At 63.4% G+C, this 57,671-nt stretch carries 49 protein-coding genes (2 of these 49 cut by a window edge); 31 read left to right on the forward strand and 18 right to left on the reverse strand.

The window, feature by feature from the left end:
* The 3 genes from M2427_RS27370 to M2427_RS27380 form a co-directional block, all read left to right on the forward strand.
* On the forward strand, window positions 1-222 hold the end of the coding sequence (locus M2427_RS27370; protein WP_280709985.1) for a TRAP transporter substrate-binding protein. It extends 750 nt beyond the left edge of the window; the window shows 222 of its 972 coding nt (coding positions 751-972); its start codon lies beyond the left edge, outside the window; it ends in the stop codon at window positions 220-222.
* A gap of 65 nt (window positions 223-287) precedes the next feature.
* Window positions 288-833, forward strand: a complete 546-nt coding sequence (locus M2427_RS27375; RefSeq protein ID WP_280709986.1) for a TRAP transporter small permease — start codon at window positions 288-290, stop codon at window positions 831-833.
* Window positions 824-2,116, forward strand: a complete 1,293-nt coding sequence (locus tag M2427_RS27380; protein WP_280709987.1) for a TRAP transporter large permease — start codon at window positions 824-826, stop codon at window positions 2,114-2,116. Before M2427_RS27375 ends, M2427_RS27380 begins: the two co-directional genes overlap by 10 nt.
* A 95-nt stretch (window positions 2,117-2,211) precedes the next feature.
* Here M2427_RS27380 and M2427_RS27385 read toward each other — a convergent pair whose 3' ends face one another.
* From M2427_RS27385 to M2427_RS27400, 4 genes are read right to left on the reverse strand one after another with little or no spacing between them, the layout of a single operon-like run.
* Window positions 2,212-2,910 carry a substrate-binding domain-containing protein gene (locus M2427_RS27385; protein WP_280709988.1) on the reverse strand — a complete coding sequence of 233 codons (699 nt, stop codon included), beginning with the start codon at window positions 2,908-2,910 and terminating at the stop codon, window positions 2,212-2,214.
* On the reverse strand, window positions 2,907-5,036 hold the full coding sequence (locus tag M2427_RS27390) for a molybdopterin cofactor-binding domain-containing protein (RefSeq protein WP_280709989.1): 2,130 nt from the start codon (window positions 5,034-5,036) through the stop codon (window positions 2,907-2,909). Before M2427_RS27390 ends, M2427_RS27385 begins: the two co-directional genes overlap by 4 nt.
* The gene (locus tag M2427_RS27395; protein WP_280709990.1) at window positions 5,033-5,503 is read right to left on the reverse strand and encodes a 2Fe-2S iron-sulfur cluster-binding protein; all 471 of its coding nucleotides are present in this window, start codon (window positions 5,501-5,503) and stop codon (window positions 5,033-5,035) included. The genes M2427_RS27390 and M2427_RS27395 overlap by 4 nt, the downstream gene beginning before the upstream one ends.
* 12 nt (window positions 5,504-5,515) lie before the next feature.
* Window positions 5,516-6,487, reverse strand: coding sequence for a tripartite tricarboxylate transporter substrate binding protein (locus tag M2427_RS27400; RefSeq protein ID WP_280709991.1), 972 nt, complete (start codon window positions 6,485-6,487; stop codon window positions 5,516-5,518).
* 216 nt (window positions 6,488-6,703) lie between these two features.
* On the opposite strand from M2427_RS27400, the gene M2427_RS27405 reads away from it, so the two are divergent.
* The gene (locus M2427_RS27405) at window positions 6,704-8,794 is read left to right on the forward strand and encodes a molybdopterin oxidoreductase family protein (protein ID WP_280709992.1); all 2,091 of its coding nucleotides are present in this window, start codon (window positions 6,704-6,706) and stop codon (window positions 8,792-8,794) included.
* A 132-nt stretch (window positions 8,795-8,926) separates the two neighbouring features.
* Entirely contained in the window at window positions 8,927-9,709 is a 783-nt protein-coding gene (locus M2427_RS27410) for an enoyl-CoA hydratase/isomerase family protein (protein ID WP_280709993.1), read from the forward strand.
* A gap of 180 nt (window positions 9,710-9,889) precedes the next feature.
* Here the strand turns inward: M2427_RS27410 and M2427_RS27415 are convergent, their stop codons facing one another.
* The 3 genes from M2427_RS27415 to M2427_RS27425 form a co-directional block, all read right to left on the reverse strand.
* A complete protein-coding gene (locus M2427_RS27415; RefSeq protein ID WP_027531975.1) occupies window positions 9,890-10,318 on the reverse strand; it encodes a heme-binding protein in 429 nt (142 codons plus the stop codon).
* Window positions 10,311-13,286, reverse strand: a complete 2,976-nt coding sequence (locus tag M2427_RS27420; RefSeq protein WP_280709994.1) for an FAD-binding and (Fe-S)-binding domain-containing protein — start codon at window positions 13,284-13,286, stop codon at window positions 10,311-10,313. Before M2427_RS27420 ends, M2427_RS27415 begins: the two co-directional genes overlap by 8 nt.
* Before the next feature lie 106 nt (window positions 13,287-13,392).
* Window positions 13,393-14,154 (reverse strand): GntR family transcriptional regulator, encoded by a 762-nt coding sequence (locus tag M2427_RS27425; protein ID WP_280709995.1) that lies wholly within the window; start codon window positions 14,152-14,154, stop codon window positions 13,393-13,395.
* 82 nt (window positions 14,155-14,236) lie between these two features.
* Between M2427_RS27425 and M2427_RS27430 the strand changes: the two genes are divergently transcribed.
* The 8 genes from M2427_RS27430 to M2427_RS27465 all read left to right on the forward strand — a co-directional run bounded on the left by M2427_RS27430 (window position 14,237) and on the right by M2427_RS27465 (window position 23,164).
* Complete coding sequence (locus M2427_RS27430) at window positions 14,237-15,490, forward strand: alanine--glyoxylate aminotransferase family protein (protein ID WP_280709996.1); 1,254 nt, start codon at window positions 14,237-14,239, stop codon at window positions 15,488-15,490.
* Window positions 15,491-15,542: 52 nt separating this feature from the next.
* Entirely contained in the window at window positions 15,543-16,826 is a 1,284-nt protein-coding gene (locus tag M2427_RS27435; protein ID WP_280709997.1) for an MFS transporter, read from the forward strand.
* Window positions 16,827-16,941: 115 nt separating this feature from the next.
* The gene (locus tag M2427_RS27440; protein WP_280709998.1) at window positions 16,942-18,135 is read left to right on the forward strand and encodes an aminotransferase class V-fold PLP-dependent enzyme; all 1,194 of its coding nucleotides are present in this window, start codon (window positions 16,942-16,944) and stop codon (window positions 18,133-18,135) included.
* Window positions 18,136-18,159: 24 nt separating this feature from the next.
* Complete coding sequence (locus tag M2427_RS27445) at window positions 18,160-18,957, forward strand: enoyl-CoA hydratase/isomerase family protein (RefSeq protein WP_280709999.1); 798 nt, start codon at window positions 18,160-18,162, stop codon at window positions 18,955-18,957.
* 132 nt (window positions 18,958-19,089) lie between these two features.
* Window positions 19,090-20,076 (forward strand): tripartite tricarboxylate transporter substrate-binding protein, encoded by a 987-nt coding sequence (locus M2427_RS27450; protein WP_280710000.1) that lies wholly within the window; start codon window positions 19,090-19,092, stop codon window positions 20,074-20,076.
* A 30-nt stretch (window positions 20,077-20,106) separates the two neighbouring features.
* On the forward strand, window positions 20,107-20,649 hold the full coding sequence (locus tag M2427_RS27455) for a tripartite tricarboxylate transporter TctB family protein (RefSeq protein WP_280710001.1): 543 nt from the start codon (window positions 20,107-20,109) through the stop codon (window positions 20,647-20,649).
* 10 nt (window positions 20,650-20,659) lie between these two features.
* Window positions 20,660-22,189: a tripartite tricarboxylate transporter permease gene (locus M2427_RS27460; protein ID WP_280710002.1), complete on the forward strand. Its 1,530-nt coding sequence runs from the start codon at window positions 20,660-20,662 to the stop codon at window positions 22,187-22,189.
* 150 nt (window positions 22,190-22,339) lie between these two features.
* Window positions 22,340-23,164 (forward strand): porin family protein, encoded by an 825-nt coding sequence (locus M2427_RS27465; RefSeq protein ID WP_280710003.1) that lies wholly within the window; start codon window positions 22,340-22,342, stop codon window positions 23,162-23,164.
* A gap of 78 nt (window positions 23,165-23,242) precedes the next feature.
* On the opposite strand, the gene M2427_RS27470 is transcribed toward M2427_RS27465, so the two are convergent.
* Both M2427_RS27470 and M2427_RS27475 read right to left on the reverse strand, forming a co-directional pair.
* Window positions 23,243-24,436 (reverse strand): CoA transferase, encoded by a 1,194-nt coding sequence (locus tag M2427_RS27470; RefSeq protein ID WP_280710004.1) that lies wholly within the window; start codon window positions 24,434-24,436, stop codon window positions 23,243-23,245.
* A gap of 94 nt (window positions 24,437-24,530) precedes the next feature.
* Window positions 24,531-28,127 carry an autotransporter domain-containing protein gene (locus tag M2427_RS27475; RefSeq protein ID WP_280710005.1) on the reverse strand — a complete coding sequence of 1,199 codons (3,597 nt, stop codon included), beginning with the start codon at window positions 28,125-28,127 and terminating at the stop codon, window positions 24,531-24,533.
* 300 nt (window positions 28,128-28,427) lie between these two features.
* On the opposite strand from M2427_RS27475, the gene M2427_RS27480 reads away from it, so the two are divergent.
* The 3 genes from M2427_RS27480 (at window position 28,428) to M2427_RS27490 (ending at window position 33,491) form a co-directional block, all read left to right on the forward strand.
* Window positions 28,428-29,039 (forward strand): hypothetical protein, encoded by a 612-nt coding sequence (locus tag M2427_RS27480; RefSeq protein ID WP_280710006.1) that lies wholly within the window; start codon window positions 28,428-28,430, stop codon window positions 29,037-29,039.
* 332 nt (window positions 29,040-29,371) lie between these two features.
* Window positions 29,372-31,840 carry an NF038122 family metalloprotease gene (locus tag M2427_RS27485; protein WP_280710007.1) on the forward strand — a complete coding sequence of 823 codons (2,469 nt, stop codon included), beginning with the start codon at window positions 29,372-29,374 and terminating at the stop codon, window positions 31,838-31,840.
* 127 nt (window positions 31,841-31,967) lie between these two features.
* Complete coding sequence (locus tag M2427_RS27490) at window positions 31,968-33,491, forward strand: hypothetical protein (protein WP_280710008.1); 1,524 nt, start codon at window positions 31,968-31,970, stop codon at window positions 33,489-33,491.
* Between the two features lie 37 nt (window positions 33,492-33,528).
* Here the strand turns inward: M2427_RS27490 and M2427_RS27495 are convergent, their stop codons facing one another.
* Together M2427_RS27495 and M2427_RS27500 are read right to left on the reverse strand one after the other, a co-directional pair.
* Complete coding sequence (locus tag M2427_RS27495) at window positions 33,529-34,746, reverse strand: glycosyltransferase (protein ID WP_280710009.1); 1,218 nt, start codon at window positions 34,744-34,746, stop codon at window positions 33,529-33,531.
* Window positions 34,747-35,111: 365 nt separating this feature from the next.
* A complete protein-coding gene (locus M2427_RS27500; RefSeq protein ID WP_280710010.1) occupies window positions 35,112-36,290 on the reverse strand; it encodes a glycosyltransferase in 1,179 nt (392 codons plus the stop codon).
* Between the two features lie 394 nt (window positions 36,291-36,684).
* On the opposite strand from M2427_RS27500, the gene M2427_RS27505 reads away from it, so the two are divergent.
* Entirely contained in the window at window positions 36,685-37,110 is a 426-nt protein-coding gene (locus tag M2427_RS27505) for a hypothetical protein (protein ID WP_280710011.1), read from the forward strand.
* 37 nt (window positions 37,111-37,147) lie between these two features.
* Here M2427_RS27505 and M2427_RS27510 read toward each other — a convergent pair whose 3' ends face one another.
* Both M2427_RS27510 and M2427_RS27515 read right to left on the reverse strand, forming a co-directional pair.
* Window positions 37,148-38,479 carry a hypothetical protein gene (locus M2427_RS27510; RefSeq protein ID WP_280710012.1) on the reverse strand — a complete coding sequence of 444 codons (1,332 nt, stop codon included), beginning with the start codon at window positions 38,477-38,479 and terminating at the stop codon, window positions 37,148-37,150.
* Window positions 38,480-38,598: 119 nt separating this feature from the next.
* Window positions 38,599-39,003 carry a hypothetical protein gene (locus tag M2427_RS27515; protein WP_280710013.1) on the reverse strand — a complete coding sequence of 135 codons (405 nt, stop codon included), beginning with the start codon at window positions 39,001-39,003 and terminating at the stop codon, window positions 38,599-38,601.
* A 401-nt stretch (window positions 39,004-39,404) separates the two neighbouring features.
* Here M2427_RS27515 and M2427_RS27520 point away from each other — a divergent pair, with 401 nt between their 5' ends.
* Window positions 39,405-39,599, forward strand: coding sequence for a hypothetical protein (locus M2427_RS27520; RefSeq protein ID WP_280710014.1), 195 nt, complete (start codon window positions 39,405-39,407; stop codon window positions 39,597-39,599).
* On the forward strand, window positions 39,599-40,012 hold the full coding sequence (locus tag M2427_RS27525; RefSeq protein ID WP_280710015.1) for a hypothetical protein: 414 nt from the start codon (window positions 39,599-39,601) through the stop codon (window positions 40,010-40,012). The genes M2427_RS27520 and M2427_RS27525 overlap by 1 nt, the downstream gene beginning before the upstream one ends.
* Before the next feature lie 36 nt (window positions 40,013-40,048).
* Here the strand turns inward: M2427_RS27525 and M2427_RS27530 are convergent, their stop codons facing one another.
* Window positions 40,049-40,300: a hypothetical protein gene (locus M2427_RS27530; RefSeq protein WP_280710016.1), complete on the reverse strand. Its 252-nt coding sequence runs from the start codon at window positions 40,298-40,300 to the stop codon at window positions 40,049-40,051.
* 288 nt (window positions 40,301-40,588) lie between these two features.
* Here M2427_RS27530 and M2427_RS27535 point away from each other — a divergent pair, with 288 nt between their 5' ends.
* The 5 genes from M2427_RS27535 (at window position 40,589) to M2427_RS27555 (ending at window position 47,218) form a co-directional block, all read left to right on the forward strand.
* Window positions 40,589-41,587 carry an NAD-dependent 4,6-dehydratase LegB gene (locus tag M2427_RS27535; RefSeq protein ID WP_280710017.1) on the forward strand — a complete coding sequence of 333 codons (999 nt, stop codon included), beginning with the start codon at window positions 40,589-40,591 and terminating at the stop codon, window positions 41,585-41,587.
* Window positions 41,588-41,592: 5 nt separating this feature from the next.
* Window positions 41,593-42,813, forward strand: a complete 1,221-nt coding sequence (locus tag M2427_RS27540) for a LegC family aminotransferase (RefSeq protein WP_280710018.1) — start codon at window positions 41,593-41,595, stop codon at window positions 42,811-42,813.
* The gene (locus tag M2427_RS27545) at window positions 42,813-44,201 is read left to right on the forward strand and encodes a hypothetical protein (protein WP_280710019.1); all 1,389 of its coding nucleotides are present in this window, start codon (window positions 42,813-42,815) and stop codon (window positions 44,199-44,201) included. Before M2427_RS27540 ends, M2427_RS27545 begins: the two co-directional genes overlap by 1 nt.
* A gap of 62 nt (window positions 44,202-44,263) precedes the next feature.
* On the forward strand, window positions 44,264-45,589 hold the full coding sequence (locus tag M2427_RS27550; protein ID WP_280710020.1) for a polysaccharide biosynthesis C-terminal domain-containing protein: 1,326 nt from the start codon (window positions 44,264-44,266) through the stop codon (window positions 45,587-45,589).
* 60 nt (window positions 45,590-45,649) lie between these two features.
* Window positions 45,650-47,218: a hypothetical protein gene (locus M2427_RS27555; RefSeq protein WP_280710021.1), complete on the forward strand. Its 1,569-nt coding sequence runs from the start codon at window positions 45,650-45,652 to the stop codon at window positions 47,216-47,218.
* 2 nt (window positions 47,219-47,220) lie between these two features.
* On the opposite strand, the gene M2427_RS27560 is transcribed toward M2427_RS27555, so the two are convergent.
* Window positions 47,221-48,180, reverse strand: a complete 960-nt coding sequence (locus M2427_RS27560; protein WP_280710022.1) for an NAD(P)-dependent oxidoreductase — start codon at window positions 48,178-48,180, stop codon at window positions 47,221-47,223.
* A gap of 144 nt (window positions 48,181-48,324) precedes the next feature.
* Between M2427_RS27560 and M2427_RS27565 the strand changes: the two genes are divergently transcribed.
* Entirely contained in the window at window positions 48,325-49,119 is a 795-nt protein-coding gene (locus M2427_RS27565; RefSeq protein WP_280710023.1) for an FkbM family methyltransferase, read from the forward strand.
* Window positions 49,120-49,140: 21 nt separating this feature from the next.
* Here M2427_RS27565 and M2427_RS27570 read toward each other — a convergent pair whose 3' ends face one another.
* The 3 genes from M2427_RS27570 to M2427_RS27580 all read right to left on the reverse strand — a co-directional run bounded on the left by M2427_RS27570 (window position 49,141) and on the right by M2427_RS27580 (window position 52,322).
* A complete protein-coding gene (locus tag M2427_RS27570) occupies window positions 49,141-50,295 on the reverse strand; it encodes a hypothetical protein (RefSeq protein WP_280710024.1) in 1,155 nt (384 codons plus the stop codon).
* Window positions 50,296-50,385: 90 nt separating this feature from the next.
* Window positions 50,386-51,579, reverse strand: coding sequence for a UDP-N-acetylglucosamine 2-epimerase (neuC, locus tag M2427_RS27575; protein WP_280710025.1), 1,194 nt, complete (start codon window positions 51,577-51,579; stop codon window positions 50,386-50,388).
* A complete protein-coding gene (locus M2427_RS27580) occupies window positions 51,576-52,322 on the reverse strand; it encodes an acylneuraminate cytidylyltransferase family protein (protein WP_280710026.1) in 747 nt (248 codons plus the stop codon). Before M2427_RS27580 ends, neuC begins: the two co-directional genes overlap by 4 nt.
* Window positions 52,323-52,504: 182 nt before the next feature.
* Here M2427_RS27580 and neuB point away from each other — a divergent pair, with 182 nt between their 5' ends.
* The 6 genes in view from neuB to hisH are tightly spaced (at most 46 nt apart) and all read left to right on the forward strand, a layout consistent with a single transcriptional unit that may run on beyond the window.
* Window positions 52,505-53,587, forward strand: coding sequence for an N-acetylneuraminate synthase (gene neuB / locus M2427_RS27585; protein WP_280710027.1), 1,083 nt, complete (start codon window positions 52,505-52,507; stop codon window positions 53,585-53,587).
* Window positions 53,584-54,204, forward strand: a complete 621-nt coding sequence (locus M2427_RS27590; protein WP_280710028.1) for a NeuD/PglB/VioB family sugar acetyltransferase — start codon at window positions 53,584-53,586, stop codon at window positions 54,202-54,204. Before neuB ends, M2427_RS27590 begins: the two co-directional genes overlap by 4 nt.
* Before the next feature lie 12 nt (window positions 54,205-54,216).
* Entirely contained in the window at window positions 54,217-55,257 is a 1,041-nt protein-coding gene (locus M2427_RS27595; RefSeq protein ID WP_280710029.1) for a nucleotidyltransferase family protein, read from the forward strand.
* Entirely contained in the window at window positions 55,254-56,066 is an 813-nt protein-coding gene (locus M2427_RS27600; RefSeq protein ID WP_280710030.1) for an SDR family oxidoreductase, read from the forward strand. Before M2427_RS27595 ends, M2427_RS27600 begins: the two co-directional genes overlap by 4 nt.
* 37 nt (window positions 56,067-56,103) lie before the next feature.
* Complete coding sequence (locus tag M2427_RS27605) at window positions 56,104-57,285, forward strand: N-acetyl sugar amidotransferase (protein ID WP_280710031.1); 1,182 nt, start codon at window positions 56,104-56,106, stop codon at window positions 57,283-57,285.
* Window positions 57,286-57,331: 46 nt separating this feature from the next.
* Window positions 57,332-57,671, forward strand: the 5' portion of a protein-coding gene (gene hisH / locus M2427_RS27610; RefSeq protein ID WP_280710032.1) for an imidazole glycerol phosphate synthase subunit HisH. The gene runs 299 nt beyond the window's last position; 340 of the gene's 639 nt are visible here — the first part of the coding sequence; the start codon lies at window positions 57,332-57,334; its stop codon lies off the right edge, out of view.

Raw genomic sequence — 57,671 nt, forward strand, 5'->3', positions numbered from 1 at the left:
GCGATGATCCGCAAGGCCGCAAAGGAATCGGTGCCGGTCATGCGCAAGCTCTGGGACGAACGCGAGCAGGCGTCCCGCAAGACCGTCGAAGCCGCCGGCGTTCAGGTCGTCACGGTCGCCAACAAGCAGGAGTTCGTCGACGCGATGAAGCCGGTGTACCAGAAGTTCGCCGGTGATGAGAAGCTCTCGAGCCTCGTCAAGCGCATCCAGGATACCAAGTAAGAGCACGAGGGACCGGGTCCGGCATCGCCTCTGCGCGGCGCCGGATCCTCACCAGGAGGGGCGGGATGACAGACCCACACGTCGCAGACAACGAGCAGCAGCCAGGACGTCCGTCCACCGGTCTGCTGTCGCGGATCAATGCGCCCATCGCCCGGGCGGGCATGTACCTGTCCGTGACCGGACTGCTCGTCATCGTCACCATCGTGTTCTACCAGGTGTTCGGCCGCTACGTGCTCAACTCCAGCCCGACTTGGACCGAAAACCTCGCCCTGGTCCTGATCCTCTATGTCACGCTGATCGGTGCTGCCGTCGGCGTTCGCGATGCCGGACATATCGGCATGGACAGTCTGCTGGTGATGCTCCCGGATCACCTGCGAGAGAAGGTCGAGCTCGTGATCCATGTCCTGGTGGCTCTGTTCGGTGTTGCCATGGTCTACAACGGCTGGATCCTCGGTGCGTCGGTCGGGACCGTGCATATCCCCAATCTCGGCTTCCCTGAGGTTGTTCGCTACGTGCCGCTGGTTGCGTCTGGCGTTCTGATCGTCTCCTTTTCAATCGAGCACATCATTGCTCTCCTGCGTGGCGAAGAGGTCGTTCCCTCATGGAACTGATAATTCTCGGCGCCACGTTCTTCGGCTTCCTGGTCCTGGGCGTGCCTGTCGCCTTCGCGATTGGCCTCTCGGCGATCTGCACCATCCTCTACGAAGGCCTGCCGGTCGCGGTCATCTTCCAGCAGATGATGTCGGGGATGAACATCTTCTCGTTCCTGGCTATTCCGTTCTTCGTCTTCAGCGGTGAGCTGATGCTGCATGGCGGCGTCGCCGACAAGATCGTGCAGCTTGCCAAGAATCTCGTCGGCCACATCCGCGGCGGCCTCGGCATGTCGAACGTGGTCGCCTGTACGCTGTTCGGTGGCGTCTCCGGCTCGCCCGTGGCCGACGTGTCGGCGATGGGCGCGGTGATGATCCCGATGATGAAAAAAGAGGGGTTTGACACCGACTACGCCGTCAACGTCACCACGCACGCCTCGCTCGTTGGCGCGCTGATGCCGACCAGCCACAACATGATCATCTATGCGCTCGCCGCCGGCGGCAAGGTCTCGATCGGCGCGCTGATCGCCGCGGGCCTGCTGCCGGCGCTTGTCCTGATGATTTGCATGCTGGTCGCCGCCTACGCGGTCGCCGTGAAGCGCGGCTATCCCGCTGGCAAATTCCCCGGCTGGGCCGAGGTCGCCCGCTCGTTCGCGGCCGCTCTGCCCGGCCTTTTGATCGTCGGCATCATCCTGACGGGCATCCTGTCCGGCGTTTTCACGGCCACTGAATCCGCGGCCGTGGCCGTCACCTACACGATAGTGCTGACGTTCTTCATCTATCGGACCATGACCTGGAACAACTTCCTGCACGCCGCCGCCAAGGCGGTGAAGACGACCGGCGTGGTATTGCTGCTGATCGGCGTCTCCACCATGTTCCAGTATCTGATGGGCCTCTACGAAGTTGCCGACTTCGCCGGCGACCTGATGAGCAAGGTGTCCACGCAGCCCTGGATGATCTTCCTGCTAATCAACATCATCCTGTTCGTGCTCGGCACGTTCATGGACATGGCGGCGACCATCCTGATCTGCACTCCGATCTTCCTGCCGATCGCGATGAAGGCCGGCATGGATCCCGTGCAGTTCGGCATGCTGATGCTGATCAACTGCGCCCTGGGGCTGAACACCCCGCCGGTCGGAACCACTCAGTTCGTCGGCTGCGCCATCGGCGGCATCTCGGTCGGCGCGGTGATGCGCACCATCCTGCCGTTCTACGCCGCACTGATCGCAGCTCTGATGTTCGTGACCTATGTCCCGGCGTTCTCGTTGTGGCTGCCCCGCCTGCTGATGGGATACAAGGGATAGCTGTCGTGCGCTCGCCGGTATTGGCCGGCGAACCGCGCTTGCGATAGTTTGCGTCCGCCGACCGGTCTTACCCAGCTGCACAAGTGAGCTTCGCATCAGCTGGCAAAGCCCACGCGCTGGCGCAGGTCCCTGTGATCTGCGCCGGTCAGGAGCGCAATCAGTGCCGCCGCCTCCTTCGGATGCGCCGCCTGCGTCGTGACGCCGGCCGTGTACATGGTCACCAGCTCGGATCCTGGCGGCAGCGAGCCTGATAGCACGATGCCGTCGGTGGCGATGATTTCGGTCGCCTGCGTGCATCCGATCGGCCTTGTCGCGGTGGACGCCGCCAGTTCGTGCATCGCCGTTGCACCGTTCGGAAAGATCTTCAGGCGTGATGTGACCTCGTAGGCGATGCCAAGGTGATCCAGCACTTTTGCGACGTGCTGGCCCGCGGTCGAGGCCTTGGTATCAGGGACGTAGATCGCATCCGCGGAGCGCAGGACCTCGCGCAGATCGGCTTCCGTCTTCACGTTCACCCTGGGATCGTGGCTGCGGACGGCGAGAGCGGTCTCTACGCGGCCTATGTCGGCGATCGAGGAGGGGGCCACGAGCTTCTCTGCGGCGAGCCTGGCAACGAGGGCCCGCGTCAGGATCACGAGATCGGCCGGCGTGCTTGCACGCAGCTTGTCCGCCATCAAGCCGACCGCGCCGAATTCGCCATCTATGCCGAAGCCGGTCTGCGCCTTGAAGGCCTCGCTGAGGCCGCGCACCAGGCCTTGCGCCGCGCCGCCGCTCAAAATGTTCACTGTCGTCACGATGCAGGCTCCATGGCTGCAATGATCTTGTCTCGCGTCATCGGAAGGTCGCGCACGCGTACGCTGAGACAGTCGAAGACGGCATTCGCGATCGCCGCCGTCACCGGACCATGCGCGGCCTCACCGGCGCCGACCGGCTCGACCTCCGGCCGCTGGATGATCTCGACATCCACCGCCGGAACCTCGCTGAACGTCAGGATCGGATAGTTCGACCATGAGGTCGATGTGATGCGCCTCTGGTCGAAGCGAACGCTCTCCTTCAGCACCCAGCTCGTCGCCTGGATCGCGCCGCCCTCGATCTGGTTGATCACGCCGTCAGGGTTGATGGCCTCGCCGACGTCGACCGCGAGCGTCAGGCGCCTCACGCGGATGTCGTCGGCACCTTCAACCTCGGCGATGGCAGCGCAATAGGCGCCGGTGTTCTTGTAGCGGGCGAAGCCGACCCCGTAGCCGATGCCGGCCTGCTTCACGGGTTTCCATCTTGCGCGTTGCGCGGCGGTGCGGATGACATCCTTCGCCCGCTCGTCGCGGAGGTGGCGCAAGCGGAACGCGATCGGATCCTCGCCGCGCAGGGCAGCGATCTCGTCGAGCAGGGATTCGATCGCGAATACGTTGCCCTGTGCGCCGAGTGTCCGCAGCGCCGAGGTGCGTACCGGCATGGTCAGCAAGCGATGGCTCGTGATCGTCCAGGCCGGGAAGTCGTAGAGCGGGACGGAGTTGCGGTCTCCGCCGCCGCCATTGGCGGCCGGCGGATTCGTCGAGATCATGCGCGGATAGGGATTGGCGATCTCGCTGGCCGCCAGCAGTGCGGGTTGTGCCGCGCGCCCCGGCCGCGCGGCGTGGCCGTTGCTCCAGATCGCGTGATGCCAGCCGACGATCTCGTTGTCGGCATCCAGCTCGGCCTCGATCTCGATCGCCATCGCTGCACCGAACGGCGCGTGGGACATCTCGTCGTGACGCGTCCATTGCACCCGCACCGGGCGGCCGCCGGCAGCTTTGGCGAGTAGCACGGCATCGAGCGCGACGTCGTCAGCAGCGTTATGCCCGTAGCAGCCCGCGCCCTCCATGTGCTCGACGACGATGTTTTCAACCGGCAGCTTGAGGACGATCGCGAGATCGGCGCGCAGCAGGTAGACGCCCTGGCTGTGGGTCCAGACATGGACACGGTCGCCGTCCCATTGCGCCATCGCGCAGGACGGGGCGATCGAGGCATGCGCGATGTAAGGGCGGGTGTATTGCCGGCGGAGCGTGCGTGTAGCCTTTGTCGCGGCTGCTGCCCTGGTGTCAATGATTGTCGTTTCGACCGGCTGGCTCTTCAGGAAGCCGGCGAGATCGTTCTCATCAGGCAGCGGTTCGCCGGCCGACCATTTCGCGCCTTTGCGCATGGCTTTCAGCGCTGCTTCCGCCGCGGCTTCGGTGCCGGCGACGACGCCCGCGAAGCTGCCGTCGCGGACGATTGCCACGAATCCCGAGACCGTGCGCGCGGCGCTTTCGTCGAGGGCGATCAGCCTGGCGCCCGAGACGTCCGGCCGGAGCACGCGCCCGTGCGCTAGCCCCTGTAACGCATGATCATGAATGAAGCGTGGCCGCGCGAACACTTTGTCTGGAATATCGACGCGCTGGATCGACTGTCCAGCCACGCTGCGTGTGACGGCGGATTTGGCAATCGCGCCCGCGACGGCATCCTGGTCGAGCGAGACGTCACGCGACAGCTCCCAATAGCTGGTCCTGACATTGCCGGGACCCGAGATCGTGCCATCCTCGACACCAAGCAGCGAGGCGTCTACGCCAAGACGTTCCGATGCTGCAGCGAGGAAACGCTGGCGCACTTCGGCACAGGCGTGGCGCAGCGCGCGGCCGGATTGCTGGATCGACAGGCTGCCGGAGGTGACGCCCTCGTTCGGGCTTGTCGCGGTCGAGGCGCGGATCATCTCGATGCGGCCGATCTCGATGTCGAGCTCGTCCGCCGCGATCTGCGCCAGCGCCGTCACGATGCCCTGGCCGATTTCAACCTTGCCGGGTGAGATCGCCACGCGGCCTTCAACAGTGAACTTCACCCAGGACGACAGTCTTGGATTGGCGGCCAGGCTGACCGGCAGCTTCGGGGCAGGGGGCGCCGTACTCATGATGTCGCCATCTCCGATGCCGCTCGCAGCACAGCGCGGACCATGCGATTGTGCGATCCGCAGCGGCACAGATTGCGATCGAGCGCAGCTCTGACTTCCGCCTCTGTCGGCGATGGATTGCGCTTCAGCAGCGCCGCAGCACTGATCAGGATTCCCGAGACGCAATAGCCGCACTGCATCGCCTGTTCGGTGATGAACGTGCGTTGCAGTGGATGCGGCTGCTCGGCCGTCCCGAGGCCCTCCAGTGTCACGACGGCCTTGTCGGCCACGGACCACATCGGCATATCGCAGGACGCCATCGCGTGGTTGTCGACCATCACATGACAGGCCCCGCATTCACCGGCCCCGCAACCAAAATGCGGACTGACGATGCCGAGCCGGCTGCGCAGCACATCGAGCAGCGTCTCGTCAGGACCGGCGTCCACCGCCACCGTCGCGCCGTTGAGCTGGAATTGAATGACGGGCATGACTATCAGGCCTTAGGACTTGCTAAACTTCTTGACCACGTCGGCCCATTTCGCGATGTCGCCGCGCAGGAATTTTCCAAACTCCTCCGGCGACATCGACATGGGTAGGGCACCCTGCTCGGTCCAGAGCTTGACGATGTCGGGTCGCTTCACCATCGCGGTCACGGCTGCATTGAGCTTGTCGACGACGGGCTTTGGTGTGCCCACCGGGGTCATCAGGCCGAGCCAGATCGTCGCCTCATAGCCGGGAACGCCAGCCTCGCCGGCAGTCGGGATATTCGGCAGCACCGCAGAGCGCTGCTGGCCGGTGGTTGCGAGCGCGCGAACCTGGTTCTCGCCGATGTTCGGCGCCATCGCCGGCACGGCGTCGATCATCATCTGCACCTGTCCGCCGATGACGCCGCTGCGGGCTTCGCCGCTGTTGCGGTAGGGGACATGGACGACGTCGATGCCGGCCATGGCTTTGAACAGCTCGCCGGCCATGTGGTACGGCGTGCCCTGGCCGGAGGACGCGTAGTTCAACTTGCCGGGCTGCGCCTTGGCCAGCGCGATGAATTCCTGCAGCGTCTTCGCCGGGACTTGCGGGTTCACCACGATGACGAGATCGGAATAATTCACCGGCGCGATCGGCGCGAGGTCGCGCATCAAATCATATTTGCGCTGCTCCGGCGTCAGCAGCGATTCATTGGCCGTCTGCGTGTTGGACATCATCAGCAAGGTGTAGCCGTCGGCCGGCGACTTCGCCGCCTCGACGGTGCCGATGACGCCGCCCGCGCCGGTGCGGTTCTCGACCACGAAGGGTTGGCCGAAGCGCTCCTGCAGCGCCTGCCCGATCAGCCGGGCCGCGACGTCGGCAGGTCCGCCCGCGCCGAACGGCACGACAATGCGGACCGCGTGCGCCGGATAATCCTGCGCCGGGGATGGGCTAGCCGAGAATGCGGTGAGCAGGCCGGCGGCCAGCGCCAGCATCAGATGTCGGGCCATCGCACCCACCTCCCTGAACTCGTTTTTGTTGGCCGGCACTCTAGCGGCGGTGGACGCAGACTGTCGACGCCTCACAAAGTCGATTCTGGCAGGAATATCGGATCGTTTTCGGGGTAGCGGGAGGAACACGCCGCGCGCATGGCTTGAGCATTTTGCATGGGCGTTGCCGGATAAATGCCCTCGGCTCACAGGTATTTTGGTGTTACGAAATCGGCCATGAACCAGCGCGCCAAGATCGAGATCCGCCACTCCACCTGTCCGCACGATTGCCCATCGGCTTGTGCGCTCGATGTCGAGGTGGTCGAAGGCCGCAGCATAGGCCGCGTTCGCGGTTCGAAAAAACAGACCTACACGGCTGGCGTGGTCTGCGCCAAGGTCGCTCGCTATGCCGAGCGTATCCATCATCCCGAGCGCTTGATGTATCCGATGCGCCGCACAGGCGCGAAGGGATCCGGTCAGTTCGCGCGGATCTCCTGGGACGAGGCGCTGGACGAGATCGGGCATCGCTTCAATCAGGCTGAACGCGAGTTCGGTCCGGAGTCGATCTGGCCTTACTACTATGCCGGCACGATGGGGCTGGTGATGCGAGACGGTCTCAACCGTCTCACGCATGTGAAGAAGTATTCGCGCTTCTATCAAACTATCTGCGCCAATGTCGGGCGCATCGGCTTTGCGATCGGCACCGGCAAGATTGCCGGCGTCGATCCGCGCGAGATGGCGCTGTCCGATCTCGTCGTGATCTGGGGCACTAATCCCGTCAACACCCAGGTCAACGTGATGACGCATGCCGCGCGTGCGCGGAAGGAGCGCGGCGCGAAGATCGCAGCCGTCGACATCTACGACAACGAGACCATGAAGCAGGCGGACATCAAGATTCTGCTGCGGCCCGGCACCGACGGCGCGTTTGCCTGTGGTGTGATGCACGTGCTGTTCCGCGACGGCTATGCCGATCGCGCCTATATGGACAAGTACACCGATTGCCCTGGTGAGCTCGAGGCGCATCTGAAGTCGCGCACGCCGGAATGGGCGTCCGCGATCTGCGGCGTGCCGGTGGCCGAGATCGAGGCCTTTGCCAAGGCCGTCGGCGAGACCCAGCGGACGTTTTTCCGCCTTGGCTACGGCTTCACCCGCTCGCGCAACGGTGCGACGCAGATGCATGCGGCACTCTGCATTCCCGCGGTGACCGGCGCCTGGCAGTACGAAGGCGGCGGCGCCTTCTTCAACAATTACGCGCTGTGGCACTTCAATGAATCCGTCATCGAAGGGCACGATGCGCTCGACAAGACGGTCCGCGCGCTCGACCAGTCGCAGATCGGCCGCATCCTCACCGGCGATGCCGAGGCGCTGCTCGGCAAGGGCCCGGTCAAGGCGATGCTGATCCAGAACACCAACCCGATGACGGTGGCGCCGGAGCAGGCGCTCGTGCGCCAAGGCTTTGCGCGCGAGGATTTGTTCGTCGCGGTGCACGAGCAGTTCATGACCGAGACGGCTGAGATGGCCGACATCGTGCTGCCGGCCACCATGTTCATGGAGCATGACGACCTCTATTATGGTGGCGGCCATCAGCACATCTCGGTCGGTCCCAAGCTGATCGATCCGCCCGGCGAGTGCCGCTCCAACCACCAGCTGTTGCAAGCGCTGGCGCCGCGGCTTGGCGCGAAGCACCCGGGCTTCGAGATGACGCCGCGCGAGTTGATCGACACGACCTTGAGGCTCAGCGACCACGGCGACATCGCCGGCCTCGAGGCCGACATCTGGCGCGATCTGCAGCCGGGCTTCCGCACGTCGCACTACCTCGATGGCTTCGCTCATGCCGACAAGAAGTTCCATTTCAGGGCCGATTGGGCGCATCCGCCGTTTGGCCAGACCATGGGCGATTTCGACAAGATGCCTGATTTGCCGGACCATTGGGCGGTGATCGAGCACGCCGACCAGGCTCATCCGTTCCGGCTCGCGACCAGCCCGTCGCGCAGCTTCCTCAACACCACCTTCAACGAGACGCCGTCCTCGCAGGCGCGCGAGGGCCAAGCGAGCGTGATGATCCATCCGCTCGACGCTGCCGCGCTCGACATCGCCGATGGCGATGCCGTGACGCTCGGCAACACCAGGGGCGAGACCACGCTGATTGCCGTGCTGTTCGAGGGCGTGCGGCGCGGCGTGCTGATCGCGGAGTCCGTGCATCCGAACAAGAATCATATCGGTGGCCGCGGCATTAACACTCTCACTGGCGCCGATACGATCGCCCCGATTGGCGGCGCGGCGTTCCACGACAACAAGGTCTGGATCCGGAAAGCGACCGCGGCCTGAGCAGCACTCGCGCCTCAATCGCGCGCCAATTTGTGTCGAGGCGCTAAAGCGGTGTCTCCTGGCAGATTGCCCTTGCACCTCGCGCCCGAGCTGCCGCAAATGGCTGCAGACCGGGAGCAAGGATGGAGCGTCATGAGCGACACCACAGGCGTCATCACCGAGAAGCGCGGGCAGGCGTTCTGGATCACCATTAACCGGCCCGAGAAGCGCAACGCGCTGAACGGCGATGTGATCGCCGGCATCACCAAGGGCTACCGCGACGCGCATGAGGACAAGGATGTGCGCGTCATCGTGCTGACTGGCGCGGGCGACAAGGCGTTTTGCGCCGGCGCGGACTTGCAGAATTCCGGCGCCGCCTTCGCGATGGATCATTCCAGGCCGAACGTCGACTATGCCGATTTGCTGCGCCTGTCGCAGAATGCGACCAAGCCCGCGATCGCGCGCGTCGGCGGCGTCTGCATGGCCGGCGGCATGGGCCTTCTCTGCATGACCGACATGGCTGTTGCCGCCGATCACGTCATCTTCGGCCTGCCCGAGGTGAAGGTCGGCGTGTTTCCGATGCAGGTGCTGAGCCTGCTGCAGGAGATCGCGCCGCGACGTCTTGTCAATGAATGGGCGCTGACCGGCGAGCCCTTTGACGCGACGGCTGCGAAAGACGCCGGCCTGCTCAATTACGTCGTGCCCACAGCCGAGCTCGATGCCAAGGTCGATTGGTTGATCGGCCGTATCGTCGACAAGTCGCCGACCGCCATTCGTCGTGGCAAATACGCCATGCGCGCCATCGCCTCGATGTCGTTCGACGAGAGCATTGCCTACACCGAAAGCCAGATCGCACTGCTGGCGATGACCGAGGACGCCAAGGAGGGACTGAAGGCGTTCGGCGAGAAGCGCAAGCCGGTCTGGACGGGGAGGTGACGAAGCAAAAAAACAACCCCATGCACAGTAGAGATGGGGTTGAAACGCCTGGGGAATTTTCGGTCTTACCGAAAACTGCTTGCTCCGTCGGGCAAAACAGCTGTATCAAGGCAGAATTGGGTTTTCTCGCCTGACGTCATTCGCCGGCGCGCGCCAGGTGGCGCGCCCCGGCGTGACTGATTACCCCGCGTTGGCCTTCAGGCCCGCCGCCTGGATGCCGGCGACCGCACAGGCCTCGTCGTTGTCCGAGGTATCGCCGGACACGCCCACTGCGCCAAGGAGCGTCGTGCCGTCCATGATCAGCACGCCGCCGGGGACCGGCACGAGGGCGCCCTTGGCGATGGTGTTCACGGCGTCGATGAAATAGGCCTGCTCCTGGGCCCGCTGATACAGCGCGCGCGAGCCCATGCCCATGGCGAGCGCGCCATAGGCCTTGCCGTGCGCGATCTCGGCGCGCATCAGGCTGGTGCCGTCCTGCGCGGCGGCGATCTTGAGCACGCCGCGTGCGTCGAGGATGGTGACGACCAACGGCTTCAGCTTCAGCTCGGTGGACTTTGCGAAGGCGGCGTCGAGGATCTTGCGGGCGGTGTCGAGCGTGAGGTCAGCCATGGCTTGTTTCCTTTGCAGCAGTTGACGTTGAATTGGCTTCGGCGCGGTCGAGGCTCATCGCCAGCACGCGCGCGACGTGAAGCGCCTGGCGCTGGGTGCCGTCGTGGATTTGATGGCGGCAGGACGTGCCGTCGGCGACGACCAGCGTAGACGGATCGGCCTTCCGTACGGCGGGCAGCAGCGAAAGCTCGGCCATCTCGATCGAGGCGTCATAGGTGTCCGCACCATAGCCGAACGCGCCGGCCATGCCGCAGCAACTGGACTCGATGGTCTCAACCTTGAGGCCCGGGACGAGGCGCAGCACCTGCTCGACCGGCTTGAAGGCGCCGAAGGATTTTTGATGGCAATGGCCGTGCACGACAGCCTTGTCGGCAACGGTGCCGAGCGGGAGTTGCAGCCGGCCGGCTTCGGCCTCGCGCACCAGAAACTCCTCGAAGGTGAGGGCATGGGCGCCGACGGCCCTGGCGTCGTTGTCCTTGCGCAGCGAGGCGAGCTCGTCGCGCAGCGTCAAGAGGCAGCTCGGCTCGAGGCCGACGATCGGTACACCGCGGGCGGCGAAGGGCGCGAAGGCGGCGACGAGGCGGTCGAGCTCGGACCGGGCTTCATCGACGAGACCGGCCGACAGGAAGGTGCGGCCGCAGCAGAGCGGGCGGCTGCCGCTCGCGGGCTTTGGCATGTGCACGCGATAACCGCCGGCCGCGAGCACGCGCAGCGCGGCGTCGAGGTTCTCCCGCTCGTAGATGCGGTTGAAGGTGTCGGCGAACAGCACGACTTCGCGGCCGGACTCCGGTCCGACCGTTTCCGCCGGCGCCACGAAGACGTCGCTGCGGAAGGCGGGCAGGGCGCGGCGGGCGCTGATGCCGGCAAAGCGCTCGAACAGCTTTCGCAGCAGCGGACTATGGTTGCGCAAATTCGCGATTGGAGCGAAGCGCGCGGCAAGACCAGCATAGCGTGGGAGGTAGCCGACCAGGCGATCGCGCAACGTCAAGCCATGGGAGCTTGCGCGTGCCGCGAGCACCTCGATCTTCATCTTGGCCATGTCGACGCCGGTTGGGCATTCGTGGCGGCAGGCCTTGCAGGAGACGCAGAGCTTCAGCGTCTCCATCATCTCGTCCGAGGCGAGCGCATCCGGGCCGAGCTGGCCCGAGATCGCGAGCCGCAGCGTGTTGGCGCGCCCGCGCGTGACGTCCTTCTCGTCGTGCGTGGCGCGATAGGATGGGCACATTACGCCGCCCTCGAGCTTGCGGCAGGCGCCATTGTTGTTGCACATCTCGACGGCGCCCTGAAAGCCGCCGCCGGCGCCGGGATAAGCGGACCAGTCGAGTTTTGTCTTCAGCTCACCGACGCGATAGCCGGGCTTGAAGCGGAACAGCGAGCGATCGTCCATTTTGGGCGCGTCGACGATCTTGCCGGGATTGAGCACGCCGTCGGGATCGAAGCGCCTCTTCACCTCGCGGAAGTCGGCGACGAGGCGTTCGCCGAACATGGTCTCGTGGAATTCGGAGCGCACGAGGCCGTCGCCATGCTCGCCGGAATGCGAGCCCTTGTATTCGCGCACCAGCGCGAAGGCCTCCTCGGCGATGGCACGCATCGCCTTGACGTCCTTTTCCAGCTTGAGGTTCAGCACCGGCCGCACATGCAGGCAGCCTTCGGAGGCGTGCGCATACATCGTGCCGCTGGTGCCGTGTTTCGCAAACACCTCGTTCAGGCGCGCCGTGTAGTCGGCGAGATGCGGCAGCGGCACGGCGCAGTCCTCGACGAAGGAGACCGGCTTGCCCTCCTGCTTCATCGACATCATGACGTTGAGGCCTGCGGCGCGGAAATCGGCGATGCCGCTCTGCAGCGCAGGCTCGGTGATCTCGACCACGCCGCCCCACTTACGGGTGTCGTTATTCCAGCCGAAGCCGAGATCGCCCATCAGCCCGGAGAGCTGCTTGAGGCACAACAGATTGTCCGCATGGTCTTCTTCCGCGAACTCGACCACCAGCACGGCATCCGGATCGCCCTTGATGGCAGCATTGATGATCGGCTTGAACATTGCGATATCGCGGCCGAGTGCGATCATGGTGCGGTCGACCAGCTCGACCGCGATCGGCTTGAGCTTGACCAGATGCTGGGCCGCATCCATCGCCTCGTAAAAGCTGCCGAAATGGCAGACGCCGAGTACCTTGTTGCGGATGATGGGCCACAGCTTCAGCTCGACCTTGGTGGTGAAGGCGAGGGTGCCTTCGGAGCCGACCAGCAGATGCGCCATGTTGTTGCGGGCATTGCGCGGGGTGAGCGCATCGAGATTGTAGCCCCCGACGCGGCGCTGCACCTTGGGGAAGCGCGCAGCGATCTCGTCGGCTTCGCGCGCGCCGAGATCGAGCATGTCGCGGAACAGCGCGCGCATGTTGTTGCCGGCGTCGAGATCGGAGAGATCGCGCGAGACCTCGCCAAAACGGCTCAGCGTGCCGTCGGCGAGAGAGGCCTCCATCGACAGCGTATTGTCGCGCATGGTGCCGTAGCGAAGCGAGCGGCCGCCGCAGGAATTGTTGCCGGCCATGCCGCCGATGGTGGCGCGCGATGCGGTGGAAACGTCAACCGGAAACCACAGGCCATGCTTTTTGAGCTGGCGGTTGAGGTCGTCGAGCACGATGCCGGGCTCGACGACGCATGCGCGGCCCTCGACATCGAGCGACAGGATCTTGTTGAGGTGCTTCGAGAGATCGACCACAAGCCCGTCATTGACGGTCTGGCCGCATTGCGAGGTGCCGCCGCCGCGCGGGGTGACCTTCACGCCCTCATCGCGGGCGATCGCCAGGGCCCGTAGCGCCTCGCCCATCGTCCTTGGGACGACCACGCCTGACGGCGCGATCTGGTAGAACGAGGCGTCGGTGGCGTAGCGGCCGCGGCTGAAGCCGTCGAACAGGACGTCGCCGGTGATGTCCGCGCGCAGGCGCCGTTCGAGCGAGGAGGCGTTTGTCATCCCTGGTCCCGGATTGATCCAGCGCGGCCCCCGGACCTCGTTGGAATATTCATTCTATTTCTTGACCGATTATATTATGAATTCAAAATGAGCAAGCCGGCCGCCTTCAGGGGGCCGCCGGCGTGTCCTCGTGAGGCTCGGCGAGGTGCTCGATCGCCGCCACCCGCTTGTTGCGCAGGTGCTGGAACAGGATGTCGCTGAGCTCGCTGGCGGCGCGGCGGCGCAGGGCGTCCAGGATCGCCTCGTGCTCGCGCATCGCTTCCGCCCAGCGCTGCCGCTTGCGGGCAAAATTGGCCGAGTAGCGGACGCGTCGAATTCTCCCGGCGAAATTCGCGTAGGCGGTCTTCAGCGTCTCGTTGCGCGCGGCCGCGACGATGCTCTCGTGAATGCGCTGGTTGGCCTGGAAATAGCCGTGCATGTCGCGATGCAGATAGTGGCCGTACATTTCGTAATGCAGCTGTTCGATCGCGGTGATTTCCTCATCCGTGATGGCCTCGCAGGCGAGGCGGCCGGCGAGGCTCTCCAGTCCCGCCATCACGTCGAACAGTTCCTCCAGGTCGCGCTGGCTGAGCTGGCGAACGCGCGCGCCGCGGTTGGGCAGCAGCTCGATCAAGCCCTCGGCGGCGAGCACCTTCAAGGCTTCGCGTAGGGGGGTGCGGGAGATGCCGAACATCTCGCAGAGCTGGCGCTCGGGTACTCGCGCGCCGTCGGGAATGTTGCCTTCGACGACGTAGTCGCGCAGCCGCAGCAGGATCTCGCCATGAAGCGAGGCCTCGTGACGGTTGTCCTGCCGATTTTCCTGGCGGTCGCCGCCATTCGTGGCGGACGGGGTGATCGGAACCCCGGTGTCGGGAATCGTGGATTTCATTTGCAGCACAGTAATTTGCTCAGCTCATCGCGTCGACGCTCACAATCGAATACCAAATTTTGATTGAAAGGACAAAAAATGAATGCAAAATAGCGTCCGTAGCCGGCCAGAGTCCGCTGCCAGGGAGGTTTTCATGCATCAGGGACGCCATTTCCTTCAGATTCCGGGCCCGAGCCCGGTCCCCGAGCGCGTCCTGCGCGCCATGGACATGCCTGTCATCGACCACCGGAGTGCCGAGTTCGGCGAACTCGGCCGCACCGTGCTCGAAGGCAGCCAGAGAATTTTCCAGACCAAGGGGCCGGTCATCATCTTCCCCTCGTCGGGGACGGGCGCCTGGGAGGCCGCGATCGTCAATACGTTGTCGCCCGGCGATAAGGTGCTGATGGTCGAGACCGGTCATTTCGCCACGCTGTGGCGGCAGATGGCGGCCCGCTTCGGCATCGAGGTTGATTTCGTGCCCGGCGACTGGCGCCGTGGCGCCGACCCTGATGTGATCGAGGCCAGGCTCTCCGAGGACAAGGCCCGCGCCATCAAGGCCGTGATGGTCGTGCACAACGAGACCTCGACCGGCGCGACCAGCCGCATTGCCGAGATCCGCGCCGCGATCGACCGCAGCGGCCATCCGGCGCTGCTGATGGTCGACACCATCTCCTCGCTCGGCTCGGTCGACTACCGCCACGACGAGTGGAAGGTCGATGTCAGTGTCAGCTGCTCGCAAAAGGGATTCATGCTGCCGCCCGGCCTCGGCTTCAACGCGATCTCGGAGAAGGCGCTCGCCGCATCGAAGACCAACAAGATGCCGCGCTCCTATTTCGACTGGGCGGAGATGCTCAAGCCGAACGCCAACGGCTTCTTTCCCTACACGCCGGCGACCAATCTGCTCTACGGCCTGCGTGAGGCGATCGCGATGCTGCTCGAAGAGGGGCTCGACAACGTGTTTGCCCGGCACCAGCGGCTCGCGGCCGCAACGCGTGCCGCGGTCAATCATTGGGGGCTCGAAGTGCTGTGCCAGGAGCCTTCAGAGTTCTCGCCGGTGCTGACCGCGGTGCTGATGCCGCCGGGCCATGACGCCGATCAGTTCCGCAAGGTCGTGCTCGACAATTACAACATGTCGCTCGGCTCCGGGCTGTCGAAGGTCGCGGGAAAAGTCTTCCGCATCGGCCATCTCGGCGAATGCAATGCGCTGACACTGCTCGGCGCGCTCACCGGCGTCGAGATGGGCCTGTCGGTCGCCGGCGTGCCGCACCGCTCCGGCGGCGTCGATGTCGCCATGAAGCTCTTGGAGCAGCGGCCGCAGGGCAACGCATCGCCGCACCTGAAAGTGGTCGGTACATAAGTCGCGCGGGACACGCGAGCGGCAATCATAAGAAGCGATCAGGAGGGTGGAGATGGGTGTCAGGTTCAAGGCCACGCATGTCGTGCTGGCGATGCTGTGCGCGATGTATTTCATCACCTATGTCGACCGGGTGAACATCGGCACGGCGGCGAGCGAGATCCAGAAGGAGCTGGGTCTGTCGAACACCCAGCTCGGCCTCGTCTTCTCCGCCTTCGCCTATCCTTATCTTTTGTTCCAGGTGATCGGCGGCTGGGTCGGCGATCATTTCGGCCCGCGCAAGACGCTGTTCTGGTGCGGCATGATCTGGGCGGTCGCCACCATCTCGACCGGCTTCGTCAACGGTCTTGCCGCCCTGTTCGTGGCGCGCTTCGCGCTCGGCTTCGGCGAGGGCGCGACGTTCCCGACCGCGACGCGCGCGATGCAGTACTGGACACCGGCCAACCGCCGCGGATTCGCGCAAGGCCTGACCCATTCTTTCGCCCGGCTCGGCAATGCCGTGACGCCGCCGGTGGTGGCGCTCCTGATCCTGTGGCTGACCTGGCGCGGCGCGTTCGTCGTGCTCGGCTTCGTGAGCCTCGTCTGGGGCGTGATCTGGGTCTGGTACTTCCGCAACGAGCCGAAGGACCACGCTTCCATCACGCAAGCCGAGCTTGCCGCGCTGCCGCCGCGCCCGACCGGCGAGCGGCCGCGCGTGCCCTGGGGTCCGCTGCTCGGGCGGATGTGGCCGGTGACGTTGACCTATTTCTGCTACGGCTGGTGCCTGTGGCTCTATCTCAACTGGCTGCCGCTGTTCTTCAAGAACAACTACAATCTCGACATCAAGAACTCGGCGCTGTTCGCCTCCGGCGTCTTCTTCGCCGGCGTGATCGGCGACAGCGTCGGCGGCGTGATCTCGGACAGGATCCTCGATCGCACCGGCAATGTCCGCCTGGCACGGCTCAGCGTCACCGTAACAGGGTTTACGGGGGCGCTGCTCTCGCTATTCCCGATCCTGTTCGTCCACGACATCACTGTTGTCGCGCTGTGTCTGTCGGCCGGCTTCTTCTGCGCCGAGCTCGTGATCGGCCCGATGTGGTCGATCCCGATGGACATTGCCCCGAAATATTCGGGGACCGCGTCAGGACTGATGAATACGGGTTCGGCCTTCGCCGCGATTGTCTCGCCGCTGGTCGCGGGCTTCGTGATCGATGCGACCGGCAACTGGTACCTGCCGTTCCTGATGTCGATGGGGCTGCTGCTGCTCGGCGGCGTCTCTGCCTTCCTGATGCATCCGGAACGCCCGTTTACCGAGGCCGAGGGGCGGGTGCCGTCCGGCAAGGTGGTGGCCGCGGAGTAGGGCCGGCGGAGGTCCGCCGCTTATGCATGGGAGTCGCCCTTTGGAGAGAGGACAAGCCGGTCAAATGGTGCTATTCGGCGGCCATCAAAACAAGGCTAGACCGGGAAGGACGCCGATGACCGTGCACACTGGAAGGCATTTTCTCCAGATTCCAGGACCGACCAACGTGCCCGACCGGGTGCTGCGGGCGATGGACATGCCGACGCTGGACCATCGCGGTGCGGAGTTCGCCGAGCTCGGTTTTGCCGCCTTGGCCTCGATGCAGCGGGTGTTCCGCACCAAGCAGCCCGTGATCATCTTCCCCTCGTCCGGGACAGGCGCCTGGGAAGCGGCGATGGTCAACGTGCTCAAGCCCGGCGACAAGGTGTTGATGTGCGAGACCGGGCAGTTCGCCGTGCTGTGGCGCGGCATCGCCGACAAGTTCAAGCTCGACGTCGACTTCATCCCGAGCGACTGGCGCCATGGTGCCGACCTTGCCGAGATCGAGAAGCGCCTCGCCGCCGACAAGCAGCACGCGATCAAGGCGGTCTGCGTCGTCCATAACGAGACCTCGACCGGCTGCGTCACGCCTCCGCTCGAGGTGCGCAAGCTGCTCGATCGCGTCAAGCACCCGGCGCTGCTGATGGTCGACACCATCTCCGGCCTCGGCTCGATGGAATACGAGCACGATGCCTGGGGCATCGACGTCTCGGTCGCCGGCTCCCAGAAGGGCCTGATGCTGCCGCCGGGCCTCGGCTTCAACGCGGTGTCGGAAAAGGCGCTCAGCGTCGCCAAGGCCAACGAGGGCATGCGCTCCTATTGGGACTGGCAGGAGGTCATCTCCTTCAACAAGCTCGGCACCTTCCCCTACACGCCCGCCACCAATCTGCTGATGGGCCTGCGTGAGGCCGTCAAGATGCTGGAAGAGGAAGGCCTCGAGAACGTCTGGTCCCGCCACAAGCGTCACAGCGCGGCGACGCGCGCCGCGGCCAAGGTCTGGGGCCTGGAGACGCAGTGCGTCGACCCCGCCGCGCATTCGCCGGCGCTGACTGGCGTGCGCTTGCCGGACGGACATGACGCCGACGCCTTCCGCAAGGTGGTGCTCGACAATTTCGACATGTCGCTCGGCACAGGCCTGAACAAGGTCAAGGGCAAGGTGTTCCGCATCGGCCATATCGGCCACTTCAACGATCTGATGCTGATGGGCACGCTCGCCGGCGTCGAGATGGGCCTGGATCTTGCAAAGATACCGCACCGGAGCGGCGGCGTGTTGGCAGCCATGGATGTCCTGAAGGGACGCGAGGCGGTGCCGATGACGCAGGTGGCTTGAACGAACTTGGAAGGTGAAAGCGCGATGAACGCACCGACGACTGCTAACGAAGACCTGCTCTACTCCGTCACGGACGGCATCGCGCGGATCACCTTCAACCGCCCGCAGGCGCGCAACGCCATGACCTTCGCCATGTATGACCGCATGGCGGAGATCTGCCAGGAGATCAACGCCGATCGTTCGATCAAGGCGCTGATCCTCACCGGCGCCGGCGACAAGGCGTTTGCGTCCGGCACCGACATCTCGCAATTCCGCGCGTTCAAGACCGCGCAGGATGCGCTCGATTACGAGGCGCGGATCGACCGGGTGCTCGGCACGCTCGAGCAGTGCCGGGTGCCGGTGATCGCGGCGATCGCGGGTGCCTGCACCGGCGGCGGCGCCGGCATCGCGGCCTGCTGCGATCTTCGTATCGGCACCGAGACGACGCGCATGGGTTTCCCGATCGCACGCACGCTCGGCAATTGCCTGTCGATGTCGAACATCAGCCGCGTCGTCTCCCTGGTCGGGCCTGCCCGCACCAAGGATCTGATCTTCAGGGCGCGCCTCGTCGAGGCACAGGAAGCGCTGTCGCTCGGCCTGCTCACCGAAATCGTTCCTGATGTCGAGACGCTGCAGCGCCGCGCCGACGAGACCGCAAAGCTCGTTGCGAGCCATGCGCCGCTGACGCTGGAGACGACCAAGGAGGCGGTGCGTCGCATCCGCCCCACGCTGTCGCGCGAACAGGGCGAGGATCTGATCCTCAAGGCCTATATGAGCGAAGATTTCCGCGAGGGCATGGACGCCTTCCTCAACAAGCGCACGCCGAACTGGAAGGGAAAGTAGCCGCTGCTTGGTCAGCCGAAAGTCATAGGCGGCGGCATGTCCGCCTGCTTGAACTCGCGCTCTTTAGTCCGCACAATGCATCGTTGGATTTCCCGGCATCAAAAAGCCAATAAGAACCAGGGGACGAAATTCGTGCGAATTCCGGTGAAAGCCGTCGGAGCTGCGACGGCCTTGTTGTTGAGCGCGCCGGCCTTTGCCGGCTGGGAGCCCGCCAAGCCGGTCGAGATCGTGGTGGCGGCGGGCGCGGGCGGCGCCTCCGACCAGATGGCGCGGATGATGCAGGCCGCGATCCAGAAGAACAATCTGATGAAGCAGCCCGTGGTGGTGTCGCTCAAGGGCGGTGCGTCGGGCGCGGAAGCGCTGATGTACATGAAGTCGAGCGAGGGCGATCCGAACAAGGTGCTGATCGCCTACTCGCTGATCTACATGCTGCCGCTGTCGGCCAAGATCCCGTTCAACTGGCGCGAACTGACCCCGGTCTCGGTGATCGCGCTCGACCAGTTCGTGCTGTGGGACAACAGCGCCGGCCCCAAGTCGGTGAAGGAATTCGTCGACGCGGCGAAGGCGGCATCCGCGCCGTTCAAGATGGGCGGCACCGGCTCCAAGCGCGAGGATCACGTGCTGACGGTCTTCCTCGAGCAGAAGACCGGCGCAAAATTCTCCTATCTGCCCTACAAGTCCGGCGGCGAGGCCGCGACCCAGCTGGTCGGCAACCACACCGAATCCAACGTCAACAATCCATCCGAAAATCTCGAAGTCTGGCGTGCCGGCCAGGTGCGTCCGCTCTGCGTGTTCGACAAGGAGCGCATCTCCTACACCAGCAAGGTGACGGACACCCAGTCCTGGGCCGACATCCCGACCTGCAAGGAGGAGGGCGTCGACGTCCAGTACCTGATGCTGCGCGCGATGTTCCTGCCCGGCAAGGTCACGCCCGAGCAGCAGGCGTTCTACGTCGAGCTGTTCCACAAGGTGACGCAGACCTCCGAATACAAGGACTACATGGAAAAGCAGGCGTTGAAGCCGATCTTCCTCACCGGCAAGGACATGGTGCAGTTCCTCGAAGAGGACGACGCCCAGAACAAGGCGCTGATGACGGAAGCCGGATTCGTCGCAAAGTAGCCGCTTTTCTCCCTCCGTCCCTCACAGAGCATGTCCCAAACCGATCTTGAAATCGTCGTCGACGATCCCACCGCGCCTGAAGACAACTCTCCCGCTGTCACCAGTTCTGGCACGGTCGAAATCATCGCCTGCTTGCTGTTGCTCGCGCTCGCGGCAATCCTGGGCTTTGACAATTGGCGCACCGGTGCGTCCTGGGATTCGACCGGGCCCGAGCCCGGCTATTTCCCGTTCTATCTGTCCATCGTGCTCGGCGGCGCCAGCCTCTACGGCTTGATCGCAGCGCTTCTCGCGCGCCGCACGGTAACCGAAACTTTCGTTACGCGCGCGCAAGCGCGCCGCGTGATGGCGGTGTTCGTGCCGACGCTGCTGTTTTGCCTGGTGACGCAGTTTCTCGGCCTCTACGTCGCAAGCTTCCTGCTGATCGCGGGCTTCATGCGCCTGATCGGCAAGATCGCGCTGTGGAAATCGTTGCTCACCGCCTTCCTGTTCACGGCGATCATGTTCGTCACCTTCGATATCGCCTTCGACGTCATCATGCCGAAGGGACCGCTCGAAGCGGCCCTCGGCTACTAGGCGGCCCGCGATGGAAGCCTTCGGTCTCCTGCTTCACGGCTTCGCCGTCCTGCTGACGTGGAAGACGCTCGTGCTGATGATGGTCGGGCTTGTGCTCGGCATCTTTGTCGGCGTCCTTCCTGGCCTCGGCGGCCCCAACGGCGTGGCGATCCTGCTGCCGCTCACCTTCACGATGGATCCGACGTCGGCGATCGTGATGCTGTCGTGTATTTACTGGGGCGCGCTGTTTGGCGGTGCGATCACCTCGATCCTGTTCAACATCCCCGGTGAGGCCTGGTCGGTCGCGACCACCTTCGATGGCTATCCGATGGCGCAGCAGGGCAGGGCGGCGGAGGCGCTGACGGCTGCGTTCACGTCGTCCTTCATCGGCTCGCTCGTTGCGGTGCTGCTGATTACATTTCTCGCGCCGATGATCTCGTCCTTTGCGCTGAAGTTCGGCCCGCCCGAGTTCTTCGCGGTGTATCTCCTGACGTTCTGTTCCTTCGTCGGCCTCGGGCGCGAGGCCAAGCACAAGACCGTCATCTCGATGTCGCTGGGGCTCCTGCTCGCCGGCATCGGCATGGACACTGTGTCGGGCCAGCTGCGCATGACTTTCGGCTCGTCCGAGCTCCTGCGCGGCATCAATTTCCTCGTCGCCGTGATCGGCCTGTTCGGCATCAGCGAGATCCTGCTGACGATGGAGGAGCGGCTGGCGCTGCGCGGTCACGCGGCGAGCATCTCGCTGCGCGTGGTGCTGGGCGTGTGGAAGGACCTGCCGAAATACTGGGTGACGCTGTTGCGCTCGTCCTTCATCGGCTGTTGGCTCGGCATCACGCCGGGCGGTGCGATTGCGGCGTCCTTCATGGGCTACAATCTGGCAAAGCGTTTTGCTGGGGATCCCGAGACCTTCGGCAAGGGCCGCATCGAGGGCGTGTTCGCGCCGGAAACGGCGGCGCACGCCTCCGGCACGTCGGCACTGCTGCCGATGCTGGCGCTCGGCATTCCCGGCTCCGGCACCGCCGCGATCCTGCTTGGCGGGTTGATGGTGTGGGGTCTCAATCCGGGCCCGCTGCTGTTCGTCGAGCACAAGGATTTCGTCTGGGGCCTGATCGCCTCGATGTATCTCGGCAATGTCGTCGGCCTCGTGCTGGTGCTGACGACGGTGCCGATCTTCGCCTCGATCCTGCGCGTGCCGTTCGCCGCGGTCGCACCGATGATCGTGGTATCCTGCGCGATCGGCGCCTATGCGATCCAGAACGCGATGTTCGACATCTGGCTGATGCTCGGCTTCGGTGTCGTCGGTTACGTCTTCAAGAAGATCGGCATTCCGCTCGCGCCGTTCACGCTCGCGCTCGTGCTCGGCAATCGCGCCGAGGACGCCTTCCGCCTCTCGATGATCGGCTCAGGCGGTGACCTCAAGGTGTTCTGGTCGAACGGCCTGGTCGGCTCGATCACGACGCTGGCGATCGTGCTGCTGTTCTGGCCGGCGATCGACGGGCTGCTCTCCCGCGTCGGGTTGATAAGGCGGACTGGGGAACATCGCGCTAGGCCTGCGGGATAATATCGTTTGATATCAATAGCCTGACGAATCGGTGGTGTTTTGGTCCGGACACCACTTCAGCTCGATTGTTTCCAGATGTTGCAGGAGCGGCACAGCTCTTGGGCACGTCTCGGGGTATACTTTCCCTATAACATTCGCGGAGGGGATTTCATGAAGCGGGTTGTCATTGGAATGGCAGCGGCGATGTCGCTGTTCGCATCGGGCGCACTGGCAGCCGACTTGGCGGCGAAGCCCTACGTCAAAGCACCGGCCGTTGCTGCTGTGGTGGATAGCTGGACCGGGTTCTATATCGGCGGCAATCTCGGCTACAGCTGGGGGCGCGCGCGTAACACCGAAACCATTTCGAACTTTGCAACAGGTGCGGCTCTGGCGACCGGCACCGGCAGCAACAATGTCAATGGCGTGATCGGCGGCGGCCAGATCGGCTACAATTGGCAAGTGCAGAACTGGTTGTTCGGTCTTGAAACCGACATTCAGGGCAGTGGCGAGAAGGGCTCGATCAACTTTGTCTGCGTCGCCTGCGCCAACGACGGAACGAACATCACCTCGACCGTCACCCAGAAGCTGTCATGGTTCGGCACCGCGCGCGGTCGCGCGGGTGTCCTGGTAACCCCGAGCGTCCTGCTTTACGGAACCGGCGGTCTCGCCTACGGCCAGTTGAAGACCGGTGGAAGCATCACCGGCACGAACATTGGCGGCGTTCCGGTTACCGTGGCGTTCCCGGGGACGTCGTCGACGCGGGTGGGCTGGACGGCTGGTGTTGGCGTCGAGGGAAAGATCGCGCCGAACTGGACCGCGAAACTCGAATACCTCTATATGGATCTTGGCTCGGTCAGCGCCGGCCCGATTGCGACAACCATTCTGGTTCCGGTTCGGACCGCCGGTGGCGTGTCCTATTCGTCACGCTTCACCGACAACATCCTGCGCGCCGGCATCAACTACCAGTTCGGTGGCCCCGTGGTCGCGAAGTACTGAAATCGACAGAGGTGTCCTACGAGAAGCAAAGCCCGGCTCGCGCCGGGCTTTTTTCATCAGCGCCTGCGCGCGAGATGCTCACACCACCTTGGCGTCTCTGAGCTTTGCGATCTCGTCGGCGGCGAAGCCGAACTCCTTCAGCACCTCGTCGGTCTGCTCGCCGAAATCCGGCGGGCGCGCGACCATCTTGCTTGGCGTGCGCGACAGCGTCACGGGCTGGCCGACCAAGCGGATGTGGCGGCCCTCGTCATTGGGCACGTCCTGCGCGATGCCGAGATGCCTGACCTGGGCGTCCTCGAACATCTGGTCGATGGCGTAGATCGGCCCGCAGGGCACGCCGGCCTCGTTGAGCTCGCGCACCCAGGTCTCGGTCGACTTCGTCAACGTGCGCTTCTCGATCTCGGCGTTGAGCGCGTCGCGGTTCTTTGAGCGGGCGGGCGCGGTCGCATAATCGGGATGGCTGTAGAGCTCGGGCGCCCCGATGGCCTGCGCGCAGCGCTCCCAGATCCGTCCGCCTGTCGTGGCGATGTTGATGTAGCCGTCGGAGGTCTTGAACACGCCGGTCGGGATGCTGGTCGGATGGTTGTTGCCGGCCTGTTTTGCCACCTCTTTCTCCATCAGCCAGCGAGCGGCCTGGAAGTCGAGCATGAAGATCTGGGCCTGCAGCAGCGACGTCTGCACCCACTGGCCCTTGCCCGACACCTCGCGCTCGAGCAGCGCGGTGAGGATGCCCATGGCGCAGAACAGGCCCGCGGTGAGGTCGGCGACGGGAATGCCGACCCGCATCGGGCCTTCGCCCGGCGCGCCCGTGATCGACATCAACCCGCCCATGCCCTGCGCGATCTGATCGAACCCGGGCCGCTTGTGATAGGGGCCGTCCTGACCGAAGCCGGAGATGCTGCCATAGACGATGCGCGGGTTGATCGCGGCGAGGCTCTCATAGTCGATGCCGAGCTTCTTCTTCACGTCGGGGCGGAAATTCTCGACCACGACGTCGGCCTTGGCGGCGAGGCGCTTGAACACGGCCAGCCCGCGCTCGTCCTTCAGGTTCAGAGTCATGGCCCGCTTGTTGCGGTGCAAATTCTGGAAGTCGGAGCCGCGGCGCGGCCCACCCGGCTGCTCGCCGCCGGCATCCTCGGTCAGCGCGTCGATCTTGATCACCGTGGCGCCCCAGTCCGCGAGCTGCCGCACGCAGGTCGGCCCGGACCGGACGCGGGTCAGATCGAGCACGGTAAAGCGCGACAGGGCTTCCGAGGCATGCGGAAAGGGCATCTTTGATGGCTCCGGGAACAGATTGCGGGCCCTACCATAGTGCCGAAAGATCATGCGGCAAGCGTCGACCGGCGCAGCAGCCATGCGCGGCACCTCACCAGCTGTATTTGAACACGCCCTTGCCGGAATAGCTGGTGAGGTTACCGGAAAACTCGCCGTCGAAGGTGCCGGCGATCGAGAAGCCGTTCAGCCATTTCACCTCGGCGCTGGCGCTGACAAGCGCGGAATCCGCGTCGACCCTGGCGCCGTTCACGACGAAGCTGGTGCCGGGCAGGGTCTGGAACAGCGCGGTGACGGCGCGGCTCGGGTTGTAGTCATGCGCCCAGGCGGCGCGGCCGCGTAAGGTCAGCACGCCGTTCTGCATTGCGTAGGATTTGTCGGTACGCAGGCCGAGCTCGGAGCGGGTGTCGGTCAGCGACTGCGCGGCATAGTTCAGCGCGAACAGGCCACCGCTGATGAGGCTGACTTCGGAATAGTTCGGCAGGTTGAAGTTCGTCAGCTGAGCGGCCGCATAGGGCGTGATGCCGATCAATGGCGTCGTGAAGCGATAGCCGCCCTCGAAGCGGGCTGAGAAGGTGTCGGCCTTGAAGCGGCCCTGCAGCTGGTCGAAGCCGCCGGGCGCCACCGTGCGGTTGGTGGTGACATCGTGCCAGCCATAGGCAAGCGCCGCGGCGACGTAGGCCGGGCCGAAATTGTGCCGGCCATAGACGCCGGCCTGGAACATGTCTGCGGAGCCTGTTCCCATCGCATTGGCAAGCGCGTAGTTCAGCCCGCCGCCGCCGAGCGAAAAGCCGACCAGCGTATCCATTGAAAGTCTGTAGTCGGCGCCGGCAGCGCCGCCCCAGACCCGCGCCGTCAGATCCTGTGAGCCGACGACGGCGTTGCCGCCGACCTGCGCCGAGCCGCCATAGCCGGCCGTCCAGACGCTCCAGCGATTGATCGGCTGCGACAGCTGCGGCGCCTTGGTCGCCATCGCAAAGGCCTCGCGCTCGCGCGCGGTGGCTGGGCGCATCGAGGCATAGGCGTCGTCATCATCGGCGAATTGCGCGATGCTGCCCGCCTTTGTGAACCCGCTCGAGCGGCCCGCGATGGTCGGATCCAGCATCAGGTTCAGGAACTGGCCGTCGGCGTTGATCGCGGACTGGATGATGCCGGTGCCGAGCTCGCCCGAAGCGGCGGTCAGCCCTGAAGGCGTCAGCGCGGCGAAGGCCGCGGGAATGCCGCCGGTGGTGTTGAAGAAATTGGTCAGGGTGTTGGCGACATTCTGCTGGTTGATATTGAGGCCACCGCCGCTGCCGGGCGTGAAGTTGATGCCGATGTTGAGGAAGACGTTGTTGGCGTCGTAGCTCAGCGTCGCCTTGATCGACGACATGTTGGAAACGACCGCCGGATTGAAGGTCGTGCCGCCGAGGCCGCCGGTCGTGGACAGGATCTTGTACTGCTTCTTCACGGTGCCGGAGCCGAACAGCGCGCTCACCGTCGCGCCGCCGAGCGTGGCTGCGCCGGTGACGCTGGCGAGGCTCGCAGCGTTCGAGGAGACCTGCACCATATAGGTCGAGGCCGCGGTGAAGCTCAGGGGGCCGTTGATCGCGAGCGTGCCGACCGCGCCCGGGTTGCCCGGCGCGAGCGTGCCGCCGTTCACAGTGACGCTGCCGACAGCGCCGGAACCTGCGAGCGTGCCGCCGGCATTGACGGTGGAGGCGCTGGTGATCGAGCCGTTCACCACGAGCGTGCCGCCGTTCACGGTGGTCGCGCCGCCGTAGTTGCTGGCGCCGCTCAGGGTTTCGGTGCCGCCGGCCATGGTGAGGCCACCGCCGCCGTCGATGGTTCCAGCGAAAGTGCCGTTGCCGTTGGTGATGGTGAGCGTGTTGGCGCCGAGATGGACGAATGCCGCGGGGGCGCTGCCGGCCAGCGACTTGATCGACGTGCCGGCGGCCAGCGCCGAGATGTCGAAGACGCCGTTGGCGACGACATTGCGCGAGGTCGCGATGCTACCATCGCTGCCGCCATTGGCGAGATCCAGCTCACCGCCGGTCGCGATGGTCGTGGTTCCGGTATAGGTGTTGACGCCGTAGAGCTGTTGCGTGGCGCCGTTGGCGATGACGAGGTTGCCGCCCACGCCACCGGCAATACCGCCATCCTGGATCACGCCGCCGTACAAGCTGCCGCTTGTGATCGTGAGTGTCTTGGATCCCAGCGAAACGAAGCTGCCGCCGGTAGCGGAGACCAGAGCCCTCACTGACGCGCCGGAGGTCGTTTGCGAAATGTCGAACGTGCCGCCTGCACCGGGCGTGAACGTGACGCTGGCCGAGCTCGCAATCGATCCGCCGCCCTTGAGCGCCAGCGTTGCGCCGGCATCGATCGCCGTTGCGTTGGAGTAGGTGTTCACGCCCGAGAGCGTCTGCGTTCCGCTGAACACGTCGATCCCGCCGGTGCCCTGGATCACGCCGGCGAACTCGGTCGAGCCGTTGGTCATGAGCAGGCTCTTGCTGCCCAGGTTGACGACGCCACTCGAATTGCCGGCGAGTGTCGTAATGGCGGCGAAAGATAACGGAGCTACCCCAGAGATGTCGAACGTCGCGTTCACCGTCACGACGCTGGAGGACGAGATGCTGCCGAGGCCCGACAGCGCCAGCGTTTCCGTCGAGATCGTCGTCGCGCCCGAATAGGTGTTGCCACCCGTCAGCGTCAGCGTGCCGATGCCGACCTTGGTCAGGCCGCCGCCGACGCCGGAGATCACGCCGTCGACCTGGGTCGAGGTGTTGAGGCTGCCGGTGGTCAGCGTGTTCCCGCCAAGCACGTAATTGCCGCCACCGGCAATCGACCCGGCCGTCGTGCCGCCATTGGTTAGGCCGGAAAAGTCGACCGTGCCGCCGGCGGCGGTGATGAAGCGCGCGCTGCCGCCGCTGCTCGTTCCGGTGAAGTTCGTGGTGCCGCCACTGTTGGTGGTGATGGTGGAACTGCCGGCGGTGGCGGAGTTGGCGAAGTTCAGCGTGCCGCTGTTGGAGATCGTCGCGGTGCCGGCGGTGGACGAGGTGTTGAAGGTCACGAAGCCGGTCGCGTTGTTCGTGATGTTCGAGCCACCCGCCGAGCTGGCGTCGTTGAAATTGACCACCGCGGTGTTGACGATCGTCGCGGTGCCGGCCGTGCTGTTGTTGTTGAACTCGATATCGCCGCTGCTGGTGATGTTCGCCGTGCCGGCGGTCGCGCTGTTGTTGAAGCTCATCGAGCCGCCGACGACGCTGTACGTCACGACATGGCTGCCGCCGCTCGCGCTGCTCGAATTGATGAACACCATGGGCGCGCCGACGTTGAACGTCTGTGTGTTGGTCGAATTGTTGAAGATGCCGGCGCCGTTGACCAGGAAGATGTCGCCGGTGGTGATGGTATAGGCCGGCGCGTTGGGCGTGCCGGTGAAGATCACCTGGCCGATATTGACGAGGCCGCTGGCGGTGACGTTGGTCGGGCCTGTGGTCGAGAACGTCGCGATGCCGTCCGGCACCACGCCCGACGGGTTCCAGTTCGTGCCGACCGTCCATTCGCCGGACGAGGCCCCGGTCCAGGTGCCGTCGGCGGCGTGTGCGCCGACGACGCCGAGGGCCGTGGTGGCGAGCAGGGTCGCGAGCGAGTGCCTGGCGACAGAGCGCAGCCGGTCGTCCATCCTTCCACGCGCGACCATCGGTCCAGCCATCGGCCCTTCACACATCGCCAAAGCAAATCATCGAGCGGGCGGGGCATGCCCTTCCGTCATGATCTCATGCCAATGCAACGGGTGTCAGTGAACAGCGGTCAATCTGCGCGGAGTTCATGCCCGTTTGCTTTGCAATTTCAGCGATCGTTGCCGTCGGGCAACATCTTTACGCGTTGCAACATCGGAGCGGGAATCTTGCGAGCAGATCAGGCCGGGAGCGGGTTGAAGGCAAGGCCCATCGGGTTTAGTTTTCGGGCGCGCCTGCTGCGCGCTGGCGCGGCCGGCCGCGAAGGAACCTGGATGTCCGTCTGGCTGAAACCGAGCCGAATGGCCGTGCTTTGCGCGGCGTTTGGCGTCGCCCAGACCATGGCGGCGACCTCGTCGCGCGTCGATATCCTGCCCGACGATCCGGCTGGCAGTCCGGCCGCGAGCGCCGATACCGGCACGGTGAAGCCGGTTGCCCGGCCCGCGCCGGTCGCAGGCAGGCCGGCGCCCCACGGCAATCCGCTGTGGTCGGTGCCCCTGACGGCGCTGACCGCGACCCTGGAACGTCCGATCTTCTCGCCCACGCGCCGACCGCCGCCGCGCGCGGTCGCCGCCGTCCCGGTCGTCGAGCTTCGCGCCCCGCCGCCGCCAAAACCGGTCGAGCCGCCGCCGCTGGTTCTGGTTGGGGCAGTCATTGGCGAGGGGGATGCCATCGCGATCCTCGTCAACCGCTCCGACCAGAAGGTCCTTCGCATGCGACCAGGCGAAACCCTCGGCGGCTGGTCGCTGACCTCGGTGCAGCCCCGCGAAGTGACGTTCAAGCAGGGCAATCGCAGCGAGGTGCTGGCGCTGCAGCGACCGGGCGGGACCAGTGCACCGGCGGGATTGCCTGCCCCTGAGCCCCTGCCGACGGCGGCGGCAAACTAACGATGCCGACCACGGCCAGCACGACGTCGTTCGCGCCCTTCGTGCCGCGCTCGACGCCGAAGAACGGCGAATCGGACGGGCTCTGAGTGGACTATCGGGTCGTGGGAGAGAGGAACTCGGACGCCGATCTGTGTTCGTACCGACCGCTTGGCCCCACGAAACGGAAAATTAACATCATAGCGTCGAACATTTGTGCCAATACGGAGGTAGGTGGCGCAGATGTGCAGATTCGCCGCGCGCTCCGCTTTTCCTCAGAGCCGAACTGTACTTAATCTTACGATTCTGGCGTCGAGAGATAGACCTTGAGATCAAAATCTACCCCGGACACAGACTTGGTCTCCGACGATCCTTTTTATTCGGTCGTCGGCGATAGCATTCAGGGAAGTTACATCCCAGCGGGTTCGGCAGGCTCGTCATCGGGAGGGACAACGACCGGCTCGGTCTTGTCGGTAACCGCGGGCGGCATCATCATCAATCTCGTTCTGGACGCCGCAGCGCAAGCTGCACCCGCGAGCTTCAAAAGCGGCTTGCAGCAGGCGGTCGCGATCCTGGCAGCCAACATTACCGACAAAATCACCGTTAATATCAATATCGATTACAGTGGCACTGGGGGCGGTGCCGCGGCCGGGCCCGACAACGGTCTCTACGAGAATTATTCGTGGGTTCACTCTGAGTTGGTGAACAACGCCAGCTCAGGCGACACGACGTTCAACAGCCTTCCGAGCGGGACAGCGATCCAGGGGCAGTCGAACGTCGCTGTCTGGAATGCGCAGCTGAAGCTTTGGGGTATCATTGGTGCCAACGACACCACGACCGACGACGCCAGCGCGAAATTCTCAACTGACATCAATCCAAATCTATTGGTCGGTGTCGCGCTTCACGAACTGACCCATGCGATCGGCCGCGTGCCGTATGGGGCAGCGCCGGATGTCTTCGATTTCTATCGTTTCACGAGTCCAGGCGTGCAGCTGTTTTCCGGTGCGCAGACCGCGCCGGCCGCCTATTTCTCGCTGGACGGGGGTAACACCAAGCTGGCGGATTACGGCCAGTCTTCCGATCCGAGCGACTTCCTAAACAGCGGTGTGCAGGGGCCCAATGATCCCTTCAATGAATACTATACCGGCAGCACTATTCAGAGCCTAACGGCAATCGACCTGAGGCAACTCGATGCTTTGGGATTTCATACGCAGCCCGTTCTGCCTGATTTGACCGCCTCGTTCGACAGCGTCAGCAGCACGACGATTGCGGCGGGCGGGAGCACTAACGTTGACTTCTGGGTGGTGAATTTTGGCAAGGCCGCCGCTGCCGCGTCGATCTCGGGCCTCTATCTGTCGACCGACGCGACGATCACGACTGGAGATACGCTGCTGACGACGGTGGCCTCGCCAGGGCTGTCGGCGAACGGGGCGACGGGCTATTACGATCACCAGACTGTCTCGCTGGCGCTTCCCGCCAATCTGGCACCCGGCACTTACTACATCGGCGGAATCGCGGACTACAATAATGCAGTTCCGGAGAGCAACCAGGTCAACCACAATCACAATGTTACGCAGATCACAGTGACAGGGCCGGCTCTACCTGATTTGACTGCGTCGTTCGACAGTGTCAGCAGCACGACGATTGCGGCGGGCGGGAGCACGAACGTTGACTTCTGGGTGGTGAATTTTGGCAAGGCTGCCGCTGCCGCGTCGGTCTCGGGCCTCTATCTGTCGACCGACGCGACGATCGATACTGGAGATACGCTGCTAACGACGGTGGCCTCGCCAGGGCTGTCGGCCAACGGGGCGACGGGCTATTACGATCACCAGACTGTCTCGCTGGCGCTTCCCGCCAATCTGGCACCGGGCACTTACTACATCGGCGGAATCGCGGACTACAATAATGCAGTTCCGGAGAGCAACCAGGTCAACCACAATCACAGTGTTACGCAGATCACAGTGACAGGGCCGGCTCTGCCTGATTTGACCGCGTCGTTCGACAGCGTGAGCAGCACCACGATTGCGGCGGGCGGAAGCACCAACGTTGACTTCTGGGTGGTGAATTTTGGCAAGGCCGCCGCCGCCGCGTCGATCTCGGGCCTCTATCTGTCGACCGACGCGACGATCACGACTGGAGATACGCTGCTGACGACGGTGGCCTCGCCAGGGCTGTCGGCGAACGGGGCGACGGGCTATTACGATCACCAGACTGTCTCGCTGGCGCTTCCCGCCAATCTGGCACCCGGCACTTACTACATCGGCGGAATCGCGGACTACAACAATGCAGTTCCGGAGAGCAACCAGGTCAACCACAATCACAATGTTACGCAGATCACAGTGACAGGGCCGGCTCTGCCTGATTTGACCGCCTCGTTCGACAGCGTCAGCAGCACGACGATTGCGGCGGGCGGAAGCACTAACGTTGACTTCTGGGTGGTGAATTTTGGCGAGGCCGCCGCTGCCGCGTCGGTCTCGGGCCTCTATCTGTCGACCGACGCGACGATCGATACTGGAGATACGCTGCTAACGACGGTGGCCTCGCCAGGGCTGTCGGCGAACGGGGCGACGGGCTATTACGATCACCAGACTGTCTCGCTGGCGCTTCCCGCCAATCTGGCGCCCGGAACTTATTACATCGGCGGAATCGCGGACTACAATAATGCAGTTCCGGAGAGCAATCAGGTCAACCACAATCACAATGTTACGCAGATTACTGTTGTTGCCGCATCGCACCAGGCGCCGGACACGACTAGCGGCGGTTTAGACCACCCCGATTCCGGATTTCATTTTGTCGACCCGACAGGACACTTCATTATAGTCTGACCTCTTTGGGGGCCTATGTTGGGTTGGTGGTCTGCAGGCGTGGTTGTTACCCCTATCCATCTGTAATGACCAACTGGTGGTTAAGCTATGTCTTTGATCTATCGTTGATATGCAGCTTGAGAGCCGCATGAACGTCCCCGGCCGCCTTCGCCGTCTCATTCATGGCTGGTCTGCGAACGGGGTCCAGATGCTGCTTGGCCTGACCCAGCAGCTCGTTTTGATTCCGGCGTTTTTGCATTTCTGGACCAGTGATCTCCTTGCGGCATGGCTCGCACTGTATGCAGCCGGAAGCCTCGTCGTCGTCGCCGATGCCGGCCTGCAGCTTCGCGCCATCAACCGCTTTCTCGCGTTCAAGGCTTGCGTCGATTGCGACGGACGCACGGCAACTTTCTACGCACGCATGATGCGGCTCTATCTGGGGATCGTCGTGGGACTCGGCGTCTTGCTGGTTGCGGGCACCGAGCTGTTTCCGCCGGCTGCAGTCCTCGGGTTTCACAAGACCGAGAGCTTCAATGTCGCGCTGATCGTCATCACTGTTGGCACGCTGCTCGCTCTGCCGGCCAATCTCGTCTCTGGGCTCTATCGCGCGCGCGGCAAGTACAGTCGCGCCGTGTGGTCGCAGAACGTCGCGCTGCTGGTTGGACAGATCGGACAGCTCATCGCGGTTGCATGGCTCGGCAGCCTCCTTGCGGTCGCGATTACCTTCGTCGCGATGCAGATCCTGTTCGCGTTGTTCCTGACCGTCTATGACGCGCCGCGCCAGCTGCCATTCCTGAAGCGGGGACGCGCGGTCGCCTCGCGGTCCTGGCGATGGAAAGCCGGGCAATTGCGTCTTGCGCTGCCATTCGCCGTGGCCAATCTAACGGAGATCGCGCTCGCCAATGCGCCGATGCTGCTGGTCAGCGCGATGGTTGCCGATCGCGTGGCGGTCGCGCAATGGGGCTTGATCCGCGTTATCTCGGGCTTTCTGCGGGGCGTCTGCATCCAAATGACATTGCCGATCGGCGCTGAACTCGGCCACGATTTTGCGATCGGCGACGTGGTGCGGTTGCGCGGCCTCTACGCCTATGGATCTCTGTTCATCACCGCGATGGCCAGCCTGATCGTTGGCGGGCTGCTGCCGTTCTGGTCGGACTTCTTCGCATTGTGGACGCATGACAGCATTCCGAACGATGCGGCGCTCACCTTCACGCTGCTGATAGGTTCAGCGGTCGTCGCGCCTTCCCTGATGGCTCTTGGCTTGGCCAATCACAGCAACCGGGGTTATCTCTTGGTGCGGACAAAGGGAGTGCAGCTGGGCGTTTTCCTGGTTTTGTCGGCGGTGCTGATTCCCTGGCTCGGTCCGCTCGGTGCCGCAATCGCGATCGTCGCGAGCGATCTGCTGACCCAGTTCGGAATCCTGACGCTCGTGATCGTGCGCCAGACGCTGAGTCATCCGGTCCGCCACGTGCTGGTCCTAATCGCGACCATGGCCACGATCGTGCTCGGTGGATGGGGCCTCGGCGTAGCGATCCGGGATATTGTGCCGGGGGCGGGGCTGCTGCGTTTCATTGCGGAGTGTGCGATCTGGCTTGTCGTCGTTTCTGTCGCGGCCAGTCCGCTTCTGATGGAACGGGTGCGTGCGCGGGTGCTGGCGGCGGTGCCGAACTAGCGCATCCGGCCATTGGTCATTCCTGCTCCCGTAAAAGTCAGTAGATCTGGGGATAACGGCGGTATCGCAGCCGGCTCAGGTGCCGGGCGAGCTGGCGATGACCCTCGTCGATCCGCTCGGCGAAATAAGCGAGCCGCTCCTTGCCGGCTGCGGCGAGTCGGCTGCGCTCTTCCGCCGAGCCGACCTTGACGATGGCTGCGGCGAGCGATGCGGGATCGTCGTAGTCGAACAGGACGGCGGCATCGCCGGCCTGCCCCTTCAAGGCTTCCGGATAGATGACAGGCGTTCCGACCGCCCAGGCTTCTAAGGGGGGGAGGTTGGTGGGGCCGAAATAGGTAGCCATCACCAAGGCATTTGCAGCTCGATAGAGGGCGGCAAGCTCGGCGGAGGGGACGAAGCCAAGGATACGGACGGAATCTTCAAGCTTGTGATGGGTGACGAGTGCCTCGAAAGTGGATCGTGCACCAGGATCGGAGCCGCACAGCACCAGCGTATGGCTTTGCCCTTGATCTCTCAGCAGGCGCATCGCGAGCAGGATGGTCGCATGGTTCTTATGCGACCAAAATTGTGCAGGGTAAAACAGATAGCCGGGCTCCAAGCCGTATCCGCTTAAAATCGCAGAATCCTGTTCCCGTGTTGCCTCGTCCGCGTTCGCTCGGGTTACGTAAGGGGATGGCGAAAGAGGAATGCAAACGGCGCGGCCCCGCGTCATCGCATAACGGAAACATAATTTATCGATGAGCTCGTCGGCGTTCGTGATGACAAGGGCGGCTTTAGAGCAAGCGCTGCGCCAAACGATTTCCCGTCGCTCGAACTGGGCGAATTCGCGTACCTCATCGAATTCCGGGCTATCACGGTGGCAACCATCGAAGATCGTGATGATGAACGGCAGCTTGTAAAGCACCAGATTCCAGTTGGAGGTGGTGGTGAAGTAGACGATGTCGACCCCGGCGTTCCTCAGCTTTCTCTCGAATGGCGCGCAGGCGCGCATGGTGTATTGCAGGAGATCGAACGGTCCGAGATATTTGAGGAACAAGAACAGGCGATCGAGCCAGTTGAGTTTCAGATACACGGCGGTGATGCCGAGGTCGGCAAGGATCGCCACGTTGTCGCGCAACGTCGTGAATACGGTCACCTCCAGGTCGGTGGTGCCGGCCCAGTCGCGCATCCAGATGATGTCGGTGAGCGACTGCTGGAAGCCGCCGCCCACGTCGAGCGGCAGCTCTAGGAATACACCAATGTGATACCGTTTCATCTTTCAGCGCCCACTCGTGTTTGCAACTTCGGCAGCAAGGCGTCGTGGCTGGTCAATCGAAACCTGCTGGAGTTTTGACGTCGTGCCGACTTTGAATGGACACCCGTAGTACTTTTGGCGTGATTGGTAGGCAAGCAACCTCACGGCGAGCATGGCGTCGTCTTCGATCAACGCTAGCCTAGTTGCCAGACTGACGCTGCGGCGAACGATTGCTTCTGCAGTTGCTCACCGAATCTGAAGTGCCCGAGTGTTCTCTCCGGACCCTCAAACAAAAAAGGCGCCGTTAAAGTGACATGGCGTCTCTTATGCGCAGTCACTTTGGCTATTTTGATCCATACCGTCAAGGACGAAGGGGCTCGCGGCTTTCAGCTCACAAAGCGAAGAATGTCCTCGATTCGCTTCCTGAATGTGTGGGTCGCAAGTGTCCGCGCCTGTCCTGCGGCAGCAATTGCGGAGCGCTCGTCTTCGTTCTCAAGGTAGCGATCGATCAGCGTGAGACAGTCATCGACCGTGTGCCAAGCCGCGACCTCGCTGCCTACATCGAACAGCGTGTGGAGATTGTCCTTGAAATCCGTCAGCAGGAACGTGCCGACGCCGGTCGCCTCGAACAGCCGCGCGTTGCCGGCCTCACGGCCAGCCTGGTCGATGTGCGAATTGAGCGTCAGGCGCGAGGCCCGGAGCGCCTGGTACATCTCCACGCCCCAGACCTCGCCCTGGTAGCAGCGATGCAGCGGCGAGGAGGCGGGCAGGGTGTGCAGGCCACTGCCATAGAGCTTCAGGTCGTATTTCCGCGCCACCGCTTCGAGCTGTGCGACCCGCTGCTGGTGATCCGCCGACACCGCGCCGACGAAGGAGATGTCGACGTTGCGTTCGGGCGCGGGCGGAAGACGGTCGAGGATTTCAGGTTCGAAGGCCAGATGAACCACCTCGGACCTGACGCCGACGCCGCGGAAGGACTCAACGATCCGCAGAAGCTGCGAGATCATCAGGTCGTAGGCCGACCAATCCGCGCCGCGCGAGGGGAGGATGCCGACCTGCCCGATAAGTTTCGGCCGCCCGATGCCCTTGATCTGCCGCGCCAGGCGCGCGTCGATGTAAAAGACGTCCTGGTTCAGGACGAGGTCCGGCTTGAATTCCTCGATCTGTGCCAGCAGGATCTTCTCCGCCTGCGCATCCAGTCGCGGGCTCAAGCCTACCTTGCGTGCCAGCGGCCTCAGGATCGGCTTGAATGGCGCGATCATGCGCTGAAGCGAGCCGGGCATCGTTCGCCCTTGAGCCTGCTTGCCGGGCTCCGGTGGCTGTTCGCAGGGGAGCCCGTGTTCGCGCGCCCATGCCGCCCGCATCCAGGAATTGTTGACGTGAATGTCGGCGGCGACGTGGCCCGCAGCGGTGAAGTTGCGTGAGTAGAAATCGGCAACGCCAAACAGGCTGGCATTGCGCGCCGCCATCTGCGTCGCGTAGGTCGCGCCGGCAAGATCGGGCGTGCGGCGGTACAGCCAGGTCAGGAAGCGCGGATAGTCGGCGTTGAGGATGAGGACACGCATCTGGCTTGGTTTCGGCTCTTTCGCATTGATTGAGTCTATGCCAAGAGCCGGGGTCTGATCAACGGCGACGTCGGCGATCCGCAGCAGCGGTTGTCTTCGGCAGTCTGCGCTTGTATATCAGTAATACAAGATCTGCGTGCGGGGTGCGCGGTCTCTGCTTTAGGGGTGTACAACAGGCTGCGTGCCGGGAAAGGCCCGAGTTGTCAAACGAAATTGATCCCCTCCTCGAGCAGGAAGCTCGGCGCATCGCTAACGAGATGGGAAATCCGAAGGTCACTGAAATCGAATGTGACATCTATTTCGGTCGTCGCCCCGGTGCTCTGTCGCCTGATACGTCCAGCAAGATATTGTATGCATATTCGGTGGCTCGACTGGTTGCGCGGAAACTACTCTGATGCGTGTTTTTGCCTTATCGGTCGCTATTTTGGTTATCTATCTGCCGCTGGCATTTTTTCTGAACGAACGGCCGGGAGCAGACGCGAATATCTTGCGCGGGCCGTTCATTCGGTATGAGAACACATACGCTTTCAGAGTCTATCCTGTGGTTCCCGGTTCGACGCCGGACGACAAGGACCACGTCGAACAGTCGACCTTGCAGCTATGCGAGAATGGAAAGCCGCTGGGGCCAGCGCACAGCGTGCACGGGGATGTGACGGCGATCGGGCGAGGTCACTATTCGTACTGGCGATCTTACGAGACGGTGTTGCTCTTCTCGACCAGCGACAACAGCGATCCAAACACAAACGGGCGTACATACAGTGTGGCCGATCCGGGCGCACTGGATCCATATCGCGCGCAACGGCGACGCAAGAGCCAATAGAGCGGCTTAGGCTTTCTCCGGTGGAGGCATCAGGTGGTCACCCGTGTGATCTGGGAAGGTTTGCCCGAGCCTGCATTTGGTGAAGGTCGCCGGTCTGAAACATTTCACGCGGTGTCAAATACAGCAGCAGGAATAGAAGACCTCCGCCGTGCGAAAGCATGACGGTCGTAAGTGGGACGTTCAGGAACGCTTGGGTAAGGACGCCGCTCGAGATCAGGATGACCCGATCAGGCAATCCCGCCGAAAGGCGATTGCCGACTGCTATGACGAGACCGCAAGCTAACGCTGAGAATGGTGCGAAAAACGTGCCTACGGAAGCTACGCCTTCTGTCGCAAACAGCGAGGCATTGAAGTAACCGCCAATACCGAAAAAGTTGTAGATCACCACGCTCAGCGGTTCGGTATATGGACAGGGCACGAACGCTTTAAGGAACTGCACCTGACAGAAGTGGGTGGGTTCGTGGGTCGAGAAAAAAAGATTGTAGTAGTCCATCGCCAGCGAGGGAATCGCAACCATCCTGAAGTTCACTAATGCAAAGAGGGCATTCGCGCTGTAGGGCAGTATGCCTTGGCGGACGGGCAAGAAAATCAGTAGCCCGAACAGGATCGGAACGAAAATGGACAACACAATAGTGGCCCTGGCGTCGACAAACCTCGAAACGACGGTCAGGCCGATGAGCCAGATCGGAGCAAATAGCGATGCTTTTGAAAGTGTGATCGGATAGATGAGCAGTATGAGGAATATAACCAGGCTTGCTCGCCACAGATTCTTGCGTAGCGCGAAGCAGGCGAATGCGAACGGAAGCAATGTGCTCGATGTAATGGTGAGGAGGTAGCTCAGCGGCTTCGGGAATTCCAAGTCGCCGCGAAACTCGTAAATTCGCCCGACGCTGACCAACCTGAAATTGTACCAAGCGCCAACCATGATGACCGCAATTGATGCGACAACGATCAATGTTAGACATTGGTTGGCAGTGCGCGCGGATAGCCGGATCGCTCGATGGACGGGTTCATTGATGAGCAAGGCGGGCAGCAGAAATGACAGAGCGGAAACCGCTGCGGAGAGGCCTGTCGGCGTATGATTATAGGGGAGGTCCGAGAACGAGTTTAGCCACAGGTAACCCAAGATCATGATGTAGAGATAGAAGCCGATGGCATATCCCAAACTAAACCGGGCAAGGCCGAACAGGTAGGACGTGCAGGCAAAGGCGATTGTAACCGACGTGGCAAGCCACAACGACCCAGAGTAATAACTGATGTGAAATTCGGGATATAGGAGCGCGACGCAAACGAGGGACAAGCAGCACGCCGCGCTGCAAGCGTACGCAAGGATGGCGATCTGCTTTGTGTCGAGCTTTTGGAGAGACATTTTTCCGTTCAGTCGGTGCCCAAGCGCTCTGGCTAACGCAATTTATCTGTGCCTTCAATCTATTTTGAACGGACGTTTCGCCGTGCGTCTTGTGCAAGAGCCGGCATTTTACTGGCGTCCTAATTGATGTAGTAGTATCCGACGTCTTGATCGGTCAGGAAATCACATGCTCGGCGCTGAGAGCTACTCCAATTAGGTTCGGCGTCGCGATACCTGTAGATCTCTCCAAGCGAGACCAGCCTGAAGTTGTAATATGCCCCGACGGTGGCGGCGGTCCCGATCAGAATGATGCAGCCCAACAGACGCTCGAAAGTCTGTGGGGATAATGTCAGCAATCGCGGCATGGTTGGTTGGTAGAGTGCCGGCAACAGGAATGCCACGGCGGAGGCCGCCGCCGAGAGGCCGCTCAGGCGATGGTTGTACTCGAGCTCGGTGAAGTTGTTCAGCCAGAGATAGCCGGCGATCATGACAAAAAGGTAGTAGCCGGCAAAATAGCCGAAGCTGAACTGGGCGCGAACGAACAAGACGGCGAACGCTGCGACCGTGGCAATCGCCGCGGGTAGCCTCTCGTTGTCGAAGATAATGTGGTAGACGGGGGTAGATCCGCGCGACGCAGATCAGCGAGATGCTGCCTAGGGCCAGATGGCACAGGATGAGCAGCGCCACGCCGCGATCGCTACGACGCCAGCGGATCACGCCTTCGGTCTGATATTCTTCAGTATCGACGGGAAGCCCCATTGAGCGGTACAAATATCTTATTCAAGCCGGAGGTACAACGTCGTGGAGAGCTTGGTTGTCAGTTATCGAGCGTCGGGCCCCGGCGAGGGCATATGGAGCTTCCCCATTGAACCTGCATGTTGGGCGTCTAATATGAAATTCGTCCAAAAAAGGAGGCTGCCCGGTCAAACTGGGCAATGGCATAGGAATGGCCGAGCAGATTGATCCCCGTATTGAACCGGAGACTAGGCGCATCGCATCCGAAATGGGAATGCCGGTGGTGACTGATGCCCAGTGGGACGTCTTCTTTGGTCGCCGTATCGGGGTGCTGTCGCGTCAGGCGTCGAGCAAGATGATTGCCGCTTATGCTGCGGCGCAGGCGATCGCGCGAAAGGATGACTGATGCGCGTCTTGCTCGCCGTTTTTGCCCTGCTGGCAATTTATGTTCCTGCTGCTCTCGTTCTAAACATGCTCTCGCATCCGGAAGGAACGATTCTGTCCGGACCCTTTGTTCGGTACGCAAACTCGAACGCCTTCATTAGTCATCCCGTGCTTCCTGGCGCAATTGCGGACGACGAGGATCATCGGGAGCAATCGACCTTGGCTCTGTACGAGGACGAGAAGCTACTCGGGCCGGCGCATAGCGCAAACGTTGATGTGCAGATTGGTGGCCGAGGACACTATTCGTTTTGGCGTCACGGCTCGAACTTGCTCCTCTTCTCGACCAGCGACAATAGCGACCCCAATACGAACGGTCGAACATACCGAGTCTCTGATCCGAAGGCGCGCGATCCGTATCAGGCGCAACGTCGATAGTGGTTCTCCTAATTTTGAAGCGCCGGCGCACGTCGTTCAAGAAGCTGGATCTTTGGGATCGAGTTTGAATATGTCTCGTGGCATCAAATACCAAAGTAGAAAAGTAAAAGCCGCACCTTGAGAAAGCAGCGTCGTCGTGAATGGAATATTCAGGAAGGCCTGGGCGATAACGCCACCGGAAAGAAGGATGAAGCGGTCGGGCAATCCGGTCGATACTATCCGACCGCGCTGCCGCTGCTTCAGGCCGATGCGCGATTCGGTCACACGGCGCCGGGACCAGGCCAGCATCCTGTCGCTGCCGATTTGTGCCGAAATCACGCCGGCGCAGCAGGAGAGCGTGATCCGGCTCGTGCGCGAATTCGTATAGCCACGGCGGCGTGCTGTTGCGCGCGGGATTTATTGATTTTTCTCAAGGGCTTGTGCGCCAGGCGCGTTGTATTTCGGGCAAGGGTTCCCGAGCCCATTGCGGGCCCGCAGTGCATTCAAAACTAGCCTCCAGCGGCGGGAATGTTTAGAAGCGGCCGTGTCAGGCCGGAAGGCCGGTCGGGTGGCCCCGGCCAGAGGGGAACAGGAACTTTGCGAAAGGTACTTTTGACGGGTGCGGGTGGGTTCATAGGATCGCACCTCGCGGAAGAGCTGGTCCGACGCAATGTCGCGGTGCGCACGTTCGTGCACTACAACAGCGCGGGTTCCTACGGCTGGCTCGATTCCTCGTCGCCCGAGATCCGCAAGGAGTTCGACGTCTTCGCCGGCAATGTTTGCGACCCCAACGGCGTGCGCACGGCGATGAAAGGATGCGATGCGGTGCTGCATCTCGCCGCGCTGATTGCGATTCCCTATTCGTATCACTCGCCCGACACCTACGTGGAAGCCAACATCCGCGGAACCCTCAACGTTCTGCAGGCAGCGCGCGATCTCGGCGTCGAAAAGGTGATCCATACGTCGACCAGCGAGGTCTACGGTACCGCTCAATTCGTTCCGATCACCGAGGAGCATCCGCTGCAGGGCCAATCGCCTTACTCCGCGACCAAGATCGGCGCCGACCAGCTTGCATTGTCATTCGAGCGTTCATTCGGCACACCCGTGACCGTGGTGCGGCCCTTCAACACGTATGGCCCGCGGCAATCGGCCCGCGCGGTGATCCCGACCATCATCACCCAGATCGCGGCAGGCGCGCGCAAGATCAAGCTCGGCAGCATCCATCCGACCCGCGACTTCAACTTCGTCGCCGACACCGTCGGTGGCTTCCTGGCGGCACTCGATTCCAGGGCCGGCATTGGCGAGGTCATCAATATCGGCAGCGGCTTCGAGATCTCGATTGGCGACACCGCGAACCTGATCGCCGAGCTGATGGGCGTCGAGATCGAGATCGAGCATGACGACGTTCGCGTGCGCCCCGGGCGCAGCGAGGTCGAGCGGCTATGGGCCTCCAACGCCAAGGCGCAGAATCTGCTGGGCTGGTCGCCGCGTTTCGGCGGCGTCGACGGCCTTCGCAAGGGTCTTGAACAGACCATCGCCTGGTTCACCAAGCAGGACAATCTCGCCCGCTATCGCGTCAATACCTATACGTTGTGAGCACCATGAGCATGTCCTCCGCGCAAGCGAGCCCGAACCGTCCCGCCATGCTTGACGTCAAGCCGGTGCTCGACGCCGTCGATGCCGCGCTCGGCTCGGCCCAGCGTCCGGTCGAACTGCACGAGCCGCGGTTCGGGGATCGCGAGCGCGAGCTGGTGCTCGACTGCATCGATACCAACTGGGTGTCGTCGGCCGGCAAATACGTCACCCGTTTCGAGGACATGGTGGCGGAGGCGACCGGCTCGCGCCACGCGGTTGCGATCGTCAACGGCACCGCGGCGCTGCATGCGGCTTTGGTGCTGGAGGGCGTCGAGCCTGACGACGAGGTGTTGCTGCCCTCGATCACCTTCGTCGCCACCGCCAACGCCATCAGCCATGCCGGTGCAGTGCCTCACTTCGTCGACTCGACCTGGGACACGCTGGGGCTCGACCCGCGTGCGCTCGAGGCCCATCTCGATGCAATCGCCGTGCAGCGGAACGGCGCCTGGGTGAACAGGCACACGGGTCGCCGGCTTCGCGCCGTCGTTCCCGTGCACATTTTCGGACATCCCGTCGACATGGCTGCGCTCGGCGCGGTCGCCGCCCGCTACGGCCTCGTCATCGTCGAGGATGCGACCGAGTCGCTGGGCTCGCGCCTGAACGGCAAGGGCTGTGGCACGTTCGGCCATTCCGCGGTGTTGAGCTTCAATGGCAACAAGATCGTCACAACAGGCGGCGGCGGCATGATCGTGACCGACGACGAGGCGCATGCCCGCCATGCCCGGCATTTCACGTCGACGGCAAAGAAGGCCCACGCCTGGGCGTTCGAGCACGACGAAATCGCGTACAACTACCGCCTGCCCAACATCAATGCCGCGCTCGGTTGCGCGCAGATGGAGCGGCTTGCCGGAATGGTCGCGGCCAAGCGTGTGCTCGCAAAACGTTATCTCGATGCCTTCAGCGATTTCCCCTGGGCGCGCATCTATCGCGAGCCGAAGGGGGCCGAGAGCAATTACTGGCTCAATACGCTGGTGCTTGACCGCGACTATGCCTCCGAGCGCGACCGCTTGCTTCAGGCCCTGCACGGCCACGGCATTCGTGCGCGCCCGCTGTGGACGCCGATGCATCTGTTGCCGATGTACCGCGACTGTCCACGCGCGGCGCTTCCCGTCGCCGAGGACATGAATACCCGCTGCATCAACCTGCCGAGCAGTCCGTTCCTGGCCGAAAGCGCGAACGAGCGCTGATGTCCCGGATCGTTTTCTTCACGATTCACAGCACGACGGCCTGGTGGAAGTACCTGGCCTCGCGCATGGAGTTTGCCGACGCGGTCGTGCTCAGCGATCTGCGCGACGACGGCGACTATTCGCTGGTCGACGATTTCTACCGTTTCGCAGACCGCGGCGATGCCGCGGCCGCAGCGCTCGACCGGTTCGGCCAGGACGGATGCGCCGACATCATCCTGCGCTGCCGGGTGCTCAGGAGCATCGATCGCGATGTCGCGCTCAGGATGATCGGCGGCATGGCGCAGGCGATCGAGAAGGCTTTTGACAAACTTGCCCCCGAGCTGGTCATGACCTTCACCATCGACCGCTACGTCATGGACGTGATGGAGCGCATCGCGCGGCGGCGCGGTATCGACTTCCTGGAGATGACGACCTCGATCATCCCGGATCAGGTGATGCTGATGCGGCGTGGAAAGCCGATCTGGCTGCGCGAGCCCTCCACGGAGGACATCGACGCGGCGGTCGGTCAGCTCTGCAGGGAAGATTTCGCGCCGGCCTATGTGCGCGACGCCAAGCGCTTTTCGCTCGCCAGGTTCTGGAAAATTTACGGCTACTACACGCTGCGCGGCGCCTACTTCAACGTCTGGCGCTTTCTCAAGCGCGACCGCTACAATTGTCACTATCTCGACGCGCTGAAGCGGCTGAAGCACAAGGTGCGCATGCGCGACGTCACCGTGCTCGGGTTGCTCGATCACGGCTGGGACAAGCGGCTCGCCGAAGTGGATCGCGAGCGACGGGTGTTCCTCGGGCTTCAGCTGTTCCCCGAAGCTTCGATGGACTACTGGCTCGAATCGCAAGCCATGCTCGCGCATGACGATGTGTTGGTGCGCTATTGCGAGGTGCTCGGTCGGGCCGGCTACCGCATCTTCGTCAAGGACCATCCGTTGCAATTCGGTTTTCGTCAGCGCGAGCTGTTCGAGCGCTTGGCGAAGCTGCCGGGCGTGGTGCTGGTGCCTTACGACGTGCCCGCGAATCTGCTGATCGGGAAGTGCGCGGTGTCGGTCACGTTCACCGGCACGATCGGCTTCCAGGCGGCACTCGCCGGGCTGATTTCCGTCGCGACAGAGCCTTATTACGCGACCGGGCAGCACTTCGTGCACATCCGTGACACAAACGAGATCGACGGTCTCGCCGAGCGGCTGGCGCGATGGCATTCCCCTGACGATCTCGCGACGACGCGCCGCGCAATCATGCGGCACCTGGCGTCGATCAGCGTCGAGGGCGACTATTTCGGCTGGCGCAAGTTCGACCCTGATAACGAGGCCCTGCGGGCTTCAGTCGAGCCGCTGGCGCGTTCGTTGAATGCGCATTTGCCACGCTTCATAAAATCCTGCAGAGCCGTCGCTTGACGATCCCGCGGGGAATGCACTTGCAACCGATGTCGTCGTCCGGCGGAGATGGAAACAGCGCGATGCGGCCTCGTCTGCTCGATCTCGTGACGCGTCCGGCGGTTGCCGGCACGGTCGCAGCGCTGGTGCTGCGCGCGTTGACGCTGGCGAGCCGCTTTCTGCTGTCGCTGCTTCTGGCGCGCATGTTGTCGCCGGCGGAGATGGGGCAATATGGCTTGCTGACCGCGGCGCTGGCCTTCGCGTTGTTTATGGTGGGTCTGGAGTTCTATTCCTACACCCTGCGCGAACTGGTGCCGGCGAGCCCCGAGCAACGCGCGCGCATCATTGCGGACCAGATGGGGCTTGGCGCCGTGGCGCTCCTCGCGATCGGGATCGTGGTGGCGGGTGCGATTGCCACGGGCTCCTTTCCGGCGCGTCTAGCGCCGTGGTTCATCCTGATTCTCGTCACCGAGCACGTTTCGCTGGAGGCGACGCGAATCCTGATCATCACCTGGCGGCCGGTTCGCGCCTATATCGGCGTGTTCCTGCGCGGTGGAATCTGGGTGTATATGATCGCCGCGCTGATGTTCGCGGTGCCGTCGACGCGCATGCTGGAGACCGTGCTGGTCTGGTGGGCTCTGGGCGGCGTGTTGTCGATCGCCTTTTCCGCGTTCTCGCTCTCCGAGCTGCCATGGCGCGAACTCAGCGGCTACCGGCCGGATGTCCGGAATATCCGCGCGGGCCTTCGGGTCGCACGCCCCTTCATGCTGACGGCGGCGGGAGCGCTGGTCATCTCTTATGTCGACCGCTTCGTCATCGATGCGTTCGTTGGACGTGATGCGCTCGGCATCTACACGTTCTATTCCACGATTCTGATCGGGCTGTTGTCGCTGGGCGGCTCGGTGTCGCACCAGTTTCTACCGAAAGTCATTGCAGGCTACGCGGCAGGCCCGGACGCCTATCGCGCGTCGCTGCGCTCGTTCTTCTGGTCGATGCTGGCGCTGGTTTCCGCGACCATGATCCTGTCTGCTTCTGCCATGGGGCCGATGCTGGCATTGCTCGGACTCTCCACCTACGCGGCCAACGTCGGCGTGTTCTACGCCATGCTGCCAGGGATATTCCTTCGCATGCTGGCGGATGTCCCCTCTTATGCGCTCTATGCAGCGCGTTCGGACAGATATCTCCTGATCTGCAATCTCGGGTCGGCGGTGGTCTCGACGACGTTGAACGTGGCGCTGATTCCCGTGCTCGGCATCTACGGTGCCGCACTTGCCGGAGGAGTTGCCAGCGCCGCGCTGTTCATCTCCCTGCTGGGATTCGCCATCCACAGGATGCGCGAGAGCTTCAGGGAACCGGGTGCGACCGTAGCCATCGGTCTTCCCACCGATCCGGACATGCTTTATCCGTGAGGATCCGCTCGTGCGTAAGCTTTTCAGGGCAGTCTCATTTTCCAGCAAAAGGGGTGCCCTTTGATCGTTGATTTGCAGCAGCGGCGCATTCCTTTGCTTGGCTTCCTCGCTTCGCCCGCCATTCTGATAACCGTGATCTGGCTCGGGGCGCTCCTCGCCGTCGCCGTCGGGCCGATCGACTATCCGGGGCAACCGTCCGCGGCCGTGGTGACGCTGGTTGCGTTTGGGCTGGCGATCTTTCTGTTGTCTTATCATGGGGGCAAGCTCGCCTTCGATCGTTGGTTTGCGCGCAGGAAGGCCTCGTCACCGCTCTCCGCTCGGACGCTCAACTACGTCACCTCCGCCGTTTCGCTGTTCGGCATCGTCGGCATCGCGCTGGTGGCGCTCGATCGGACGCTCCTTAGCGGCGTGAGCAACGGCAGCTATGCCGAGTTGCTTCGCTGTGCGCCGGGACTGGTCGACACGGTCGCGATCAAGCGCACGCCGCTGCTCTACGGTGGCTACGCGATATTCTCCTTCGGCTTCGTTTCCGTGGTCCTGTTTCTGCTGAAGGGCGAGGAAATCAGGGGATGGGCCGCAGCGTTGGCGCAGCTCTCCATCGTGTGTCCGGTCGGTTACGCGCTGCTCTACTCAGGACGGATGCCGATCCTGTTCATTCTCGTTCTCGTGGCGATGGCGATGCTGGTGCGGCTTGCGCAGGGACGAACGCTCCTGCCGCGCGGCCATTATCTTCTGCTCAAGACCGGCATCATCGTGGCATTGTTTGCGGTCTATTCCAGCGCGATCTGGACCACCAGACAAAGCTTTTGCATCCGAATGTCGCCTCTGATCACGGAATTGCAGCAGGAGAAGGATCGGCGTGACACAGTTGCGGCGGAGCAGGGACCAGCCGCACCGGCGGACACGCCGCGGCCCAAGCCCGGCGCACTCATCTCGGCGGATCAGCTGAACAAACGTGTTGCCGAGGCGCAGGCGCTTCCGCCGCCGGCCTCCAGCCCAAGCTCGACGGAAGCCGTTCTGGCGATGATGCTGGAAGCCTGGAATGTTAAGCCGCGCGGCTACGTGACCTCGGCGCTCGAATCCAGGCATCTGTCGGCGCGTGAAGCCATGATCGGCCTCAGCACCTATTTCTACCTGACCCATGGCGTGCGGACGGTCGATATCGTCTGGAAGGCCCGCGATAAATTCACGCCCCATTGGGGGGTGTACGAAGTCGGCGTGCTGTCGCCGCTGCTGCGGATTTTCTTCCCGGCCAGCGATCACGTTGCCGCCATGGAGGCCGAACAGCGAACCGTGCTGATCTACGGCTTCTTCCCGAGCGCCTGGGCAGCGGCCTTCATCGATTTCGGTCTCGTCGGTGCAATGATTTACGTGGCGATCTGGGGAGCGGTGGCGGGCTGGAGCGCGGCTGGAAGCAGGCTTTCCGGTCTGATGACGCCTCCGCTGCTGCTGGTGTTCGTGCTCGCCAGCATTCTTCTCAGTCCCGTTCAGGGCCCTCTCGGCATGGCCAATTCAGCGCTGGTGCTGATGTCGATGCTGGCGATCGGCCTGATGCTTGATCTGGCCAAGCTCCGGGCGCGGGCACCGGAAGACGTCGGCAAGCTCGAGGCCGACAGGCCGACGGTCTGATTTCAAGACGCGGAGACGTTCCGCAGCCAGGCGACGGTCGCGGCGACGCCTTCTTCCATGGTGCAGGGAAGCGGACCGCAGACCGTTGCGGTCGGCCCGAGATCGAACTGATACTGTGTGAGCACGTTGTTGAGGCGGAATGAATTGAAGGGAAACCGCTTCAATCCGATCGCGTTGATCGCATCGCCGCAAAGCCCCAGCGTGCGGGCGATGCTGCGCGGCAGGTGTGGAATCGGACGCGCACCGAAGGCTCGCTGAAATGCGTCGCTCCATGCGATCAGGTCGATCGGCGTGTAGTCGGCGAGATAGAACGTCCGGCGATGGATATGATCCGCTGGTACGCTGAGCAGACGCCAATACTGGAACGCGATGTTCTCGATATAACTGTAGGATTTCCAGAGCGGGCCATGTCCGACATGAAAATAGCGACCGCGCTCGATCATGTGCAGGAAGCGCTGATAATGTGTGCTCATGCCCGGACCCCAGACGGTGGTCGGGCGCGCCAGGCACCATTCGCGGCCCGCGCCATCGCTGCTGCGGACGATCTCTTCGGTGCGCACCTTGCTCTTTCCGTACAGGGTGTCGGCCTTGTAGTCGGTGTCGCTGGTCGGCACGTAGCCGACGCGGCAGACGAGCTGCGAGGACGTCCAGATCACCCGCCGGACGGACGGCGTCCGCCTGATAGCCTCGACCAGATTTTCCACACCCTCGATGTTGGCGGTGTAGCCGGACAGATCGGTCTTCTCGTCGAGATCGATGCGTGCGGCGAGGTGGACCACCGCATCAGGCGCGGCGCCGGTCACCGCTCTTGCCAGGCCATCGGCATCGAGGATGTCACAGACGATGTCGGTGGTCTTGGCTGGAACCTTGTCGAGCCCCACGACGTCGCAACCTTCGGCGCGCAGTCGCCGCACCAGCGCCTGGCCGATGAAGCCGGAGCTTCCGGTCACGAGAACTTTCATGCTGATGTCGCTGTCTTGACCGGCTTGCCGGGGTGATCTACCAAACCGACCAGTCGATTGCAAACTGTGGTAATCCATTGTGCTTCAAGGCATTTTGCAATCGCGATCCTTCACCTCGGCTCTAACCCAACCGGCGCTCGCTTCATGAAGGCATTCGTCTCTGCCGCGTTTCAGGCCATCAACAACGTCCTGGAACCTATTGGCCTGCGCCTGATGCGTACCAACGCGCCGGTCAGGAATTTCGGCCTGTTCTTCAAGCATCTGAAGTCGCTTGGCTTCGATATGAGGACGGTGATCGACGTCGGCATTGCTTTCGGCACCTCGCCGATCTACGAGGCGTTTCCGCGCGCCAAATATTTTCTGGTCGAGCCGGTGGCCGAATGCCGTCCGATTCTCGAGCAGCTCAAGCAGCGGCTCAATGCCGAATATTTTCTGGTTGCCGCCGGCGCCGAGAATGGCGAGATCACCTTCAACGTCCACGACGATATTTCGGGCTCGAGCATTTTCGCGCAAGTTGAGGGCAAGGCCCTCGACGGCGAAGCGCGCAAGACGCCGATGAGACGGCTGGACTCGCTGTTGCCCGAGGTCCTGGAGCATCCGGTATTCCTGAAGATCGATACGCAGGGTGCCGAGATCGAGGTGTTGAAGGGCCTCGGCACGCGCATCGGCGAGATCGATCTCATGATCCTCGAGACCACGATGATGCCGATGCGGCACGGCATCCCGCAATTCGCGGACATCGTTCGCTTCTGCGACGACGCAGGCTTTGCGGTTTATGACGTGCTGGAGGGGCACATGCGCTCGCTCGACGGCGCGCTGGCCCAGATCGATCTGGCTTTCGTGCGCAAGGACAGTCCGCTGCGCAGTCAGACGGCCTATTTCACCCCAGACCAACTCGCCGAATATCTCAAGCGTCCAAGCAAGCTGCGCGGCGTGTAGCCCGGCGTCGCGCGCTTCGGGTCAGATCTCCGCGAGCAGGATGAACAGGCAGCGGCGCTCGCCCTTGTTGACCATGCCGCCGCGGTGCATGCCGTTGCCGTCGAACAGCACGCAATTGCCGTAGTTTGAGGTTGCCGCGAAATGGCCCTCGCGCAGGCGCGCCACCTCCGGCGAGTTGTCGGGCAGGTCGCCGCCAAAATCGGCCTTCTTGCGCAGGAACGCCGGCAACGCCATGAACTTCTTGCGCGCATCGGGCCGGCGGCCAGAGAAGCCCGAGAAATCATTGGTGCGGCGGATCATGCCCTCGAACCAGCCGATCTTCGCATTCTGGCTGCCGCGGATGTAGCAAAACGGGCCGCCGTCCGGATCGATGTCATGGACATAGATCGCGCATTTCAGCATGCCATAGGTGGCATCGATGTGCAGGTAGCTGCCCCAGGGGTCGGCAAGCTGCGTATCCGGAAATACCCGCTTCCAGAATGCGAGGTCCTGGTCGTTGATCTGCGCGTTGACGTGCTTCACGCCCGCCGGACGGCCGAGATAGGCGCTCGCCGCTTCCATGATGCCGTAACGCTTGAAGATGGATTCGACGGTCGTGAACGCCTGCGGATCGGCCGAGCGCGTGCACCAATAGACGTTGTCGTCGAATTTGCGCTTCTCCGGTGGAATGTTGGCGCGGCGCTCGTCGAGCTTGGCGAAGCCCGGATTGGTCACGCTGCGGATCTGCTCGATCTCGTCGGGCGTGAGGTTCAGGCAGACGATGCCGTCGGACTTGATCTTGTTGAGCAGCGCCGGGTTCGCCGGCTTCGCAGGACGACGAGCGCCGGTCAGCCAGCCGATCGCGCGGCTCGCACGGATTCTCCCGAACATCGAGATGTAGCGCAGTGCCGTCCGCGCATTGAGGCCGCTGAAACCGGCCTCCTTGGTGAGCAGCGGCATGTTGTCGTAATCGACGATGCGACGAATGGTGACGAAGGCGAACGTGCGCGCAAAAACGTTCAGGGCATAGAGCCGCTCACGCAAGGTCGGCTTCGGGAACATGCCGCCATAGGCCGGGTGCGCATCATAATCGATCGCCGGAAGCGTGTTGCCGCGATAGGGCGGAATCGGAAGTTCACCAATCTCGACGGCGCGCGTCACCGGCGTCCCGTCGGAAAGTGATTCGATCGTCGTCATGTCGCGTTCTCCCGGAACGAGCGCCAATGGTCTCCAGCGCGCCCCGATCTATACAGCCTGGGGTGCAGCACAGGCAACAATGGACGGGAGTTACACGGCCGTTCCGGAAGGTTCCTTAGAGGGCACTAAATCATGGAAATGCTTGGGGAAAGCGCTCCGAAGGTCGATCTCGCGAAGGGTTCCGGCAATGGCCTCCGAGGCCCCGCCGCGGCCGTAGGGCGGATCAACGCCCGGGTCGGGCTGGAACCGGCCGTCGAAGATGCGCTGGAGGCTTGCGAGAACGGCAGCCGAATCGGCCGGGCAGTCGATGATCGAGGCGGCGCGCAGCCGGCCCTTCTGGCGGTCGCCGATATTGATTGAGGGCACACCGACGGCCGGCGCCTCCAGGATACCGCTGGAGGAATTGCCAACCACGGCATCGGCGAGCCGCAGCGCAGCCCAGTAGCGTTCACTGCCGAGCGAGGCGAAAAGGTGAGCGCGTCCGGGTCGCGCCGCGACAAACGCCGAGATCGCGTCATCGATGGCGCGATAGCCGGGATCGGCGTTGACGCCGGTGAAGATGATGCTGCGGTCTTCGACCTCGGCGAGCGCGCCGAGGGTCGCGGCAAGATTGGCTGCATCGGCCTCGGGCTGCGCTGTGGTCGGGTGCAGCGTCACCAGCAGGAAGCGCTCCGGTCCGCTGATGCCGAGGCTTGCGAACAGATCGGCACGGCTGAGCCTCGGTGCAACGGCCGCAAAATCGAGTCCGGGCGCGCCGACGTTGAAGACGAGATCGGGCTGCTCACCCATCTGGATCACGCGCCGGCGATAGGGCTCGGCAGCGACGAAGTGCAGGCAGGCCATCTTCGTGATGGCGTGCCGGATCGCATCGTCGAATGCACCCGCAGTGATCTCACCGCCATGAATATGGGCGATCGGGATATTGAGCAAAGTTGCCGCAACCGCGGCGGCCAGCACCTCGTAACGATCACCCAGCACGACAAGGATGTCGGGGGCGAGCTTCGGCAGCACCTCGGCAAATCCGGTAACGCCGATGCCGGTGCCGCGCGCCACAGTCTCGGCGCGGTCGTCGGCGAGCGCGAGATCGACCTTCGCAGCGATCTGAAAGCCGTCAGCCTCGATCGCCCGCCAGGTTTCGCCAAAGCGCGGCACCAGATGCATCCCGCAGGCGATGACGCTCAGCGCGACGTCGTCGGCCGCCTTCAGCCGCGTCAGGATGCCCCGCAGCAAGCCGTAGTCGGCGCGCGAGCCCGTGACGACGGCGATGCGGCGGCGTACGCTCATGTTCGCTGCCGCCACGGCGAAGCATCGAGCATCCCGTGCTCGATGACGTAGGAGGCATAAGCGAGGTCGGCCGCACTCTCGATCTCGATGGAATGCATGCGATCCATCATGATGCCGTAACTCGCGGACGGATCGGCGTAGATCTTGCGATGCTTGCGCATCGCGTCCCAGCCGACAAGGTAGAGCGCGCCGTTCATGGTGACTTCGATGGCCTGATCCTGCCGTCGCTGCGCCGTCGTGGTCAGCATTTTCTCGACGATGCCTCCGATCGAGCCGTCCTCGCCGAGCGTCCCGACGAAGATCGAGGAGACCTCGGTCTCGCGCATGCCGACGACGAGGCTCGCCTTGCGCGCGGCGAAAAGTTCGACGGCCTCGTCGAAATGCCTTGGCGTCGCGAAGGGCGAGGAGGGTTCCAGCAGCATGATGGCGTCGAAGCGCCGCTTCTCGTGCGTCTCGATCCAGTCCATCGCGTGCAGCACCACGTCGTTGGAGGAGGCGGTATCGGTCGCAAGCTCGGCCGGCCGCTCGAACAGCACCTCGGCGCCATAACGCTTCGCTTCGTTCCGGATCTCGGGGCTGTCGCTGGAGACGATCAGGCGCGAGCAGTAGCGGGATTGTTTTGCGGCGATCGCCTTGTAGCCGGTCAGGCTGAGGCCGCCGATCTCGCGCAGATTCTTGCCGGGCAGGCCCTTCGATCCACCGCGGCCGACCAGCAGGAACAATATCTCAGGCGTTTGCGTCATTGGCTCTCGATGATCCGGCTTCGGGGTCGTCCGCGAATCGGCGTGATTCGTCGTCCAGCGGGACACCTGCGGGGCCTTGGGGCACGCCGCGAGCCGCCCGCCTGCGTTGCTTTTACCAGCGTGCTCGACTAAGACAACCGCTTGATTGGCGGGCGATTTCGCTGCGCCGCGCGACGAAACCCATGCACCGCCGAACCCTGATCATTGCTGAAGCTGGCGTCAACCACAACGGCGACCGCGCGCGCGCGATTGCCCTCGTGGAGGCCGCGGCGCGGGCAGGGGCCGACATCGTCAAGTTTCAGTCGTTTCGCGCCGACAAGCTCGCGACCGCGGAGGCCGCGAAGGCGAGCTATCAGCAGGCGACCACGGGCAAGGCGCAGTCGCAGCTCGACATGCTGCGCGCGCTCGAGCTCAGCGCTGACGACGAGGTCCAGATCGCGGCGGCCTGCGCAGCGTCCAACATTACGTATATGTCGACGCCGTTCGACGCGGACAGCGCCGCGCATCTGGTCCGCCGCGTCGGGGTTGCAACGTTGAAGGTCGGTTCAGGGGACCTGACCAATGCGCCGTTGCTGCTGCACCTGGCGCGCTTCCGCCTGCCGATCATCCTGTCCACCGGCATGGGGACACTCGCCGAAGTGGAGCAGGCGCTCGGCGTCGTTGCCTTCGGGTATCTCTGCGATGCATCAGCGCGGCCGACTCCTGCGGATTTCGCAAATCTCCTGCTGGATCGTGCGACCTGGACAGAGTTGCGCGCAAAGGTCACGCTGCTGCATTGTACGACCGAATACCCGGCTGATCCGCAATCGATCAATCTGCGCGCGATGGCGACGCTGCGTGATGCGTTTGGCCTGCCTGTCGGCTTCTCCGACCACAGCCGCGGTATCCACATCGCGTCGGCTGCGGTGGCGCTCGGTGCGACCGTGATCGAAAAACATCTGACGCTCGATCGCAATCTGCCGGGGCCCGATCACCGCGCCTCGATCGAGCCGGACGAGATGGCGGCGATGATCGCCGCGATCCGCGACGTCGAAGCCGCGCTGGGCGACGGTCGCAAGGTGCCGGCGCCGGAGGAGATTCCAAACCGCGCGGTGGCCCGCCGCAGCCTCGTCGTGCTCCAACCGGTGCGCGCCGGAGAACGCTTCACGGAAGGCAATCTCGGCGTCAAGCGCCCGGGCAGCGGCATTCCGCCGATCGAATATTGGAGCTATCTCGGCAAGACAGCCCAGCGCGATTACGCGGCCAATGAGGCGCTGGAGCCATGAGCCTGATCGTGCTTTGCGCCGGCGGTCACGCCCGTGTCGTCATCGAGGCGTTGCTGAGCCGCGGCATGCGTCCCATAGCCGTGGCCGACGCGGCGCGCATCGGCGAGGTCATTGGCGGCGTTCCGATCACGGAATCGGACGACGACGTCCTGAAAATGCCCGCCGACACCGTCGAGTTAGCCAATGGTCTCGGCAATCGCGCCTCGCGCAGCGATTCGGGATTGTCCGGCCGGCGCGCGCTGTTCGATCGGTTCGCCGGGCAGGGCTTCAAGTTTCCCGTGATCGCGCATGCCTCCGCCGTGATCGCCTCCGACGCGCAACTCGGCGACGGCGCGCAGGTGATGGCGGGCGCTGTGATCCAGCCGGCGGCGCGGATCGGACGGAACGCCCTGGTGAATACGCGCGCGGTGGTCGAGCACGATTGCATCGTCGGCGATCACGCGCATATCGCGCCGGGGGCGGTGCTGTGCGGCGGCGTGTCGATCGGCGAGGGCGTCCATGTCGGCGCCGGCGCCGTTGTATTGGTCGGGGTCAAAGTGGGCGCCGGAGCCGTCGTCGCCGCGGGCGCGGTGGTTACAAGGGATGTCGCGGCCGGCGGGTTCGCCGGCAACGAATAGGATTGGTTGGTCATGAAGGGCGCGTTCGTCGTCAATGAAGATACCCCTCTGATCGAGACGCTGCGGCGGATCGATCAGGGCAATCTGCAACTCGCCATCGTCGAGCGCGACGGCAGGATCGTCGGTACCGTCACGGACGGCGACGTGCGGCGCGCGCTGCTCGGCGGCACCGGCCTCGACGCTTCCGTCAGCCTGGTGATGAACCGTACGCCGATCACGGCGCCGGTCGGCGTCTCAAATCCGGCCGCGCTCAATCTGATGCGAAAGCATTCGATCCATCAGCTTCCGCTCGTCGATACGGAGGGGCGGGTGGTCGAGGTCAAGCTGATCGACGACCTTGCGCTCGCTCAGCAATCCGACCATTGGGTCGTGCTGATGGCGGGCGGCCTCGGTTCGCGGCTGAAACCGCTCACGGACGACATTCCCAAACCGCTGATCCGCGTCGGCGACAAGCCGATCCTGGAGACCGTGCTCGGCGGTTTCGTGAAGGCCGGCTTCGGCAAGTTCTTCATCTCGGTCAACTACAAGGCCGATATGATCCGCGACTATTTCGGCGATGGCTCGGCCTGGGGCGTGGAGATCGACTATCTCCAGGAAAGCGAGCGGCTGGGCACTGCGGGAGCCTTGTCGCTGCTGCCGGAGCGGCCGACGCAGCCATTCTTCGTCATGAACGGCGATCTGCTGACGACGGTGAATTTCGAGCAGATGCTGAAATACCATCGGGAGCACCAGGCTTTCTCCACGGTCTGTGTGCGCGAGCATTCGGTGACCGTGCCGTTCGGCGTGATCGATTTCGACGACCACCGGCTGCTCGGCATCCGCGAGAAGCCGACGCAGAAATTCTTCGTCAATGCCGGCGTCTATCTGCTCGATCCCGGTGTGCTCGATCATCTCGATGCCAACGAGGCCGTCGACATGCCGACGCTGATCGAGCGGACCATCGCGAAAGACAAGCCTTCGGTGGTGTTTCCGCTGCGCGAGTACTGGATCGATGTCGGCCGCCTCGACGATCTGCAGCGTGCGTCCGACGAATTCCAGAGGATATTTGGATGAGCACCGAACGCTCGCTCCGCGAGATGATGTCGCTCGACGGCCGTGTCGCCGTCGTCACCGGCGGCGCCGGTCACATCGGTCGCGCGATCGCGGCAGGTCTTGCAGAACTCGGTGCCACCATCGCGCTGGTCGATATCGCGGCGTCCGCCGGCACTGAGGCCGCGGCGAAGCTCGCCGCCGATCACGCCGTCAAGGCTGCGATGTTCGATTGCGATTTCGAGCAGGGCGACGCCGTGAAGGATCTGCCGCGCCGGGTGCGCGAGGCCTTCGGGGGCATCGACATTATCGTCAATTGCGCGGCCTTTGTCGGCACCAGCGGGCTCGAGGGCTGGGCGGTCCCGTTCGAACAGCAGTCGGATGCGACCTGGCGCCGGGCGATCGAGGTCAACCTCACCGCGCCCTTCGTGCTGATCCAGGCCGCGGCCGCGGACCTCGCGAGGTCGGGCCATGGCAGTGTGATCAATATTTCCTCGATCTACGGCCTCGCCGGACCCGACTGGCGGCTCTACGAAGGAACGGCGCTCGGGAACCCGGCCGCCTATGCCGCGAGCAAGGGGGGGCTGATCCAGATGACGCGCTGGCTGGCGACCACGATGGCGCCAAAAGTGCGGGTCAATGCGGTCGCGCCCGGCGGGGTCTTCAGGGCCACGCCGGAACCGTTTTTAAGCCGCTATGTGGCCCGGACGCCGCTTGCCCGCATGGCACGCGAGGACGATATGAAGGGCGCTGTAGCCTACCTCGCCAGCGATCTGGCAGCCTATGTCACAGGCCAGTGCATTGCGGTCGACGGGGGGTGGACAGCGTGGTAAGCCGACAGCAAATCATGCAATTGCGGGAATCTCCGAAATGTTGAGCTGTAGCAAGTGCTTATTGCCTGAAACGGCAGAGGCGACATCGTTCGACGAGGCCGGTTCGTGCAGCGTCTGCGCCCAGATCGAGGTCCGTGACACCCAGATCAATTGGGACGAGCGCCACGCCCAGATGATGGAACTGGTTGCGCAATACCGCGACAAGGGCCTGTACGACTGCATCGTGCCCTATTCGGGAGGCAAGGACAGCGTTTTCCAGCTCTGGTACGTCGTCAAGAAGCTCGGTCTCAAGCCGTTGGTGGTGCGCTTCGACCACTGGTTCTATCGTCCGCTGATCGAAGAGAACAACACCAGCGTGTTCAAGCAGCTTGGCGTCGACGTGCTGAACTTCACGCCGAACTGGCATGTCGTGCGTGAGCTGATGCTGGAATCGCTGAAGCGCCGCGGCGACTTCTGCTGGCACTGCCACACCGGCATCTACGCCCACACCATGCAGATCGCGATCCGCTACGAGACGCCGTTGCTGTTCTGGGGCGAGAGTCTGGCCGAATACCAGTCGTTCTATTCCTACGACGAAATGGAAGAGGTCGACGAGAAGCGCTTCAACCGCGCGATGAATCTCGGCATCACCGCCGACGACATGTACGAGTTTCTGGGGGGCCGGGTTGCTAAGCGCGACCTGTATCCGTTCGTCTATCCGCCGCGCAAGGAATTGATGCGGATCAAGTGCCGCTCGATCTGTCTCGGCAGCTACATCAAGTGGGACACCAAGAAGCACGTCGAAATCATCAAGCGCGAGCTCGGCTGGAAAGGCCAGGAAGTCGAGGGCATTCCGCCGGAGTACGACTACGAGAAGATCGAGTGCTTCTTCCAGGGCGTGCGCGACTACCTGAAGTACATCAAGCGCGGCATGGGCCGGACCAACCATCTCGCCAATATCGACATCCGCAACAAACGCATGACCCGCGAGCAGGGCGAGGCGCTGGTGCGCGAGTTCGACGGCAAGCGGCCGCCGAGCCTCGATCTGTTCCTCGACTATCTCCAACTCACCGAGGAGCAGTTCCTGGGGATTGCGATCAAGCACGAGGTCAGCCCGTGGCAGTTCTCGCCGAACACGGTCGAGCCGGGACGGCGCATGCCGGACATGGACAAGTGGAACAACACGCAAGTGCCGTGGCCGAACCATCCTGGCGTCGAGATCGGCGGCGGCAAGGGATAGGCGAGGGTTGACGGGTGGCGCGGAGACCGCGCCCGGGGAGCAGGCGATGTCAGGCGTAGCGATCGTCGATTACGGCATCAACAATGTGCGCTCGGTGAAGAACGCCGTCGAATATTGCGGCTTCGATCCGGTCGTGACGCATGACGCCGACGCGATCGCGGATGCGTCACACGTCATCCTCCCCGGTGTCGGCGCGTTCGGCGACGCGATGAGCAACATCCGCGCCCGTGGCATCGACGAGATGCTGGAGCGCCAGGTCCGCGAGAAGGGCAAGCCCTTTCTTGCGGTGTGCCTCGGGATGCAGCTGCTCGCCAACACGTCCAAGGAGCATACCGACGACGGTGTGGCGCATCGTGGGCTCGGCTGGTTCGATGCCGACGTCCTGC

It is taken from the genome of Bradyrhizobium sp. BR13661, from assembly GCF_029892425.1.
GTDB lineage: Bacteria > Pseudomonadota > Alphaproteobacteria > Rhizobiales > Xanthobacteraceae > Bradyrhizobium.

Coding starts and splice junctions, on each gene's coding strand:
- M2427_RS27375 (WP_280709986.1), top strand. CDS start 288: ATGACAGACCCACACGTCGCAGACAACGAGCAGCAGCCAGGACGTCCG.
- M2427_RS27380 (WP_280709987.1), top strand. CDS start 824: ATGGAACTGATAATTCTCGGCGCCACGTTCTTCGGCTTCCTGGTCCTG.
- M2427_RS27390 (WP_280709989.1), bottom strand. CDS start 5,036: ATGAGTACGGCGCCCCCTGCCCCGAAGCTGCCGGTCAGCCTGGCCGCC.
- M2427_RS27395 (WP_280709990.1), bottom strand. CDS start 5,503: ATGCCCGTCATTCAATTCCAGCTCAACGGCGCGACGGTGGCGGTGGAC.
- M2427_RS27400 (WP_280709991.1), bottom strand. CDS start 6,487: ATGGCCCGACATCTGATGCTGGCGCTGGCCGCCGGCCTGCTCACCGCA.
- M2427_RS27405 (WP_280709992.1), top strand. CDS start 6,704: ATGAACCAGCGCGCCAAGATCGAGATCCGCCACTCCACCTGTCCGCAC.
- M2427_RS27410 (WP_280709993.1), top strand. CDS start 8,927: ATGAGCGACACCACAGGCGTCATCACCGAGAAGCGCGGGCAGGCGTTC.
- M2427_RS27415 (WP_027531975.1), bottom strand. CDS start 10,318: ATGGCTGACCTCACGCTCGACACCGCCCGCAAGATCCTCGACGCCGCC.
- M2427_RS27420 (WP_280709994.1), bottom strand. CDS start 13,286: ATGACAAACGCCTCCTCGCTCGAACGGCGCCTGCGCGCGGACATCACC.
- M2427_RS27425 (WP_280709995.1), bottom strand. CDS start 14,154: ATGAAATCCACGATTCCCGACACCGGGGTTCCGATCACCCCGTCCGCC.
- M2427_RS27430 (WP_280709996.1), top strand. CDS start 14,237: ATGCAAAATAGCGTCCGTAGCCGGCCAGAGTCCGCTGCCAGGGAGGTT.
- M2427_RS27435 (WP_280709997.1), top strand. CDS start 15,543: ATGGGTGTCAGGTTCAAGGCCACGCATGTCGTGCTGGCGATGCTGTGC.
- M2427_RS27440 (WP_280709998.1), top strand. CDS start 16,942: ATGACCGTGCACACTGGAAGGCATTTTCTCCAGATTCCAGGACCGACC.
- M2427_RS27445 (WP_280709999.1), top strand. CDS start 18,160: ATGAACGCACCGACGACTGCTAACGAAGACCTGCTCTACTCCGTCACG.
- M2427_RS27455 (WP_280710001.1), top strand. CDS start 20,107: ATGTCCCAAACCGATCTTGAAATCGTCGTCGACGATCCCACCGCGCCT.
- M2427_RS27460 (WP_280710002.1), top strand. CDS start 20,660: ATGGAAGCCTTCGGTCTCCTGCTTCACGGCTTCGCCGTCCTGCTGACG.
- M2427_RS27465 (WP_280710003.1), top strand. CDS start 22,340: ATGAAGCGGGTTGTCATTGGAATGGCAGCGGCGATGTCGCTGTTCGCA.
- M2427_RS27470 (WP_280710004.1), bottom strand. CDS start 24,436: ATGCCCTTTCCGCATGCCTCGGAAGCCCTGTCGCGCTTTACCGTGCTC.
- M2427_RS27475 (WP_280710005.1), bottom strand. CDS start 28,127: ATGGCTGGACCGATGGTCGCGCGTGGAAGGATGGACGACCGGCTGCGC.
- M2427_RS27480 (WP_280710006.1), top strand. CDS start 28,428: ATGTCCGTCTGGCTGAAACCGAGCCGAATGGCCGTGCTTTGCGCGGCG.
- M2427_RS27490 (WP_280710008.1), top strand. CDS start 31,968: ATGAACGTCCCCGGCCGCCTTCGCCGTCTCATTCATGGCTGGTCTGCG.
- M2427_RS27495 (WP_280710009.1), bottom strand. CDS start 34,746: ATGAAACGGTATCACATTGGTGTATTCCTAGAGCTGCCGCTCGACGTG.
- M2427_RS27500 (WP_280710010.1), bottom strand. CDS start 36,290: ATGCGTGTCCTCATCCTCAACGCCGACTATCCGCGCTTCCTGACCTGG.
- M2427_RS27505 (WP_280710011.1), top strand. CDS start 36,685: ATGCGTGTTTTTGCCTTATCGGTCGCTATTTTGGTTATCTATCTGCCG.
- M2427_RS27510 (WP_280710012.1), bottom strand. CDS start 38,479: ATGTCTCTCCAAAAGCTCGACACAAAGCAGATCGCCATCCTTGCGTAC.
- M2427_RS27520 (WP_280710014.1), top strand. CDS start 39,405: ATGGCCGAGCAGATTGATCCCCGTATTGAACCGGAGACTAGGCGCATC.
- M2427_RS27525 (WP_280710015.1), top strand. CDS start 39,599: ATGCGCGTCTTGCTCGCCGTTTTTGCCCTGCTGGCAATTTATGTTCCT.
- M2427_RS27530 (WP_280710016.1), bottom strand. CDS start 40,300: ATGCTGGCCTGGTCCCGGCGCCGTGTGACCGAATCGCGCATCGGCCTG.
- M2427_RS27540 (WP_280710018.1), top strand. CDS start 41,593: ATGAGCATGTCCTCCGCGCAAGCGAGCCCGAACCGTCCCGCCATGCTT.
- M2427_RS27545 (WP_280710019.1), top strand. CDS start 42,813: ATGTCCCGGATCGTTTTCTTCACGATTCACAGCACGACGGCCTGGTGG.
- M2427_RS27550 (WP_280710020.1), top strand. CDS start 44,264: ATGCGGCCTCGTCTGCTCGATCTCGTGACGCGTCCGGCGGTTGCCGGC.
- M2427_RS27560 (WP_280710022.1), bottom strand. CDS start 48,180: ATGAAAGTTCTCGTGACCGGAAGCTCCGGCTTCATCGGCCAGGCGCTG.
- M2427_RS27565 (WP_280710023.1), top strand. CDS start 48,325: ATGAAGGCATTCGTCTCTGCCGCGTTTCAGGCCATCAACAACGTCCTG.
- M2427_RS27570 (WP_280710024.1), bottom strand. CDS start 50,295: ATGACGACGATCGAATCACTTTCCGACGGGACGCCGGTGACGCGCGCC.
- neuC (WP_280710025.1), bottom strand. CDS start 51,579: ATGAGCGTACGCCGCCGCATCGCCGTCGTCACGGGCTCGCGCGCCGAC.
- M2427_RS27580 (WP_280710026.1), bottom strand. CDS start 52,322: ATGACGCAAACGCCTGAGATATTGTTCCTGCTGGTCGGCCGCGGTGGA.
- neuB (WP_280710027.1), top strand. CDS start 52,505: ATGCACCGCCGAACCCTGATCATTGCTGAAGCTGGCGTCAACCACAAC.
- M2427_RS27590 (WP_280710028.1), top strand. CDS start 53,584: ATGAGCCTGATCGTGCTTTGCGCCGGCGGTCACGCCCGTGTCGTCATC.
- M2427_RS27595 (WP_280710029.1), top strand. CDS start 54,217: ATGAAGGGCGCGTTCGTCGTCAATGAAGATACCCCTCTGATCGAGACG.
- M2427_RS27600 (WP_280710030.1), top strand. CDS start 55,254: ATGAGCACCGAACGCTCGCTCCGCGAGATGATGTCGCTCGACGGCCGT.
- M2427_RS27605 (WP_280710031.1), top strand. CDS start 56,104: ATGTTGAGCTGTAGCAAGTGCTTATTGCCTGAAACGGCAGAGGCGACA.